The sequence below is a fragment of the Campylobacter sp. BCW_6467 genome (assembly GCF_001762855.1).
Lineage (GTDB): Bacteria > Campylobacterota > Campylobacteria > Campylobacterales > Campylobacteraceae > Campylobacter_D > Campylobacter_D jejuni.
This window is the reverse complement of sequence record NZ_MJXP01000052.1, coordinates 57067-114737: the sequence shown is the minus strand read 5'-3', so window position 1 is coordinate 114737 and position 57671 is coordinate 57067. Positions and strand designations below refer to the sequence as shown.

The 57671-nt window shown below is 30.3% G+C and carries 52 protein-coding genes, 1 tRNA gene and 1 pseudogene (2 of these 54 only partly in view); 43 read left to right on the top strand and 11 right to left on the bottom strand.

Annotated elements, in window-relative coordinates; all coding sequences use genetic code 11:
* The 13 genes and pseudogenes from AJ888_RS08335 to AJ888_RS08275 all read left to right on the top strand — a co-directional run.
* Positions 1-1169: the 3' portion of an endonuclease MutS2 gene (locus tag AJ888_RS08335; protein WP_079861038.1), read on the top strand. Its footprint begins 1042 nt before the window's first position; 1169 of the gene's 2211 nt are visible here — the last part of the coding sequence; the start codon falls outside the window, past its left edge; its stop codon occupies positions 1167-1169.
* 8 nt (positions 1170-1177) lie between these two features.
* Positions 1178-5016: pseudogene (locus AJ888_RS08330) on the top strand (restriction endonuclease subunit S).
* A gap of 42 nt (positions 5017-5058) precedes the next feature.
* Complete coding sequence (locus AJ888_RS08325) at positions 5059-5760, top strand: SIR2 family NAD-dependent protein deacylase (protein WP_002827318.1); 702 nt, start codon at positions 5059-5061, stop codon at positions 5758-5760.
* Positions 5753-6352, top strand: coding sequence for a LysE family translocator (locus tag AJ888_RS08320; RefSeq protein WP_002861777.1), 600 nt, complete (start codon positions 5753-5755; stop codon positions 6350-6352). Before AJ888_RS08325 ends, AJ888_RS08320 begins: the two co-directional genes overlap by 8 nt.
* Positions 6353-6355: 3 nt before the next feature.
* Positions 6356-7453 carry a succinyl-diaminopimelate desuccinylase gene (gene dapE / locus AJ888_RS08315; RefSeq protein WP_070296238.1) on the top strand — a complete coding sequence of 366 codons (1098 nt, stop codon included), beginning with the start codon at positions 6356-6358 and terminating at the stop codon, positions 7451-7453.
* Positions 7454-7462: 9 nt separating this feature from the next.
* Positions 7463-7654, top strand: a complete 192-nt coding sequence (gene thiS, locus AJ888_RS08310; RefSeq protein ID WP_002830937.1) for a sulfur carrier protein ThiS — start codon at positions 7463-7465, stop codon at positions 7652-7654.
* Positions 7651-8454 carry a thiamine biosynthesis protein ThiF gene (thiF, locus tag AJ888_RS08305; protein ID WP_079860830.1) on the top strand — a complete coding sequence of 268 codons (804 nt, stop codon included), beginning with the start codon at positions 7651-7653 and terminating at the stop codon, positions 8452-8454. Before thiS ends, thiF begins: the two co-directional genes overlap by 4 nt.
* 2 nt (positions 8455-8456) lie before the next feature.
* On the top strand, positions 8457-9233 hold the full coding sequence (locus AJ888_RS08300) for a thiazole synthase (protein WP_002861774.1): 777 nt from the start codon (positions 8457-8459) through the stop codon (positions 9231-9233).
* Between the two features lie 2 nt (positions 9234-9235).
* Positions 9236-10381 carry a 2-iminoacetate synthase ThiH gene (gene thiH / locus AJ888_RS08295; protein WP_002861773.1) on the top strand — a complete coding sequence of 382 codons (1146 nt, stop codon included), beginning with the start codon at positions 9236-9238 and terminating at the stop codon, positions 10379-10381.
* Positions 10371-10976: a thiamine phosphate synthase gene (locus AJ888_RS08290; RefSeq protein WP_002861772.1), complete on the top strand. Its 606-nt coding sequence runs from the start codon at positions 10371-10373 to the stop codon at positions 10974-10976. The genes thiH and AJ888_RS08290 overlap by 11 nt, the downstream gene beginning before the upstream one ends.
* Positions 10973-11863 carry a helix-turn-helix domain-containing protein gene (locus tag AJ888_RS08285; RefSeq protein ID WP_002861771.1) on the top strand — a complete coding sequence of 297 codons (891 nt, stop codon included), beginning with the start codon at positions 10973-10975 and terminating at the stop codon, positions 11861-11863. Before AJ888_RS08290 ends, AJ888_RS08285 begins: the two co-directional genes overlap by 4 nt.
* Before the next feature lie 62 nt (positions 11864-11925).
* On the top strand, positions 11926-12777 hold the full coding sequence (locus AJ888_RS08280; RefSeq protein ID WP_070296237.1) for an ATP-binding protein: 852 nt from the start codon (positions 11926-11928) through the stop codon (positions 12775-12777).
* A gap of 7 nt (positions 12778-12784) precedes the next feature.
* Positions 12785-13948: an MFS transporter gene (locus tag AJ888_RS08275; protein WP_070296236.1), complete on the top strand. Its 1164-nt coding sequence runs from the start codon at positions 12785-12787 to the stop codon at positions 13946-13948.
* Here AJ888_RS08275 and murG read toward each other — a convergent pair.
* Both murG and ftsW read right to left on the bottom strand, forming a co-directional pair.
* A complete protein-coding gene (gene murG / locus AJ888_RS08270; protein WP_002861768.1) occupies positions 13919-14947 on the bottom strand; it encodes an undecaprenyldiphospho-muramoylpentapeptide beta-N-acetylglucosaminyltransferase in 1029 nt (342 codons plus the stop codon). The two genes, AJ888_RS08275 and murG, sit on opposite strands and share 30 nt — an antisense overlap.
* A complete protein-coding gene (ftsW, locus tag AJ888_RS08265; RefSeq protein WP_070296235.1) occupies positions 14944-16107 on the bottom strand; it encodes a putative lipid II flippase FtsW in 1164 nt (387 codons plus the stop codon). Before ftsW ends, murG begins: the two co-directional genes overlap by 4 nt.
* Positions 16108-16246: 139 nt before the next feature.
* Between ftsW and AJ888_RS08260 the strand changes: the two genes are divergently transcribed.
* The 4 genes from AJ888_RS08260 to AJ888_RS08245 are packed head-to-tail and all read left to right on the top strand — an operon-like array spanning position 16247 to position 19473.
* Positions 16247-17692, top strand: a complete 1446-nt coding sequence (locus tag AJ888_RS08260) for an acetyl-CoA carboxylase subunit A (RefSeq protein WP_002856595.1) — start codon at positions 16247-16249, stop codon at positions 17690-17692.
* A gap of 3 nt (positions 17693-17695) precedes the next feature.
* Positions 17696-17947 carry a hypothetical protein gene (locus AJ888_RS08255; protein WP_002870577.1) on the top strand — a complete coding sequence of 84 codons (252 nt, stop codon included), beginning with the start codon at positions 17696-17698 and terminating at the stop codon, positions 17945-17947.
* Positions 17947-18666 (top strand): arginyltransferase, encoded by a 720-nt coding sequence (locus tag AJ888_RS08250; RefSeq protein ID WP_002870578.1) that lies wholly within the window; start codon positions 17947-17949, stop codon positions 18664-18666. Before AJ888_RS08255 ends, AJ888_RS08250 begins: the two co-directional genes overlap by 1 nt.
* Positions 18667-19473 (top strand): adenylosuccinate lyase, encoded by an 807-nt coding sequence (locus AJ888_RS08245; protein ID WP_002861764.1) that lies wholly within the window; start codon positions 18667-18669, stop codon positions 19471-19473. It abuts the gene before it with no gap.
* A 22-nt stretch (positions 19474-19495) separates the two neighbouring features.
* On the opposite strand, the gene cmeF is transcribed toward AJ888_RS08245, so the two are convergent.
* The 3 genes from cmeF to cmeD are packed head-to-tail and all read right to left on the bottom strand — an operon-like array spanning position 19496 to position 24527.
* The gene (cmeF, locus tag AJ888_RS08240) at positions 19496-22513 is read right to left on the bottom strand and encodes a multidrug efflux RND transporter permease subunit CmeF (protein WP_032603345.1); all 3018 of its coding nucleotides are present in this window, start codon (positions 22511-22513) and stop codon (positions 19496-19498) included.
* Between the two features lie 2 nt (positions 22514-22515).
* Positions 22516-23256 (bottom strand): multidrug efflux RND transporter periplasmic adaptor subunit CmeE, encoded by a 741-nt coding sequence (gene cmeE, locus AJ888_RS08235; protein WP_002861762.1) that lies wholly within the window; start codon positions 23254-23256, stop codon positions 22516-22518.
* Positions 23253-24527 carry a multidrug efflux RND transporter outer membrane subunit CmeD gene (cmeD, locus tag AJ888_RS08230; RefSeq protein ID WP_002861761.1) on the bottom strand — a complete coding sequence of 425 codons (1275 nt, stop codon included), beginning with the start codon at positions 24525-24527 and terminating at the stop codon, positions 23253-23255. The genes cmeE and cmeD overlap by 4 nt, the downstream gene beginning before the upstream one ends.
* Before the next feature lie 125 nt (positions 24528-24652).
* On the opposite strand from cmeD, the gene lepA reads away from it, so the two are divergent.
* The 19 genes from lepA (at position 24653) to AJ888_RS08135 (ending at position 44389) form a co-directional block, all read left to right on the top strand.
* Complete coding sequence (gene lepA / locus AJ888_RS08225; protein WP_002861760.1) at positions 24653-26449, top strand: translation elongation factor 4; 1797 nt, start codon at positions 24653-24655, stop codon at positions 26447-26449.
* Positions 26450-26525: 76 nt separating this feature from the next.
* Positions 26526-27170, top strand: a complete 645-nt coding sequence (gene mapA, locus AJ888_RS08220) for an outer membrane lipoprotein MapA (RefSeq protein WP_002861759.1) — start codon at positions 26526-26528, stop codon at positions 27168-27170.
* Positions 27167-27742: a ComF family protein gene (locus AJ888_RS08215; RefSeq protein ID WP_002861758.1), complete on the top strand. Its 576-nt coding sequence runs from the start codon at positions 27167-27169 to the stop codon at positions 27740-27742. Before mapA ends, AJ888_RS08215 begins: the two co-directional genes overlap by 4 nt.
* A gap of 40 nt (positions 27743-27782) precedes the next feature.
* Positions 27783-30374, top strand: coding sequence for a DNA topoisomerase (ATP-hydrolyzing) subunit A (gene gyrA / locus AJ888_RS08210; RefSeq protein WP_002861757.1), 2592 nt, complete (start codon positions 27783-27785; stop codon positions 30372-30374).
* Positions 30375-30437: 63 nt separating this feature from the next.
* Positions 30438-30953: a flagellar assembly lipoprotein FlgP gene (gene flgP / locus AJ888_RS08205; protein WP_002852972.1), complete on the top strand. Its 516-nt coding sequence runs from the start codon at positions 30438-30440 to the stop codon at positions 30951-30953.
* A complete protein-coding gene (gene flgQ, locus AJ888_RS08200; RefSeq protein ID WP_002861756.1) occupies positions 30929-31390 on the top strand; it encodes a flagellar assembly protein FlgQ in 462 nt (153 codons plus the stop codon). The genes flgP and flgQ overlap by 25 nt, the downstream gene beginning before the upstream one ends.
* Positions 31391-31434: 44 nt before the next feature.
* Positions 31435-32736: a fla regulon two-component system response regulator gene (flgR, locus tag AJ888_RS08195; protein ID WP_002861755.1), complete on the top strand. Its 1302-nt coding sequence runs from the start codon at positions 31435-31437 to the stop codon at positions 32734-32736.
* Entirely contained in the window at positions 32736-33767 is a 1032-nt protein-coding gene (locus AJ888_RS08190; RefSeq protein WP_002861754.1) for an aspartate-semialdehyde dehydrogenase, read from the top strand. The genes flgR and AJ888_RS08190 overlap by 1 nt, the downstream gene beginning before the upstream one ends.
* Positions 33768-33775: 8 nt before the next feature.
* Positions 33776-34282 (top strand): YqhA family protein, encoded by a 507-nt coding sequence (locus AJ888_RS08185; protein WP_002852919.1) that lies wholly within the window; start codon positions 33776-33778, stop codon positions 34280-34282.
* Positions 34283-34333: 51 nt separating this feature from the next.
* On the top strand, positions 34334-34525 hold the full coding sequence (locus AJ888_RS08180; RefSeq protein WP_002861753.1) for a mini-MOMP protein: 192 nt from the start codon (positions 34334-34336) through the stop codon (positions 34523-34525).
* Between the two features lie 8 nt (positions 34526-34533).
* The gene (locus AJ888_RS08175) at positions 34534-34968 is read left to right on the top strand and encodes a c-type cytochrome (RefSeq protein WP_002861752.1); all 435 of its coding nucleotides are present in this window, start codon (positions 34534-34536) and stop codon (positions 34966-34968) included.
* A 30-nt stretch (positions 34969-34998) separates the two neighbouring features.
* The gene (locus tag AJ888_RS08170; RefSeq protein ID WP_032603344.1) at positions 34999-36114 is read left to right on the top strand and encodes an ABC transporter substrate-binding protein; all 1116 of its coding nucleotides are present in this window, start codon (positions 34999-35001) and stop codon (positions 36112-36114) included.
* Between the two features lie 21 nt (positions 36115-36135).
* Positions 36136-37245 carry an ABC transporter substrate-binding protein gene (locus AJ888_RS08165; RefSeq protein WP_032603343.1) on the top strand — a complete coding sequence of 370 codons (1110 nt, stop codon included), beginning with the start codon at positions 36136-36138 and terminating at the stop codon, positions 37243-37245.
* Between the two features lie 18 nt (positions 37246-37263).
* Complete coding sequence (locus AJ888_RS08160; RefSeq protein ID WP_070296234.1) at positions 37264-38160, top strand: branched-chain amino acid ABC transporter permease; 897 nt, start codon at positions 37264-37266, stop codon at positions 38158-38160.
* Positions 38160-39212 carry a branched-chain amino acid ABC transporter permease gene (locus AJ888_RS08155; protein ID WP_002861751.1) on the top strand — a complete coding sequence of 351 codons (1053 nt, stop codon included), beginning with the start codon at positions 38160-38162 and terminating at the stop codon, positions 39210-39212. The genes AJ888_RS08160 and AJ888_RS08155 overlap by 1 nt, the downstream gene beginning before the upstream one ends.
* On the top strand, positions 39209-39979 hold the full coding sequence (locus AJ888_RS08150; protein WP_002861750.1) for an ABC transporter ATP-binding protein: 771 nt from the start codon (positions 39209-39211) through the stop codon (positions 39977-39979). The genes AJ888_RS08155 and AJ888_RS08150 overlap by 4 nt, the downstream gene beginning before the upstream one ends.
* Positions 39966-40661 carry an ABC transporter ATP-binding protein gene (locus AJ888_RS08145; RefSeq protein ID WP_002852965.1) on the top strand — a complete coding sequence of 232 codons (696 nt, stop codon included), beginning with the start codon at positions 39966-39968 and terminating at the stop codon, positions 40659-40661. Before AJ888_RS08150 ends, AJ888_RS08145 begins: the two co-directional genes overlap by 14 nt.
* A gap of 17 nt (positions 40662-40678) precedes the next feature.
* Positions 40679-43924 carry a cytochrome c biogenesis protein gene (ccsA, locus tag AJ888_RS08140; protein WP_070296233.1) on the top strand — a complete coding sequence of 1082 codons (3246 nt, stop codon included), beginning with the start codon at positions 40679-40681 and terminating at the stop codon, positions 43922-43924.
* Positions 43925-43939: 15 nt separating this feature from the next.
* On the top strand, positions 43940-44389 hold the full coding sequence (locus AJ888_RS08135) for a hypothetical protein (protein WP_079860744.1): 450 nt from the start codon (positions 43940-43942) through the stop codon (positions 44387-44389).
* Positions 44390-44391: 2 nt separating this feature from the next.
* Here AJ888_RS08135 and AJ888_RS08130 read toward each other — a convergent pair.
* The 3 genes from AJ888_RS08130 to tgt form a co-directional block, all read right to left on the bottom strand.
* Positions 44392-44468: transfer RNA gene (locus AJ888_RS08130), tRNA-Arg, on the bottom strand.
* A gap of 52 nt (positions 44469-44520) precedes the next feature.
* Positions 44521-45288 (bottom strand): magnesium transporter CorA family protein, encoded by a 768-nt coding sequence (locus AJ888_RS08125; RefSeq protein ID WP_002861747.1) that lies wholly within the window; start codon positions 45286-45288, stop codon positions 44521-44523.
* A 1-nt stretch (position 45289) separates the two neighbouring features.
* Entirely contained in the window at positions 45290-46411 is a 1122-nt protein-coding gene (tgt, locus tag AJ888_RS08120) for a tRNA guanosine(34) transglycosylase Tgt (RefSeq protein ID WP_002861746.1), read from the bottom strand.
* 29 nt (positions 46412-46440) lie between these two features.
* On the opposite strand from tgt, the gene AJ888_RS08115 reads away from it, so the two are divergent.
* The 5 genes from AJ888_RS08115 to AJ888_RS08095 are packed head-to-tail and all read left to right on the top strand — an operon-like array spanning position 46441 to position 53371.
* A complete protein-coding gene (locus AJ888_RS08115; protein ID WP_002861745.1) occupies positions 46441-47841 on the top strand; it encodes a COG3400 family protein in 1401 nt (466 codons plus the stop codon).
* A 45-nt stretch (positions 47842-47886) separates the two neighbouring features.
* Complete coding sequence (aroB, locus tag AJ888_RS08110) at positions 47887-48942, top strand: 3-dehydroquinate synthase (RefSeq protein ID WP_002861744.1); 1056 nt, start codon at positions 47887-47889, stop codon at positions 48940-48942.
* On the top strand, positions 48939-50510 hold the full coding sequence (locus tag AJ888_RS08105) for a mechanosensitive ion channel family protein (RefSeq protein ID WP_002861743.1): 1572 nt from the start codon (positions 48939-48941) through the stop codon (positions 50508-50510). Before aroB ends, AJ888_RS08105 begins: the two co-directional genes overlap by 4 nt.
* The gene (mtaB, locus tag AJ888_RS08100) at positions 50507-51757 is read left to right on the top strand and encodes a tRNA (N(6)-L-threonylcarbamoyladenosine(37)-C(2))-methylthiotransferase MtaB (protein WP_002861742.1); all 1251 of its coding nucleotides are present in this window, start codon (positions 50507-50509) and stop codon (positions 51755-51757) included. The genes AJ888_RS08105 and mtaB overlap by 4 nt, the downstream gene beginning before the upstream one ends.
* A 3-nt stretch (positions 51758-51760) precedes the next feature.
* On the top strand, positions 51761-53371 hold the full coding sequence (locus tag AJ888_RS08095; RefSeq protein ID WP_002861741.1) for an AAA family ATPase: 1611 nt from the start codon (positions 51761-51763) through the stop codon (positions 53369-53371).
* Between the two features lie 7 nt (positions 53372-53378).
* Here AJ888_RS08095 and AJ888_RS08090 read toward each other — a convergent pair whose 3' ends face one another.
* Positions 53379-53795, bottom strand: coding sequence for a PepSY-like domain-containing protein (locus tag AJ888_RS08090; RefSeq protein ID WP_002861740.1), 417 nt, complete (start codon positions 53793-53795; stop codon positions 53379-53381).
* A gap of 97 nt (positions 53796-53892) precedes the next feature.
* Between AJ888_RS08090 and AJ888_RS08085 the strand changes: the two genes are divergently transcribed.
* Together AJ888_RS08085 and AJ888_RS08080 are read left to right on the top strand one after the other, a co-directional pair.
* Positions 53893-54399, top strand: a complete 507-nt coding sequence (locus AJ888_RS08085) for a rhomboid family intramembrane serine protease (protein WP_002861739.1) — start codon at positions 53893-53895, stop codon at positions 54397-54399.
* Positions 54396-54908, top strand: a complete 513-nt coding sequence (locus AJ888_RS08080) for a SixA phosphatase family protein (RefSeq protein ID WP_002861738.1) — start codon at positions 54396-54398, stop codon at positions 54906-54908. The genes AJ888_RS08085 and AJ888_RS08080 overlap by 4 nt, the downstream gene beginning before the upstream one ends.
* Positions 54909-54922: 14 nt before the next feature.
* On the opposite strand, the gene rpoD is transcribed toward AJ888_RS08080, so the two are convergent.
* Together rpoD and AJ888_RS08070 are read right to left on the bottom strand one after the other, a co-directional pair.
* Entirely contained in the window at positions 54923-56791 is a 1869-nt protein-coding gene (gene rpoD, locus AJ888_RS08075) for an RNA polymerase sigma factor RpoD (protein ID WP_002861737.1), read from the bottom strand.
* A gap of 79 nt (positions 56792-56870) precedes the next feature.
* On the bottom strand, positions 56871-57671 hold the 3' portion of the coding sequence (locus AJ888_RS08070) for a LysR family transcriptional regulator (RefSeq protein WP_044793980.1). The gene runs 81 nt beyond the window's last position; 801 of the gene's 882 nt are visible here — the last part of the coding sequence; its start codon lies off the right edge, out of view; its stop codon occupies positions 56871-56873.

Genomic DNA, 57671 nt, shown 5'->3' with positions numbered 1-57671 from the left:
GTACTTTTAAAGAATTTGATGCCATCATAGAAGATCCGCAAAATGTTAAAAACGACATTTCAACTTTTGCAGGAAGAATGTTGCATTTTTCTAGACTTTTTTCTAAGAAAAATTTGCTTTTAGGTATTGATGAAATAGAGCTTGGAACAGATTTTGAAGAAGCGGCTTGTTTGTATAGTGTGTTAATTTCAAAACTCATAGCTAATAATCTTAAAATCATCATCACCACGCACCACAAACGCCTTGCTATGCTTTTAGCAAAGAATGAGCAAGTTGAACTCATTGCTGCTTTATATGATGAAGAGCTTTCACGCCCAAAATATGAGTTTTTAAAAGGTACTATAGGAAAATCTTATGCCTTTGAAACCGCTTTGCGTTATCAGATTCCGCCGAATTTAGTTAGCGAGGCTAAAAAGCTTTATGGCGAGGATAAAGAAAATTTAGAAGAGCTTGTGGGTAAAAATATCAATCTTGAATTAGAACTAAAAGCTAAGCTTGAAAATGTTGAGAAAAAAGAGCGAAAAGTTGATGAAATTTTACTTTCTTTAAAAGATCAAAAAGAAAAAAATGAACAAGAATTGCGTACGAGTTTGAGAAATTTAGAATTTAAATTTCACAAAGCCATAGAAGAAGCTAAAAAAACCATACAGCTTAAAGACATAAAAGACAAGCAAAGAAGTCTTAATAAAGCCAATGAACTTAAAAAAGAAATCATTTTACCAAGTATGGAGCAAAATGAAGAATTGCGTGTGGGGGATTTTGTAAAATATGAAAAAATTAAGGGTAAAATCATAAGCATTTCTAAAAACGATGCTATGGTCGAAAGCGATGGGATTAAACTTCGTGTGCCTTTAAAACTGCTTAAAAAAAGTGGTGCAATGCCAAAAAAAGTAGCAAAAACAAGCATTAGTGTGGCAAAACCGACTAATCTTAGCGTTAGCTTGGATTTGCACGGGCTTAGGAGTGATGAAGCTATTTCAAGGCTTGATAAATTTATTTCAGATGCTTTGCTTGCAGGCTTTGATGAAGTTTTGATCTATCATGGTATAGGAACAGGAAAGCTCGCCTTTGCGGTAAGAGAGTTTTTAAAAGCTCATAAAAGTGTCAAGGGCTTTAATGACGCACCGATCAATCAAGGTGGCTTTGGTGCTAAGGTGGTAAAATTATAAGGAAATAAATGATTGCAAAAGATAATTTAAAACAAGTTTTAGAAAACTTAGGCTTTAAAAATAAAAATGAAAATTATGTAAAAACAATCAATAATTACACACTTTTAATAGATTATAAAAACCAAAGTATTAATTACCCAAAAGAAATAAAAATTCACGATAAAACTACTTCTAATTTTTCACACCCTGAAAATTTTGTAGTTTTTGAATGCGTGCATAGACTTTTAGAAAAAGGTTACAAGGCTGAACATTTAGAGTTAGAGCCAAAATGGAATCTTGGCAGGGATAAGAAAGGTGGTAAAGCTGATATTTTAGTAAAGGATAATGAAAACAATCCTTATTTGATTATAGAATGTAAAACCACAGATTCTAAAAATAGTGAGTTTATAAAAGAATGGAATAGAATGCAAGAAGATGGAGGACAGCTTTTTTCTTATTTTCAGCAAGAAAAAGGTGTAAAATATCTTTGTCTTTATACAAGTGATTTTATTGATAAGTTGGAATATAAAAATTACATCATACAAGCTTACGATAACGAAGAATATCTAAAAGAAAAGGAATTGCAAAATTCTTATAAAAAATCTAATAACAATATAGAACTTTTAAAACTTGGAAAGAAAGTTATGAACTGCAATATTTTAAACAAGGTATTTTTGAAGCAAGTGTCAATGCCTATAAAATTTTAGAAATTACTCCAACTTTTGATAATCTTAAAGAACTTAAAGAAGAAGGCAAATATCACGAATTTGCAAAAATTTTACGCAAGCATAATATATCAGGCAAGGAAAATGCCTTTGATAAACTTGTAAATATTTTTCTTTGCAAAATTTATGATGAAACTTTTAATAAAAACAATCTCAAATTTGGATATTTTGGTGTAATGGCAGATACTTATGCAAATATGCAAGATAGATTAATGTGGCTTTATAAAGAAGCTATGAAAGAATTCTTAGGAGAGAAAATTACCTTTGTATCTAATGAAGATATAGAAAAAGACTTTAAGCAATTAAAGATAAAAACTTTAAAAGAAGTAATGCAAAATTACATCAAAGAATTAAAATTTTATTCAAATAATGATTTTGCATTTTTAGAAGTGCATAATAAAGAATTATTCTTAAAAAATGCACTTGTATTAAAAGAAATAGTAGAGCTTTTTGCAAATTACAAGCTTACCCAAAACTCTACAAATCAATTTTTAGGCAATCTTTTTGAACTTTTTTTGCAAAAAGGTATGAAGCAAGATGAAGGGCAGTTTTTTACCCCTATTCAAATTTGTGAATTTATTATGTATTCTTTACCGCTTCAAGAAATGTTAAGCAAAAACTCTAAAGCTTTAAGGGTGATTGATTATGCTTGTGGTGCTGGACATTTTTTAAACACCTATGCCAATGAGCTTAAGCGTTATCTAACAGAAGATGAGCTTAAAGAGCATTATAAAAATATTTATGGTATTGAAAAAGAGTATCGCTTAAGTAAGGTTTCTAAGGTATCAAGTGCAATGTATGGACAAAATGAAATCAATATTTTATACGCTGATGCACTTGCTTCTTTTGAATTAGCAAATACAAATAATTTAGAAGGAGAAAAAGCAAAACCACAAATAGAATCAAATAGTTTTGATTTGCTTATAGCAAATCCGCCTTATTCTGTAAAAGGATTTTTAGAAACTTTAAGTGATAAATCTAAAAATACTTATAAACTTTTTAACGATGATATAAATATAGAAACAAATAATTCTATCGAATGCTTTTTTTGTGAGCGAGCAAATCAAATTTTAAATGATAATGCTAAAGCTGCTATTATCTTACCAAGTTCTATTTTAAATAAAGATTCTATTTATAAAAATACAAGAGAAATATTATTTCAAAATTTTGATTTTATTGCCATTGTAGAGCTAGGTAATCAAACATTTGGAGCAACAGGGACAAATACGATTATTTTATTTTTACGCAAAAAAGAAACTTTTAAACAGGAAAATCATCTTATTTCTCAAGATTATAGTTTGATTAAAGAACGCATAGAAGCTGAAAATTTAAAAGACAATGAAAGTTTTTATCAAAATTATCTAAGTGCGTATTGTGATTTTAGAAAATTTGATAAAGAGCTTTATAGTAATTTTTTAAATGGAAACTTAGATTCTAATCTTGCAGAGCTAGAAGCCTTTAAAGATTATCGCAATGTATTTAGGCAAACAAGTGATTATAAAAAACTTAAAGAATCTAAAATTTATAAAGAAAGTAAAGATAAGCAAGATTTAGAAGATAAAGCCTTTTTAGCTTATGCTCAGGCAATCGAAAAGGATAAATTGCTTTATTTTTGTCTAAGTCTTAATCAAGAAGTTTTAATCATAAAATCCCCAAGTGATATAAAAGAACAAAAGAAATTTTTAGGTTATGAGTGGAGCAATAGAAAAGGTGATGAAGGTTTAAAAGAATTGCACGAGCCTTATTTGAGCCCACTTTTTGAAAGAGGTAATCCACAAAATGAGACTAAGCTTAATACTTTAATTTACAAATCTTTTTTAAATACGCTTGATGTTATCCCGCAAGAATTACAGACTTATGCTACAAAAGCAAGGCTTGTTGATATGATGGATTTTGAAAAAGTGGAATTTAATAAAGCTATAAGTTTAAATCCAAAAACTCAAAGAGAAGAAATAAAGTCTCAATACCCATTGGTTAAATTGAAAATTTGTGGAGATTTTTTCATGGGAGGAACACCATCAAGAAAAAATATAAATTATTGGAATGGGGATATTAAGTGGCTAACAATTAGCGATTACTCTAATCGTCAAGTTATTATGGATACTAAAGAAAAAATTACAAGAGAGGGTTTTAAGAATTCTAATGCAAAAATGATACAAAAAGGTGCTGTTGTTGTTTCAATTTATGCAACTATTGGTAGAGTTGGAATATTAGGCGAAGATATGACAACAAATCAAGCTATAGTAGCTATTATTCCAAATAAAGAATTTATAAATAAATATCTTATGTATGCTATTGATTATTTTAAATTTCAATTATATAACGAAGTTATTATAACTTCGCAACAAAATATAAATTTAGGAATCTTGCAAAATATGGTTATTCCAAAACCACCGCTTGAAATTCAAAAACAAATCGTAGCAGAGTGTGAAAAGGTAGAAGAGCAGTATAACACAATAAGAATGAGTATAGAAGAGTACCAAAAGCTAATCAAAGCAATACTTCAAAAATGTGGTATTATAGATGATGGGGGGGGGTATGAGCTAAATTCTATTTTAGATAAAATTAATAATTTGTGTAAAATAAATTTGGATAGTGAATTTTTATCATCATTTAATAAAACAATTAAAGAATATGCTTTATCAAATCCAATTTTTAAACTAAGTATTGGAAAAAGAGTTTTAAATAATGAGCTGCTTGAAAATGGACAAATTCCTGTTTATAGTGCAAATGTGTTGGAAGTATTTGGATTTGTTAATAAAGAAATTTTGCAAGATTATGATAATGATTCTGTTTTGTGGGGTATAGATGGAGATTGGATGGTGGGATTTATACCAAAAAATAAAAAGTTTTATCCAACTGATCATTGTGGGGTATTAAGGGTTGATGATACAAAAATAAATGCTAAATACATAAGTTTTGTTTTAAATGAAGCTGGTAAAAAACAAGGATTTTCAAGAAAACTTAGAGCTTCAATAGATAGAATAAAAGCATTAAGGGTTAAACTTCCTTCTTTGGAATTTCAAGATCAAATAGCAGATATAACTGACAAGATTGAGAAAAAAATCAATGAATATAAAATAGAACTTGATAGATTAGAAAAAGAAAAAGAAAAAATCTTGCAAAAATATTTATTTTCTTAAAGCATTTTTCGCTAAACTTTGTAAATTTTATAAGGTTTAGCGATGAAAAACATTATGATATTAAGCGGAGCGGGTTTGTCTGCTCCAAGTGGGCTTAAAACTTTTAGAGATAATGATGGACTCTGGGAAGAATACGATGTTATGGAGGTTTGCTCTGCAACAGGTTTTAGAAAAAATCCTAAAAAAGTACTTGATTTTTACGATGCAAGAAGGGCACAACTTCAAAATGTAAAGCCAAATCATGCTCATGAAAAAATCGCACAATTAAAAGAAAAATGGGGTAAAAATCTTTTTGTCATCACGCAAAATGTAGATGATTTGCTAGAGCGTGCAGGGTGTAAAGATGTAGTACATTTGCATGGCTTTTTGCCCGAACTTCGCTGCTTAAAATGCGAAGAAATTTTTAATATAGGCTATGAAAAAATCACAGATAAACAATGCCCAAAATGCAAAAGTAAGGATTTAAGACACAATATAGTTATGTTTGAAGAGCAAGCTCCTGCTTATGCTACGCTTTATTCTTTGTTAAATCAAACTTCGCTTTTTATCAGCATAGGCACAAGTGGGGCGGTTTTGCCTGTAGGGCGTTATGCTTCAATGTGCGAAAAAAGTATTTTAAATATCTACGAAAAAGATGCAAATTTAGAGCGGTATTTTGATAAAATCTATATAGAAGATATTATAAGCGCTATTGATAAAATCGCACTTGATATAGAAAATTTTATGAAAGATGGTAATGTTTGATTCTTTTTTAAGTGGAGTTTTTTTGGGCTTTGGAGTGAGTGTGCCTTTTGGACCTGTAAATATTTTGATTTTAACTTATGCACTAAAAGCTTTTAAAAATTCCATAGCTGTAGGACTTGGAGCATTTAGTATAGATATGCTTTATCTTTTTTTGCTTCAATTTGGGCTTTTAAATTTCTTAGACAATGTTATTTTTATGCGTTCTTTGGCGATTTTTGGTTTTTGTTTTTTAACTTATATGGCGTACTTGATGCTAAGAAAAAAGAAAGAAAGCTTAAATTTAGAGCATAAAGAATTTAAAGAAAGTCTTTTGAAAAGTTATATTAAAGGAGCTTTTTTAAATGGTTCAAATCCTTTTGTGATAGGATTTTGGCTTAGTGCTGCAAGCGTGGTTTTAAGTAGTGATCATGCTTATTTGATGACTTTAGGGCTTGTTGTGGCTATACTTTTTTGGGTAAGTGCTTTAGCTTTTGTGGTGGCAAGATATAGTCATGTTTTTAGTGCAAAAGTTGTTTTTATAATCAATATAATTTCAGCTATAATTATAGAGTATTTTGCTCTTAATTTATTATATAAAACTTTCTTAGGATAAAAAATGAATGCAAAAGAATTTTTAATCGAACTTTTAAAATTTAAATCTGTTACGCCAAATGATGATGGAGCTTTAAATTTCATCGCTATGGAACTGAGTGATTTTGAAGCTTTTTTCATAGAAAAAGAAGGCATTAAAAACCTTTTACTCACTAAAAAATTTAAAGATGAGGGTGAGCATTTAGCTTTTGGTGGGCATGTAGATGTGGTGCCTGCAGGCGAGGGTTGGAGTAGTGATGCTTTCGTGCCTATGGAAAAAGAAGGCTTTATCTATGCAAGGGGTGCTCAAGATATGAAAAGTGGAGTAGCAGCCTTTGTAGATGCGACAAAGAATGCGGATTTTAAAGGAGCTAGGCTGAGTCTTATTTTAACAAGTGATGAAGAAGGCGAAGCTATATATGGAACTAAGGCTGTTTTAGAATGGATGCAAGAAAGAGATATACTACCTGATTATGCCGTGGTTGCTGAGCCAACCTGTGTTAAAAAAATCGGCGATAGCATTAAAATAGGGCGTCGTGGTTCTATCAATGGAAAGCTTTTGATCCGCGGAAAACAAGGGCATGTTGCTTATCCTGAAAAATGTATCAATCCTGTGCATGATTTTGCACCAGTTTTAAAGCTTTTAGCGGGTTTTGATCTTGATCCTGGAAGTGCTGAATTTAGTCCCTCAAAAATCGTTATAACTGATATTCGCGGAGGTATGGGGGTGTGTAATGTTACGCCAAATGATTTAAAACTTATGTTTAATGTTCGCAATTCTCCTGATACAAGCTTAGAAGATGTAAAAAGCTATGTAGAAAAAATTTGTCACGGTTTAAACTATGAGTTAGAGCTAAAACAATCAAGCGAAGCTTTCTTGACAAATATCGATAATAAAATCGTTCAAAAAATGAATGAAAGCGTTCAAAAAATCACTCATGAAGTGCCAGAGCTTAATACCAAAGGCGGTACAAGTGATGCAAGATATTTTGCAAAATACGGTGTAAAGGTAGTGGAATTTGGGGTTTGTAATGATAGAATTCACGCTATTGATGAAAGAGTAAGCATAGAAGAATTTGAAAAACTTTGCCTTGTTTTTAAAGACTTGATAGAAAATTTTTAAAGGTTTAAAATGATTATCAATGGACAAAAGCTTGAGTTAAAAGAGCTTAAATTTATGGATTTTATTAAAGAAAAAGGTTTTAAAATCGAACTTATCGCTTTAGAATTAAATGGAGAAATCATACCAAAAAGTGAATTTGAAAATTTGATTTTAAAAGAAAACGATAAAGCTGAAATCGTAAGCTTTGTAGGAGGCGGTTGATGAGAGTGAAATTCAATGGCAAAGAACTTGATACAGACTTTAAAACAAGTTTGGAATTTTTTGAAAATATCAGCAAAAATGAAAATGATGTTTGGATTATCAATGGTTTTGCAACAAAAGAGAATATCGCTTTAAACGAAGATGATGAGCTTTTTTGCATAGAAAAAAATACTTTACCTCCAAAAGATGCACTAGATGCTATGATGAGAGCAAGACATACACCAAAACTTCACGATAAACTTAAAAATGGGCGCGTGGCAGTTTGTGGTTTAGGTGGGCTTGGCTCACATATAGCGATAAATTTGGCAAGAAGTGGAGTGGGGTTTTTAAAGTTGATTGATTTTGATGTGATTGAGCCTAGTAATTTGAATCGCCAAGCTTATCGTGTGAGTGATTTGGGTAAATTTAAAACCGAAGCTTTAAAGGAGCAAATTAGCGAGATTAACCCTTATATCAGCGTTGAAATTTGCACTTTAAAAATCGATGAGGATAATTTAAAGTCTTTGTTTAAAGATATAGATATAGTTTGCGAAGCCTTTGATGGTGCTATCGCAAAAGCGATGATGGCACAAAATTTTCATAGATTTTACAAAGATAGTATTTTAATCTGTGCTTCAGGGCTTGCGGGCTATGGTGATAGCAACAGCATACAAACAAGAAAAATTGCTAAAAATTTCTATGTATGTGGGGATTTGGTAAATGGTGCTAAGGTGGGAAATGGACTTATGGCACCAAGGGTAAATATTTGTGCAGGACATCAAAGTAATCTTGTTTTAGAGCTTTTAGCAAATAAGGAGTAAAAATGCAAGAAAATTTAAAAAATGATAAATTAAAAATAGGCAAATACGAGTTTGATTCAAGATTTATTTTAGGCTCTGGAAAATATTCGCTAGAGCTTATAAAATCAGCCATAGAAGAAGCTAAAGCGCAGATTATCACTCTAGCCTTACGCCGTGCAAATACAGGGGAAATTGCTAATATACTTGATTATATCCCTAAAAATATCACACTTTTACCCAACACTTCAGGCGCAAGAAACGCCGATGAAGCCTTACGTATTGCAAGGCTTTCAAGAGAGCTTGGTTGTGGAGAACTTATCAAGATAGAAGTGATAAGCGATAGTAGGTATTTGCTGCCTGATAATTATGAAACGATTAAAGCTTGTGAGCTTTTAGCTAAAGAGGGCTTTACGCCTTTACCTTACATGCATGCTGATCTTTACGCAGCTAGAGCTATGCGTGATGCAGGAGCTGCGGCTATCATGCCTTTAGCAGCACCTATTGGGAGCAATAAAGGCTTATGTGCTAAGGAATTTATACAAATTTTGCTTAATGAAATTGATTTGCCTATCATTGTAGATGCGGGTATTGGAAGTCCTGCACAAGCTTGTGAAGCTATGCAAATGGGAGTAAGTGCGGTGATGGTAAATACAGCTATAGCTGAAGCTAAAGATATAACCTTGATGGCTAGAGCTTTTTCTTTGGCGGTAAATGCAGGAAGAGCGGCTTTTTTAGCAGGTTTGGCAAGTGTGAGCGAGGCTAAAGCAAGTTCTCCATTAACAGGCTTTTTAAGGGATTAATCATGCAAGATTATATGCAGCATTTACCTCATATGCAGGAAATAAAAAGCGAAATTTTAAACAAGGTTTTAAGTCAAGTTCAAAGCTATGATGAGAGTCAATTTAGCGCTAAAGATGTTAAAAATGCTTTAAATCAAACACATTTAAGTATAGAACATTTAAAAGCTTTGCTTTCAAGCGCAGCAGAAGATTTCATAGAAGAATTAGCCTTTAAATCCGCTAAAGTCAAGCAAAAATATTTTGGAAATTCTATCTCTCTTTTTACCCCACTTTATTTGTCAAATTATTGTAATTCTAAATGTGTTTATTGTGGTTTTCAAAAAGGCAATAAAATCGCAAGAGCTAAGCTAAATGAAGCTGAAATTCACGAAGAAATGCAAGCCATTACTAAAAGTGGTTTAGAAGAAATTTTAATGTTAACAGGCGAGGGTAGGGAGTTTGCAAGTGTAGAATATATAGCAAATGCTTGTAAAATAGCTAGAGAGTATTTTAAGGTTGTAGGCGTTGAAATTTATCCTATGAATGAAGATGAATATAAAATTTTACATGAAAAGGGTTGTGATTATGTGACTGTTTTTCAAGAAACTTACAATCCTTTAAAATATTCTAAAATTCATTTAGCTGGTGAAAAACGCATTTTTCCTTATCGCTTTAATGCCCAAGAAAGAGCTTTAAAAGCGGGTATGCGTGGAGTGGCTTTTGCGGCACTTTTGGGTATAGATGATTTTAGAAAAGACGCCCTTGCTACGGCACTTCATGCGCATTTTTTACAACAAGCTTATCCGCATGCTGAAATTTCTATTTCAGTACCACGTTTAAGACCTATTATCAATAATGCCAAAATCCATCCTAAAGATGTGAGTGAAAAACGCCTTTTGCAAGTGCTTTGTGCTTATAGGCTCTTTTTGCCTTTTGCGGGTATTACCATTTCAAGCCGTGAAAGAATAGGTTTTAGAGATGAGGTTATTAAGCTTGGGGCTACTAAAATGAGCGCAGGAGTGAGTGTGGGCATAGGTGAACATAAGGGCGAAAAAAAGGGCGATGAGCAGTTTGAAATTTCAGATGATAGAAGTGTAGATGAAATTTTAAGCATGCTTAAAAGATCAAATTTGCAAGCTGTGATGAGTGATAGCATTTATGTGGGATAAAAAAATCATTGCCATAAGCGATAGAAAATGTGTGGAAATAGACTTCTTAAAGCAGATTGAAAAACTTGCTAAGGCTAAGGTAGATGCTATAGTTTTAAGAGAAAAAGATTTAAGCGAATTTGAGTATTATGACTTAGCAAAAGAAGTTTTAAGCATTTGTACAAAGCAAAAAGTGACTTGTTTTTTGCATTTTTTTGATAGGGAGTGTTTAAAATTGGGACATCGTTATTTTCACGCACCGCTTTCTTTGCTAAGAAAAGAGTCTAAATTAGTAAAATATTTTCATATACTTGGCACTTCAGTCCATAGCAAAGAAGAGCTTTTAGAGGCGATGAGTTATAAGGTAAATTATGCTTTTGTAGGGCATATTTTTGAAAGTTCTTGTAAGGCGGGTTTAGAACCTAAAGGGCTTGATTTTTTAAAATCCTTACTTGAATTTAGTCAAATTCCACTTTATGCCATAGGCGGTATCAATGCTCAAAATATAGAAAATTTTAAAGATATAAATATAGCAGGTGTTTGTATGCGTGAAATTTTAATGAAAGAAAAAGATCTTAAAAAGTATCTTTTAGAATGTAGGCAAAATTTACGATGAATAAAATTCTTTCTTTACCAGAAGATTTAAAGCAATTAAAAGGTGTCAATTATAAAAAAATTAAATCTTGCACTTTTGCTAAATATACACAAACGGATACTTCGCATTCTACTTTTGTTAATATAGGAAGTCATCTTTTAACTTTTGTTCGCAAAGGATATAAAATTTTACACACTGCATCAAAAGATTATAAGATTAACTCTTATGAAACTTTGTTTTTAAAAGCTGGGAGCTATACTTTAAGCAATGTAGGACTTAGTAAAGGAGTTTATGAAGCTTATTTATTTTTTTTTGACAATGCATTTTTAATTGAGCTTATTTATAAGTATAAAGATTTTTTTAAACTAGATCAAAAGTTTCAAAACTATGAAATTTTTTGGGTAAAAAATGATAAGATTTTGCAAGGAATTTTGGAAAGTTTTTCACCGCATTTTGAAGAAAATACGCAAATTTTAGATCCTATAGTGAGTTTGAAATTTGAAGAGATTTTTTTACATTTGCTTTTAAATAAGAATATTTATTTTATTAGTTTTTTATCAGGAATTTTAAAAGAATTTCGCCTTGATCTTTCCCAACTTTTTGAGTATTGTGGTAGAGAATTTTTAAGCGTAAATGAAATGTCTAATTTTGCGAAATTAGATTTAGCAACTTTTTCTAAAGAATTTAAGAAATGTTTTGGACAAAGTCCTAAAAAATGGTTAGATGAAAAAAGGTTGCAAAAAGCAAAGATTTTACTTAAATTTTCTAAAAAAAATATCAATGAAATAGCTAATGAGTGCGCTTTTTCTTCAGTAGCTTGGTTTATTGAAAGATTTAAAGAGAAATATGAGCAAACTCCTAAGCAATATCAAAAAACAAAAAACTTGTATTTTTTATCAAAAAACTAGCACATTTTTTTTATCTAAATAAATATAATTCAATGAAAATATTTTTAAATAAAGGAGAAAATATGAAAAAATATGTTTTAAGTTTAGCGCTTCTTGGAAGTTTGCTTGGTGCAAGTGAATTAAAATATCAAGAATTTGATGGTTTTAAAAGCCCTGAAAGTATTTTTGTAGATAAAAACTATGTTTATGTATCTAATGTAGGAGAAAAACTTGAACCTTTGGCGAAAGATAATGATGGATTTATTTCTAAGCTTGATAAAAATGGCAAAGTGCTAGAATATAAATTTTTAACCCATCTTAATGCACCAAAAGGCATGATGGAGATTGGAAAAACTCTTTATGTGGTAGATATCGATGTTTTACGCGGTTTTGATCTTAAAACTAAAAAAGAAATTTTTAATTTACCTATTAAAGGTGCAATCTTTTTAAATGACATAGAAAAATTAGACGACAATACGCTTTTGGTTAGCGATACTGGCACAGGGCTTATTTTAAAGGTTGATTTAAAAACTAAGCAATATGATGAATTATTAAAACTTGATTTAGCAAAATTTGGCGGTCCAAATGGGTTATATCTAGATAGAAAAAAATATAAGCTTTTTATAGCTGGTTATCATCCTGATGGTGTAAGTGGCGGTGTTGTAATGGCTTATGATTTAAATACAAAAGAACTCAGTATAATTAAAAATGAAAAAGAATCTTATGATGGAATAGTTCCTTATAAAGATGGTTTATTGGTAAGTTCTTGGGGAAATAATCTAAATGGATATATTTATAATTTAGATAATGTTAAATCTGTAAAACTTGAATTTCCTTTGATGAAAGGTCCTGCAGATATATTTATTGAAGGTAATATTTTATGGATTCCTAAGATGGCAGAAGGTAAAATATTCAAAGTAGAACTTAACAAATAAGGCTTTTATGGCTTCTTTTAAAAAGATATTTTGGATTAATGTTATTATTGTTATTATTGTAGCTTTTAATCTTAGAGCCCCAATTACTGCAGTGGGGCCTATTATTGATATTATTAAAGATAAGTATTATTTAAACTCAACCGTAGCGGGCATACTTACAAGTCTTCCTTTGATAGCTTTTGGAAGTATTTCTTTTATTGTGGGGTATTTTTCTCCTATTCGTGCTATTGTTTTTGGAATTTTTTTAATTTTTTTAGGCGAAATTATTCGTTCTTATTTTGGTGTATATGGCTTATTTTTAGGAATGTTAGCAATGGGCTGTGGTATAGCAATTGCAAATGTTTTACTTCCTAGTTTTATTAAAGAAAAATTTCCAAGAAAAATGGCAAGTATAATGGGAATTTATAGTCTTGTTTTGAGTATTTCTTCGATTATGGGTATTGCTTTAGCTATACCTTTGCTTAGTGTATTTGATTTAGCTGGAGCTATGTTTTTCTGGGCTATTTTTTCTTTTGTAGCTTTAGTAGTTTACTATCCTCAAGCTAAAAATGGTAGATTTTTTCGCATTAAGAAAAAAGCTTATAAAAAAATCAATCTTTTTACAAATTTAACAACTTGGAAAATTACTCTTTTTATGGGATTTCAAAGTTTTTTAGCTTATTCTTTGTTTTTTTGGTATGTTCAAATTGTTGTAGAAAAAGGATTTGATAAAGAATTTTCTACAAGTATGGTTTTATTTGCTCAACTTGTTGCAGCTCCAGTGTCTCTTTTTGGCCCTTTACTTTTAGGAAAATTAAGGCAAAATTTACATACTTTTTACATAGCTAGTTTGTGCAGTATGTATGTGATCGCTTTTGGTATGCTCTTTATTTTTGATAGCAAAATTTCTATTATCATCAGTGCTTTTATCATGGGTTTTCCATGGGGTGGAGTTTTTGGCATTGCGTTGCTTTTTATTGCACAAAAAAGCTCTAATGCTCAAATAGCAGCGAGACTTTCTGCTTTAGCTCAGGGTTTTGGGTATTTAATCGCAGCACAAGGACAATGGATTATAGGTTTTTTGCATGACAAATTTGAAAATTTTTCACTTGCTATTTTGATGTTGATTTTTGTAGGGATTTTGGTAAATATCTTTGGATATTTATCGTATAAAAGCCAAGTTATCAGATAGTGCTTTTTCTAGTAAAATATCCCCACCATTTTTTTGTGCTATATTTTGCAATCTTGTGGAAATATCTTCTAAGTTAAGTTTTAACATTGCTTTGAAAAAATCATCAAGATTGATCGAATCTTGCGTGAAAATTTGACATAAAGCTTGATCTTGTAAAAATTTAGCATTAAAGTATTGATGATTTTTAGCTGCATGAGGATAAGGTATGAAAATAGCAGGCAAGGTGTTAGCACAAAGTTCAAAAAGGGTGCTTGCACCTGCTCTTGATATAGCTAGATCTGCATTTTTCATTTTTTCTTCCAAATTTGAACTAAAGTCAAAAACATCAGCTTGGATATTTAAGCTTTGGTAGTGTTTTTTGCATTTTTCAAAATCATTTTTTCCACATTGATGGATGATTTTGATATTTTGTTCTTGAAGCTTTGGGGCGAGATTTAAAGCTAGTTCGTTTATAAAACTAGCTCCTTGTGATCCTCCTAGGAAAATAATATTTTTTAATTCTTTGCGAATCCTAGCATTATCAAAAAATTTATTTGCTACAGGATAAGGGCTGAATTCTTTTTCAAAGGCGCTAAAAAATTTCGTAGCGAAAGGTTTTAAAAGCATATTTAAAGAGCCACTTTTTGAATTTTGCTCATGTATAAAAAGAGGCAAATGTGAGAATAAAGCCGCAAAAGATGCAGGAGCTGCACTATATCCACCTACACTAAAAACGGCTTGGATGTGGTATTTTTTAAAAATTTCTCTACAATCTTTGGAGAGTTTTAAGGTGTGGAGTAAAGAACTGATTTTGCCAAATTTGCTTTGATTAACCACTCCTTTAGAGCTTAAAAAAAATTTTTCCTTAAAGCGTACTTCATTTTCAAACCAAGCTTTATCTTGACCATTTTGACTACCTATGTATACACATTCTATATTTTTTTTAATCGCACTTTCTAATAAGCAACGCACTATGGCTAAGTGCCCACCAGTTCCGCCACCTGTTAAAGCTATTGTCATAATTTAACCTTTTTTGAAATCATTAATACATATCCTATGCCTATGCAAATTGCCCACATTGAACTTCCTCCATAGCTTAAAAGTGGAACCGCTACACCTTTTAGTGGAGTAAGAGAAATAATACCAAAAGCATTCATAAAAAAGGAAAAAAGTAAAAGTAAGGCTATGCCTGAACAAAAAATAAAATCTTGTTTAGCTTCGCATCTTCCTGCAATTCTAAAAATTCTTAAAATCATCCAAAGATAAATATAGCAAATAACTCCAAGACCTAAGAGTCCTATTTCTTCAGTAATTCCTGAAAGAACAAAGTCAGTATGCACTTCACTTAAAAAGCCTAATTTAAAAGTTCCAAGTCCTAGGCCTTCACCAAACATTCCTCCATGGGCTATAGCATTTAAAGAGTGCGAAATCTGATAAGGTTCGCTGTTGCTACTTACTTTTAAAGCATTTGCTAGCCAATCAGGAAGCATAGGTAAAAAAGCATCTTGTATATTCCCCCACCAAGAAGCGATTCTTTGAATTCTTCTTTGGTTACTAAAAATTACCATTATACCTATCATCATAATGATTAAAGTTCCAAAAGCAAAAAGCCTTTTACTAGCTCCTGCAAAAAAAGCTAAAGCTAGAATCAAAAAGAAAGAAATTACGCTTTGTCCTAAATCGTTTTGAGTGATATAAATATATCCTATAACTATAGAAGCTAAGATACAATAAGGTAGAAGAATTAAAGCCTCGTGTCTGATAGCTTTTTTGCTATCATCAATACGCCTTGTATAGCTCCATGCTAAAAAATAAATCAATCCTATTTTAAAAAATTCCACAGGAGAGATAGAGAGTGGGCCTAAGCGTATCCAGCGTTTAGCTCCTCCGCTAGCTGTTGCTAATGCAGAAGGTAAAAATGGTAAAATGATAATAAAGATAAAAGAAATAATCAAAATAGCTAAAATAATTTTTTTAGAAAGTGCTTTATCAGGATCCAATCGAGAAATAAAAAACATTATAAGTATGCCACTAATTCCAAAAAAAAGCTGACGAATAAAAAAATGAAACTCGCTATAGTCAAGAAAAAGAACAGTAAAAGCTGTAAGAGAGTATGAAAATACTATTCCTATGGTGATTAAAATACAACTTAAATAAAATAATCTTTTATCAGCAACCATTATAATTATAACTTTTCTTTATTGGAATTAAAATTTTAAAAAGTTTTATTATAACTAAAATAAATTAAATTTTTTGCTAAGTTTTTGTAAGGAAAATTTGCTAAAATTAACAATAAAAATATAATAAAAAAGGCAAATTATGAATCAAATCCATAAAATTCTCATAGCAAATAGAGCTGAAATAGCTGTTAGAGTAATCCGTGCTTGTAGAGATTTACATATTAAAAGTGTTGCAGTTTTTACAGAACCTGATCGTGAATGTTTGCATGTAAAAATCGCAGATGAGGCTTATCGCATAGGAACGGATGCTATAAGAGGATATTTAGATGTTGCTCGTATTGTCGAGATTGCTAAGGCTTGTGGTGCTGATGCGATCCATCCTGGTTATGGATTTTTAAGTGAGAATTACGAATTTGCTAAGGCTTGTGAAGATGCTGGAATTATTTTTATAGGTCCAAAATCTGAAGTAATCCATAAGATGGGAAATAAAAATATCGCTCGTAAGTTAATGGCTAAAAATGGCATACCTATTGTTCCAGGGACTGAAAAATTAAATTCCTATAGCATGGAAGAAATTAAAATTTTTGCTGAGAAGATTGGTTATCCTGTTATTTTAAAAGCTTCAGGTGGTGGAGGTGGACGTGGAATTCGCGTTGTTCATAAAGAACAAGATCTTGAAAATGCTTTTGAATCTTGCAAAAGAGAAGCTTTAACATACTTTAATAATGATGAAGTATTTATGGAAAAATATGTAGTTAATCCTAGGCATATAGAATTTCAAATTTTAGGAGATAACTATGGAAATATTATCCATCTTTGTGAAAGGGATTGTTCTATCCAAAGAAGGCATCAAAAGGTAATTGAGATAGCACCTTGCCCTGGAATTTCAGATAATCTTAGAAAAACCATGGGTGTTACAGCTGTGGCAGCTGCTAAGGCTGTAGGTTATACAAATGCTGGAACTATAGAGTTTTTGCTTGATGATTACAATCGCTTTTATTTTATGGAAATGAATACAAGAATTCAAGTTGAGCATCCAATTACTGAAGAAATTACAGGTATTGACCTTATTGTAAGACAAATTCGTATTGCAGCAGGAGAAATTTTGGACTTAGAACAAAGCGATATTAAACCTAGGGGTTTTGCTATTGAAGCTAGAATTACTGCTGAAAATGTATGGAAAAATTTTATTCCAAGTCCTGGAAAAATAGGAGAATACTACCCAGCTCTTGGACCATCTGTTAGGGTTGATAGTCATATTTATAAAGACTATACTGTGCCGCCTTATTATGATTCCATGCTTGCAAAGCTTATTATTAAAGCAACAAGTTATGATTTAGCGGTTAATAAACTTGAGCGTGCTTTGAAGGAATTTGTGATTGATGATATTAGAACAACGATACCATTTTTAATTGCCATTACAAAAACAAGAGAATTTAGAAGAGGGTATTTAGACACCTCTTTCATAGAAACACATATGCAAGAATTATTAGAAAAAACAGAAGATCGTCATCAAGAAAACAAAGAAGAAGTTATAGCTGCAATAGCTGCTACGCTTAAAAAAATACGAGAAAGTAGAGAATAATAGATGGATTTTTTAGACAGTCTTAAAAGTATTAAAAAAGAAATGCAAGCTAACGCCAATACTCCAAAATTAGCGAAGAAATCAAGCAAGAGTGGTGCAAGCGTAAAAAATTTAGAAAAACTAGCTAAAGATATTCGCGAAAAAAATCAAGAAACAAACATAGATAAGGAAATGCAAGAAATTTTCTTAAAGCAAGAAAAACTACAGGATGAATTTTCCGAATTTATCAAAAATGCAGATATTAAGAAAATTTAATGCTTGAGATTGGTTTTTGTACTCTTGAAGATCAGTGTCCTTACTTAAAAGATAAACGCTCAAGAATAGAGTATAAATACATTGAAAATTGCCCTAAAGAAATCAATAATGGGCTAATAAAACGAGGTTGGCGTCGTTTTGGTAGGTATTTTTCACGCCCTATTTGTAAAGATTGTGATGAATGTTTAAGTCTTAGAATTTTAGTTAATGAATATAATTTTTCAAAAAGTGAAAGAAGGGTTATAAATAAAAATATTAACACCAAAGTTATGCTTAGAACACCCAATTTAAGCAATGAACATTTGTTTTTATATGATAAATACCATCGTTTTATGGAAGAAAAAAAGAACTGGAAGCGTTATGATTTAAGCTTTAAGCAGTATTATAATCTTTATGTCGATGGTTTTATGAATTTTGGATATGAGCTTGCATTTTATATAGAAGATAAGCTCGTTTGTGTTGATTTGATTGATATTTTAGAGGATGGAATTTCAAGCATTTATTGTTTTTATGATCCTGATTTTTCGTATTTTTCTTTGGGTAAATTTTCTTTGCTTAATGAAATACAAATAGCTAAAAAAATGAACTTAGATTATATTTATCTTGGGTATTTTGTAAAAAAGTGTCAATCTTTATCTTATAAAGCCGATTATACACCCAATGAAATTTTAAAAGGCACTAAAGAGCTTTTTGAAAATGAGGTTTTATGGGAGAAATAGATGCAAATCGTGCAAACTTTAGAAACTATCAATGTTAATACAGATGATATTAGTGTATTTCAGTATTTTAAAGACTTGATTACTAAAAATTTCACAAAGGTCATAGGACGAAAAAATAAAATTTTTTCTTTTTTTGAAGAAAATGAAATTCCACAGCGTCGTTATTTCTTAAAAGTTTTAGATCAAAAATATCGCAAAAGTACAAATGAAGGTATAGAGAATTTACAAGATGCTCATTTTAAAACTTTTAGATTAAATTTTGAGCAAAATAATATGCTTAAGCCTATGTTGTTTATCAAGATTGATTTTGCTGCGGGTAGAATTTTGATGAAGTTAAGTTCTAATGAAAAATTATTTGTTACCTATATAAGAAATTATTTTCAAGATCATAATATAGAATATAATGAAATGACAAATATTCTAATTTTAGAATATAAAAACGAGAATACTCTTGAACTTTTTGAAGCTTTTGCAGATGAGAGCGAGCATTTAAAATATTGCGTGAATTTTGAAGTTGACCGAGAAGAGTATAAAAAATTTCGCCAAAATATTCACAATAAAGAAAATATGAAATGGAAATTTAATGCTTTAGCTAAGCTTTTTAGTAATTATTTTAATACTTTAGAATGTACTCCGCAAAATGATCTTAGTGAAATCAGACAAAAATATTTGATTTTGGTAAAACTTTATCATCCTGATTTTCATCAAGGAAAAAGTGCAATAGAAAAAGCTTACGCAAGAGAACAGTTTGAAAAAATACAAATCGCCTATGATAACTTAAAAGCACTTTATAAGAATAATACTTAAAAAAATAAATTAATCATTTTGGTTAATTTAATTTTTCTCTCTCATAAATTTTTCTTAATTTGCTATCTAGTTTAAAACAAAATTTAAAAAGTGCAGGTACTACGAGTAAGGTAAGCAAGGTCGAACTTATAAGTCCAAAGATAATGGCTATTGCCATAGGAGAATTAGCTTCATAGCCCGCACCCCTTGAAAGAGCGAGTGGGAGCATGGCAAAAATCATAGCAAAAGTTGTCATCAATATAGCCCTTAAGCGTGATTTTCCAGCGATTAAAAGAGCTTTATCGGGATCTAAACCTTCATGGCATTTTTTATTGGCCACATCCACAAGTAAAATAGCATTTTTCCCCACCATACCAAAAAGTAAGATGATGGCAATAAGTACAAAAAGCGAAAAATTATGCCCCGTGATAAAAAGCCCTATAGAAGCTCCGCCAAAGGCTAAAGGCATGGTTATCATGATGATTAAAGGCAGAATAAAACTTTCATAAAGTGCGGCTAAAACAAGATAAATTAAAACAAAAGCAAGTACTACTGCCATAGCAAAACCTTGCACGGTTTCACCTAAAAGATTGATAAAGCCTGAAAAAGCATAGCTAAGACTTGCATTATTATTTAAAATTTTATCCATATTATCTAGTAAAAGTTTTTGCACCGCTCCTAAGGAAAGATCATTTACTCCAGCTGTGATTTTCACAGAGCGGTTTTTATTGTAACGATTGATAGTTTTTAAATCCTTACTGTATATAAAATCCACCACGCTTGAAAGTTCTAAATTTACACCTTGGTTGTTTTTAATACTAATGCGTTTTAAAGCTTCTATGTTTTTTTTAAATTCTGGAGCAAAACTTAGGATAATATCATCTTTTGAATTGCCTCTATCCATACTTCCTACGCTAAGTTGCGAAAAAGAATACCCTAAAACCCCAGCGATATATTCAGGATTGACATCTAAAAGTTTAGCTTTTTCTTTGTTGATGCGTAAGGCTACTTCATCTTTTGTAGCATTAGCATTGTCGCTTATATCTACAATGCGTGCATTAGTGCCCAAAATTTCTTTTGCTCGAGAAGCAGCTTCTTTTAGAGTGTTTAAATCATCTCCTAAGATTAAAAACTGCACGGGATCATCAATGCCTGCACCCTCTATCTTTGGAAGTTCTAAAATTTTGATTTTTAAACTTTCATCTTGAAATTTTTGACGATATAAACTTACTATAGCACTTTGTCTTAAATTTCTTTCGTCTAAATTTTTAAGTTTAACATAAATTTTAGCCTTTGTAGCATCTTTGGCATCATCATAGCCTACAAGTAAAAAAGCGTATTTGACATTGCTATCATTTTTGATTTTTTCAAGCAAATTTAAACTTTTTTCTTTCATGGCTTCTAAACTTAAATCCTTTTTGCTTTCAAGTAAAACTTGAATTTCGCTATCATCTTCCATAGGTAAAAAATCAAGTCCTATACGGGTAGCTAAAGCAAAAGAAAGCCCTACAAAAACAAGAGTGGCTAGGATAAATTTTGCTTTATTTTGTAAAATTTTATAGAGTAAATTTTCATACTTTTGCTCTATTTTTTCAAAAAAAACTTCTGTTTTTTCATAAAACTTACTTTCTTTTGGATTTAAAAATCTTGCTCCAATACTAGGTATTAAAAATACAGAAACCAAAAAGCTTATCACTATCCCACTTGCAACGCTTATGCCTAAGGCATTGAAAAAAAGTCCTGGTATAGAGTTCATATAAGAAATAGGGATAAAAACACAAAGTAAAACTATACTGATGCTTAAAACGCTAAAACCTATTTCGTTGATACCTAAAAAAGCAGCTTGTAAAGGCGGATAAGTTTTTAGTTTTTTAGCAATATTTTCAATCACTACTATAGCATCATCGATAAAAATTCCTATGCTTAAGGTTAAAGCTATGAAAGTTAAGCGGTTTAAATCATAGCCTAAAAGATCGATAATAAAAAAAGTTGAAATGATAGAAGTAGGTATAGCTATGCAAGCAATGAGAGTTGCACTTAAATTTCTTAAAAATAAAAATACAATTACAAGGGTTAGAAAAATTCCCAAAACCATATCAAAAATCACTTGAGAAAGGTGCTTGTGGATATTTAAGCTTTTATCGTAAAGCACATTAATGCTTATATCTTTTGGAATTTGTTTTTCTAAAATAGGCAAGGCATTTTTGACATTTTTAATCATTTCAAGGGTATTATAATTTGTGATTTTTCCGAGTTCTAAAAGCACCCCTTCTTTACCTTCGTATAAAGCACTTTGTTTTTCATCTTCATAAAGGCTTGAAATATTAGCAATATCGCTTAAAAATACCCCTGTTTTTATGCGAAGATTGCTAAGTTCTTCTAAATTTGTGGCTTCAAAATAGCCTTTGATGATATAGTTATCTTGATTGTTATTAAGTTCGCCAAGGGCTTGTTTAAAATTTTGACTTTTGATAATATTTGCTACATCAAGAGCATTAAGATTGTATTTTCTAAGTTCATTTGGTTTTAATTCTATGCGAATTTGGGGTTCTAAAAACCCCTTAGCCTCGATTTTACCTACTCCTTCAACTCTTTGCAAAAAAGGTTTTATTTTATCATTGATTTCACGCATGAGTTGTAATTTATCTTTAGAATATAAAAAAAGCGAAATAGCAGAACCAGAATCTGAACTGATTTTTTCAATTTCAGGCTTAGAAGGTAGGCTTAAAGTTCCTATTTTATCACGCACATCATTAGCAGCTACTTCAAGATTTTTACCCAGTTTAAACTCCACTACACTCACACTAAAATTATCATACGCAGCTGAGGTTATGGTTTTTACTCCATCAATTTCACTTAAAGCATTTTCTATCTCTTTGGTAATTTTTGATTCTACGAAATTTAAATCCCCATTAACCTTGCTTGTGATTTTTATAAGAGGTATGGAAACATTAGGAAATAAATTTACACTCATGCTAAAAGCAGAGATTAGCCCAAAAATCATAAGAGCTAAGAAAAACATTAGCACAGTAATTGGTCGGTTTATAGCTAGTTTAAACATTTTTAATCTTTAGTGATGATTCTACCTTCGCCAAAAAGCCCTGGTGTTAAATTTGTAGTTTGCACTTCAGCATAAATTTTTCTTGTTTTTACTTCTATACTTGGATAGATAAGGCTGATTTTTCCTTTAAATTCTGTACCATTTTGATCGATTTTATAAAAGAAATCATCGCCTAATTTAACTTTATCTTTGTATTTTTCATCAAAACTTAAAATCAGTTTGCTTTGTGGATAGGAAAAAATTTCTATTAAAGGTTGAGCTACTCCTCCTACTCCTTCACCCACTTGTATAAATTTATTTGCGATAATAGCATCATAAGGTGCGCGCAATTCTTTTTTTGTCATGATATTTTTATAATAAGCTATATTGATTTTTGCTTTGTTTAAATTTAAATTAGCTGCATCAAACTTAGCTTTCATATCTTCATAGCTTTGTTTGTCTATAACATTTTCTACAGCTTTGATTTTTTGCATTTTGCTTTTGGTATTTTCGTATTCTACAAGAGCAAGTTGATAAGAATTTTGGGCATTTTGAAGAGCTATTTTTTCACTTTCTTGATCAAGAGCAAGTAAAAGTTCTCCTTTGCTGACTTTTTGTCCAATTTCTACAGGAATTTTTTGAACTAAACCTATGCTTTCAAGGGCAAGTTTACTTTGTTTTGATGCTTCTACATTGAAACTTGCATAAATTTCTTCGCCAAAGGCGCAATTAAAAGCAAGAAGTAAAAATAGAATTTTTTTCATTCTTTAACCTTTGAATTAAGATCTATACCTGCATTAAAATAATAATTTGCTTTAGTAATTTCAAATTCATTTTTAGCAAGCTCTAAATCGCTTTGTGCTTTAAATTTAGCCTCTAAAGCTTGAAGATATTCCACATAAGAAACAAGTCCTGCTTGGTATTTTTTATCTACACTTTCAAAAGCTAAATTTGCAGCATTTAAGCTAAGATTAAGAGCTAAAATTTGTTCTTGTAAAACTTTTAAACTTTTGTCTAAATAATTTAATTCTTCTTTATTTTTTCTCTCACTAAACCTTGCGTTTGCATTGGCTATTTGAACGTTTAAACGCTCTTTTTCAACTTCTTTAGCCCTTGCATTGAAATCAAAAATTTTCCATTCCATACCTAAAATAAATTGATTACCTTGAGAATATTTTTCTAAGAATTGATCCGCTAAATTTGCAAAAGGAGCCGGAACTTTTGGATTATAATTGTTTTTATAAAAGTTAAAATTATCTTGAATATAAAATTTTGGAAAATATTCAGCTTTTGCTAAATTTACACTTTCTTTAGCAAGATTGATTTGTTCTTTAGCTATCATTACTTCATAGTTTTGACTTTTTTCTTGTTGCGGATTTTCTAAAAAAGCATTCCCTTGCACTTTAAAATCTGTATTGCTTAAAATTTTAATCTCTTTTTGTATATTGGCAAGTTTTAATTCATTTTGACTGAGCTCTAATAAGCTTAAATGATATTTGGCTTTAATGCTTTCAAGTTCATCTTTAGGGCTAAGTCCTGCATCGTAAAATTTTTGCAATCTTTCAAAAGTTGATTTTAAAAAAGCTACTTTTTGTTGATTGGCTAGTAAAATTTTTTCAAGACTTAAGGTGTTGAAATAAAGTGTGATTGCATTTAAGGCAAGGTAATTTTTGCTTTGTTCTTTGTCTAAAAGGCTTAATTTTTCTTTGCTTTCTAAAGCCCTTAAATTGGCCTCTCTAGCACTCCCATCAAAAAGCAAAAAATTAAGAGAGACTTTAGCAAATAAACTTTCTTGTGGATCGATGATGAAGCGATCTTTATTATTGGCTATATAAGCTGAGTTTAGACTAAGAGAGGGTAGGTAATTTCTAAAAGCTTGTTCTTTGTCCAAATTTGCTTGTTCGCTTTGCATTTGTTTAATGAGATAGGATTCATTATTTTGACTTAGTGTTATAAATTCGTGCAAATTAGAAGCTAACATTGCTAAGGGATAAAGAGCTAAAAATATAGCTGATTTTAAATATTTTTCAAACATTTTATATTTTAGTATGCTTTATATAAATTTCAATTGAAGTTTTTTATATAAAATAAAATTTATTTGTTTTAAACATAAATTTTGTTAAAATCCTAGCTTTAAAATTTTATATTTAGGATGAAATTTTGTCGGTAAAAAATATTAGAAATTTTTCTATTATAGCTCATATAGATCATGGAAAATCTACTCTTGCAGATAGGATTATTAGCGAGTGTGGTGCTATTAGTGATAGGCAGATGAGTTCACAAGTTATGGATACTATGGATATAGAAAAAGAGCGTGGTATCACTATAAAAGCACAATCGGTGCGTTTAAATTATAAATTTAATAACGAAAATTTTGTTTTAAATCTTATTGATACTCCTGGCCATGTGGATTTTTCTTATGAAGTGAGTCGTTCTTTGGCAAGTTGTGAAGGGGCTTTACTTGTAGTAGATGCTTCTCAAGGTGTTGAAGCACAGACTATAGCTAATGTTTATATAGCGCTTGAAAATAATCTTGAAATTATTCCCGTGATTAATAAAATCGATTTGCCTAATGCTGATATTGAAAAAGTCAAGCATGAAATCGAGCATATTATAGGTATAGATTGTAAAGACGCCATTTGCGTGAGTGCAAAAACAGGAGTGGGTATAAAAGAGCTTATAGAAACAATTATTACTAAAATCCCTGTACCAAAAACAGATGATAAAGCTCCTACTAAGGCTTTAATTTATGATTCTTGGTTTGATAATTATTTGGGTGCTTTGGCTTTAGTTAGGATTTATGAAGGAAGTATTGCTAAAAATGATGAAGTTTTAGTCATGAGTACGGATAAAAAACATATAGTTCAAGATCTTTTTTATCCTCATCCTTTAAGCCCAATTAAAACTCAATCTTTACAATCAGGTGAAGTAGGCGTGGTGGTTTTAGGGCTTAAAACTGTAGGTGATGTACAAGTAGGCGATACTATTACTTTAGTAAAAAACAAAGCTAAAGAAGCCATAGGCGGTTTTGAAAAGGCTAAAGCTTTTGTCTTTGCAGGACTTTATCCTATAGAAACGGATAAATTTGAAGATTTAAGAGATGCTTTGGATAAGCTAAAACTTAACGATAGTTCTATTACCTATGAGCCTGAAACTTCTTTGGCTTTAGGCTTTGGTTTTAGGGTAGGGTTTTTAGGACTTTTACACATGGAAGTGATCAAAGAAAGACTTGAGAGAGAATTTAATCTTGATTTAATTGCTACAGCTCCAACTGTGACTTATGAAATTTATCAAACCGATGGAGAACTTGTTAAAATTCAAAATCCTAGCGAGCTTCCTCCTGTTAATAAAATCGATCATATAAAAGAGCCTTATGTTAAAGCCACTATCATTACTCCAAGTGAATTTTTAGGGAATTTAATCACTCTTTTAAATCGCAAAAGAGGAATACAGGTTAAAATGGACTATATCACACCTGAGCGTGTTTTGCTAGAATATGATGTACCTTTAAATGAGATTGTGATGGATTTTTATGATAAATTAAAGTCCTTAACAAAAGGCTATGCGAGTTTTGATTATGAACCTATAGAATTTAGAGTAGGGGATTTGGTAAAACTTGATATTAAAGTGGCGGGTGAAAATGTTGATGCGCTAAGCATTATCGTGCCTAATGAGAAAGCACAAAGTAAAGGAAGAGAGCTTGTTAGCGCTATGAAAGAAATAGTTCCTAGACAGCTTTTTGAAGTGGCCATTCAAGCAAGTATTGGAAATAAAATCATCGCAAGGGAGACTGTTAAATCCATGGGTAAAAATGTGACAGCAAAATGCTATGGTGGGGATATTACTAGAAAAAGAAAGCTTTTAGAAAAGCAAAAAGAAGGTAAAAAAAGAATGAAAGCTATAGGTAAGGTAAATTTACCTCAAGAAGCTTTTTTGAGTGTTTTAAAGATAGATTGATGATAAATTTAAAACTTGGCTTGAAATTTGCTTGTATTTTTAATACAATTTTAAAATAATTTTCTAAGGAGAAAAAATGTTTAAAAAATTTTTGATTTTTATAGTGCCTATTTTATTTTTGAGTGCTTGTGCAACTAAACAAGATACTTTTGCTCAAGTTAATCAAATTTCTAGAAATTCTCAATGCAGTTCTTGCGAAAGTCCTGATGGCTTTGAAGCAAAGATTAAAGGGCTTTTATACATTAGCGATGTTGGAATTCAATGTTGTGCCAATAAACGCACTTTAGACACTGGTATTGCTTTAAAAAAGGTTTATTTGCATAGATTTTATGATTTAAAAGAAGGACAAAAAGTTTTAAATGCTAAAGGGAAAAAGTTATTTGTTGATGTGAATTTTAATGCGGTATTTTATACTTATTTAAAACAAGAACTTGAAGCTAGAGGAATAGTTGTGCTTGACAATAACGATCAAAATTCACCTTATGTGAGTAAGATTGATTTAGAATTTATATCTTATGGAGCAACTCAAGATACTACAGGATTACATTCAAAACTAGTAGGAGTTTTACAAGTTAGCGATATAAACAAAAATAAGAAATTTACAATCCGCACCAAGCAAGATGTACAAGGTTTCGATGATCTAAAAGAAACAACTTTTTATACTCATTTGTTAATAAAACAAATGGCAAATAAAGCAGCTAGTTTAATCTCTGAACTTTGAGGTGTATAAATTGCGGAGCTTTTGCTCTGCTTTGCTTTTGTGATTTATGTGAGCTAGAGCTTTCTGAATTTTCCTTAAATGCAAGAAAGCTTGATAATAATTTCAAAGTCTATTCTTTTTATAAATACCATGAGATACAACACTTGCTTCACTCTAAACATTATTTTTATGGTTATTTCGTTTATAAAATGCTTGCTAAATTAAGTTTTGCAAAATTTAAAGATTTTTTTGATCCTAGAATGACAATTAATGTTATAGCTTTAGATGATAAGGTTGAAGATATGCTTTATTCACATTCTGCTATTTTAGCTAGATATCTTAAAACAAAATTTGTAAAACCTGTTTTTAATGTTTTAAAAGCACAAAATCATATTAAATATTCTGGAAAAAGTTTAGAATTTCGTCAAAAACATAAAAGAAATTACAAACTCTTAAAAACCATTCACGAACCTGTAATTTTAGTAGATGATATTGTAACAACTGGTTCTAGCCTTTTGGAAGCTAAAAAAGTTTTAGAAGAAAATAAAATTTCTGTACTTTTTGCTCTTGTTTTAGCTGATGCAAAAGTTTAATATGCTATAATCAAAACTTTGAACTAATAGAAGGATTTTTATGGAGAATATTTTTAGCAAAGATTCTGATATTGAACTTGTAGATATAGAAAATTCTATAAAAAGTAGTTATTTAGACTATTCTATGAGTGTTATTATAGGTCGTGCTTTGCCTGACGCAAGAGATGGTTTAAAGCCTGTTCATAGAAGAATTTTATATGCTATGCAAAATGATGAGGCAAAAAGTAGAACAGATTTTGTCAAATCAGCCCGTATAGTGGGTGCTGTTATAGGTCGTTATCACCCACATGGAGATACAGCAGTTTATGATGCTTTGGTTAGAATGGCTCAAGATTTTTCTATGAGATATCCAAGTATTACAGGACAAGGCAACTTTGGATCTATAGATGGTGATAGCGCCGCTGCGATGCGTTATACTGAAGCAAAAATGAGTAAACTTTCTCATGAACTTTTAAAAGATATAGATAAAGATACGGTCGATTTTGTTCCAAATTATGATGGTTCAGAAAGTGAACCTGATGTTTTACCTTCTAGGGTTCCAAATTTATTATTAAATGGTTCAAGTGGTATAGCTGTAGGTATGGCGACAAACATCCCGCCTCATAGTTTAAATGAGTTGATAGATGGACTTTTATATTTGCTTGATAATAAAGATGCAAGCTTAGAAGAGATTATGCAGTTTATTAAAGGCCCAGATTTTCCAACAGGTGGAATAATTTATGGTAAAAAAGGTATTATAGAAGCTTATCGCACAGGGCGTGGTCGTGTGAAAGTGCGAGCTAAAACTCATATTGAAAAAAAGACAAATAAAGATGTTATTGTTATAGATGAGCTTCCTTATCAAACCAATAAAGCTAGGCTTATAGAGCAGATTGCAGAGCTTGTTAAAGAAAAGCAAATTGAAGGAATATCTGAAGTAAGAGATGAGAGCAATAAAGAAGGAATTCGCGTTGTTATAGAGCTTAAACGTGAGGCTATGAGTGAAATTGTTTTAAATAATCTATTTAAATCTACTACTATGGAAAGTACTTTTGGTGTGATTATGTTGGCAATTCACAATAAAGAACCTAAAATTTTCTCTTTGTTAGAACTTTTAAATCTTTTCTTAACCCATAGAAAAACAGTTATTATTAGAAGAACGATTTTTGAACTTCAAAAGGCAAGAGCAAGAGCTCATATTTTAGAAGGTCTTAAAATTGCACTTGATAATATAGATGAAGTGATTGCTTTAATTAAAAACAGTTCTGATAATAATACCGCAAGAGATTCTTTGGTAGCTAAATTTGGTCTTAGTGAGCTTCAAGCCAATGCTATTTTAGATATGAAACTAGGTCGTTTAACAGGACTTGAAAGAGAAAAAATCGAAAATGAACTTGCAGAATTAATGAAAGAAATTGCAAGACTTGAAGAAATTTTAAAAAGTGAAACCTTGCTTGAAAATTTAATTCGCGATGAATTAAAAGAAATTAGAAGTAAATTTGATGTGCCACGTATTACTCAAATTGAAGATGATTATGATGATATTGATATTGAGGATTTGATTCCTAATGAAAATATGGTTGTAACTATTACCCATCGTGGTTATATTAAGCGTGTGCCTAGTAAACAATATGAAAAGCAAAAACGAGGCGGAAAAGGAAAATTAGCCGTTACGACTTATGATGATGATTTTATAGAAAGTTTCTTTACGGCAAATACACATGATACGCTTATGTTTGTAACAGATCGTGGACAGCTTTATTGGCTTAAAGTTTATAAAATTCCTGAAGGCTCAAGAACGGCTAAAGGAAAAGCAGTGGTAAATCTTATTAATTTACAAGCTGAAGAAAAAATCATGGCTATTATTCCAACCACGGATTTTGATGAGAGTAAATCTTTATGTTTCTTTACTAAAAATGGTATTGTAAAGCGTACAAATTTGAGTGAATATCAAAATATCAGAAGTGTAGGAGTTAGAGCGATCAACTTGGATGAAAATGATGAGTTGGTAACTGCTATTATTGTTCAAAGAGATGAAGATGAAATTTTTGTCAGTGGTGGTGAAGAAAATTTAGAAAATCAAGAAATTGAAAATTTAGATGATGAAAATCTTGAAAATGAAGAGAGTGTAAGCACACAAGGTAAAATGCTCTTTGCAGTAACCAAAAAAGGTATGTGTATCAAATTCCCACTTGCTAAAGTACGTGAAATCGGTCGTGTAAGTCGTGGGGTGACGGCTATTAAGTTTAAAGAGAAAAATGACGAATTAGTAGGTGCAGTTGTTATAGAAAATGATGAGCAAGAAATTTTAAGCATAAGCGCAAAAGGTATAGGAAAACGCACCAATGCTGGAGAATATAGATTGCAAAGCAGAGGTGGTAAGGGTGTAATTTGTATGAAACTTACAGAAAAAACCAAAGATCTTATTAGCGTAGTTATAGTAGATGAAACTATGGATTTGATGGCTCTTACAAGTTCAGGCAAGATGATACGTGTTGATATGCAAAGCATTAGAAAGGCAGGGCGTAATACAAGTGGCGTCATCGTGGTTAATGTGGAAAATGACGAGGTGGTTAGCATCGCTAAGTGTCCTAAAGAGGAAAATGATGAGGATGAGTTAAGCGATGAAAACTTTGGTTTAGATTTGCAATAAGTTTAAAGTTGGAACGCTTATTGCTTTTTATTTTACTAATTACAATATTTTGAAGGTGTAAAAATGAAAAAAATTTATTTTATGCTAGCAATAGCAGGAATTTTCGCTGGTTGTGTACCAAGTGCAAACAGTGCAACTAAAAATTCAAGTGCAAATAGCACTGCTCCATCTCAAGATGTTATCGTGCAAAAAGTCGATAAAGATGATGTGCGTGATATTATCAGAGAAGAAAAAATGTTGGCTCCAGATGCTAGCGAAACGGAACTTAGTTTTACAGCAGTTGGTGAAGGGATTGCTCCGATGAATACAGTTTCTACTGCTCAAGCCCTAGCTTTAGCAAAAAGAGCAGCGATTACCGATGCTTACAGACAGCTTGCAAGTAAGCTTTATGGTGTGAAAGTGAATGGTAAAGACACTGTAAAAGATGCAATGCTTAGAAGTTCAACTATTACTGCGCAAGTAAATGGTTTGATAAAAAATGCAAGTATTATTGATGAGAATTTTAATCAAGGGCTTTATAGAGTAAACTTAGAACTTAAAATCGATGCAGACAAGTGGAAAGAATTGTTTGCTTATTAATTTTTCTTAGCTTTAAGCTTTTTGCCCAAGATGAATTTATTTTTTGGGCAGAGCTTTCTAGTAAAAATTTCATTCTCTTTCATCAAAATCAAAATTTATCCTTAGCAATGACGCAAAGCGAAAATGTTGAAGAACAATGGGTATGTGAAATTTCTTATAGTGATCAAGATTTAAAAGTTTTACCTCGAACTTCTTTAGGATTAATTGATGATAATATGCTAAAAACAATTAAATTTAATTTTTTAAATTCTCATAAAGATGAGTTAAGTGATTGCTTTATAGGAGCTAAAATCAGTGTTAAGGATATTGTTAATACCGACTTATTACGTGCTCAAAGTGAAACTTATATTAAAATTTTACCTTTGCGTTTTACCGTGGAATTTGGCGAACAAAATGCGATAATTTATTATCTTAAAAAAAAGCAAATTCAAAATTAAGCGCAAATTCGATACTATAGCAGAAATTTTTTAAAAGGCTTAGGATGAATTTAGTCATAGTAGAAGATGATATTAATATGCGCAAATCCTTAGAAATTGCATTAGCAGAGTATGAAGAATTTAATATTAAATCTTATAAATCTGCTACTGAAGCTTTAAAAAAAATAGATGAGAATACAGATTTGATTATTACAGATATTAATATGCCAGGAATTGATGGCATAGAATTTGTTAAAGCCTGTGAAAATAAATATGATTTTATTATTATGACAGGAAATGCTACTTTAAGTCGTGCTATAGAAGCGGTTCGTTTGGGAGTAAAAGATTTTTTAACCAAGCCTTTTGATGTTGATACTTTAGTCGAGGCTATTAAGCGTGCTAAAATCATAAGAGAAAAAACAGCCGATAAAAAAAGCAAAAAAAATGAAAAAAAAGAAGAAAATAAAGATTTTTTTTCAACTTCTCCTAATTTAGAAAAAACATTAAATTTAAGTCAAAAAGCGGCTAAAACTGATGCCTCTGTAATGTTTTTTGGAGAGAGTGGAGTAGGAAAAGAGGTATTTTCTCGTTATATTCACACTCATTCTAAACGCTCTAATAAGCCTTTTGTTGCTATTAATATGGCAGCCATTCCTGCAAATTTGATTGAAAGTGAGCTTTTTGGTTTTGAAAAAGGTGCTTTTACCGATGCCAATGCAACTAAAATAGGGCTTTTTGAAATGGCTAATGAGGGTACTTTGTTTTTAGATGAAATTGGCGAAATGCCTTATGAAATTCAAGCCAAACTTTTAAGAGCTTTGCAAGAAAAAGAAATTACGCGACTTGGAAGTACGAAAAGCATCAAAATAGATGTAAGAATTATCAGTGCAACTAATGCAAATTTAGATGAAAAAATAAAAAATGGCGAATTTCGTTCAGATTTATATTATCGTTTAAACACTGTTCCTATTAATATCCCGCCTTTAAGAGAGCGTAAAGAAGAAATTTTAGGTATAGCTCAAAAGGTTTTAGAAGATACTTGCAAAGAATATGATTTTAAGAAAAAACAGCTCAGCCAAGAAGCTAAAAATGCTTTACTTGAATATGATTTTCCTGGTAATATTAGAGAATTAATATCCGTCGTGCAAAGAGCTTGTATTTTAAGCGAAGATGATGAAATTTCAAGCGAAGATTTGTTCTTAGAAGCTAGAAGTATAAAAAAAGATGTAAAGAATTTAGAGAAAGAATTGATTTGTGAAGTTCTTTTAAGTGTAGATTATGACAAGGATCAAGCTTCTCAAATTTTAGGTATGGATATAAAAATTTTAAATGAAAAAATTAAAAAATATCAAATAAAGGATAAGTAATGTCAAAAAAACAAAAAATAGCCATTGTGGGTGCTACTGGTGCGGTTGGGGAAGAGCTTTTAAATGTTTTAGATGAACTTGATTTCCCAGTGGAAAGTATTTTACCTTTAGCAAGTGCAAAAAGTGTAGGTAGTGAAGTAGAATTTAAAGGCAAAGCTTATAAAGTCAAAGAGCTTACTGAAAATGTATTTAAAGAAAATCCTATTGATATTGCTTTTTTTAGCGCAGGTGGAAGTGTGAGTGAAAAATATGCTAAATTTGCAGTAGAATCGGGCGCTGTTGTTATTGATAATACAAGTCATTTTAGAATGGAAAAAGATGTTCCTTTGGTGGTTCCTGAATGCAATCCTGAGGATATTAAAGATTGGAAAAAAACAGGGATTATTGCTAATCCAAATTGTTCTACTATACAAATGGTACAAGTTTTAAAACCTTTAAATGATGCATTTAATTTAAAGCGTGTTGATGTAAGTACCTATCAGGCTGCAAGTGGAGCAGGAAAAGAAGGAATGCAAGAATTGGTCGAAGCCATGCAAAGTTTTTTTGCTTTTAAACTTGATGAATTTGAACCTCAAACTTTTCCTTATACTTTGGCACTTAATCTTATTCCACAAATTGATGTTTTTATGGATAATGATTACACTAAAGAAGAACTTAAAATGGTCAATGAAACTCAAAAAATTTTACATAAAAATTTAGAAGTTTCGGCAACTTGTGTAAGAGTGCCTGTTTTAAGAAGTCATAGCGAAGCCATTACTATGCATTTTGAAAAAGAAATAGATGTAAAAAAAGCTAAAGAAATTTTAGAAAAAGCACCAAGTGTTGTTGTCATAGATGATCCTAAAAATAAAAAATACCCTATGCCTTTAATGACTAGCGATACTAATGAAACTTATGTAGGAAGAATTCGTGCTGATGTGTATGATAAAAAAACACTCCATCTTTGGTGTGTGGCAGATCAAATTCGTGTAGGTGCTGCAACAAATGCTGTGCGTATTGCACAAAAATGGTTAGAATTTAAAAATAAATAAGGAAAAAAATGTTAGAGAAAATATTTGAATCTTTACTTGTTAGAAGTCGTATTGTTACAATTTTACCCGTAATTTTTGGTTTAATTGGAGCTTTTGTATTGTTTTTTATTGCAAGTTATGATGTTTTAAAAGTTATATTTTATACTTATAATTATTTTTTTGATGCAGGTTCTAATGTGGATTTGCATGAGGATGTGGTGGCTTTGATTATAGGAGCTGTTGATCTTTATCTTATGGCTTTAGTTTTGTTTATTTTTTCTTTTGGAGTTTATGAGCTTTTTATCAGTGAAATAGAAGAATTTAAACAAACAAAACAAAGCAAGGTTTTAGAGGTGCATAGCTTAGATCAATTAAAAGACAAGCTTGCAAAAGTTATCATTATGGTCTTAGTGGTAAATTTCTTTCAAAGGGTTTTACAGATGAAATTTGCTACTCCTGTGGATATGGCTTTTCTTGCTGGATCGATTTTAGCTCTTTGTGTAGGACTTTATTTTTTACATAAAGGTGGTCATTAACAAGGATTATCTTTTTTTGATATAATCGTTTTTTGTGTTTAAAGAATAAAAATGAAAAAAATGTTTTTAATTGGTATGATTTTAAATCATTTTGTTTTTGCAGCTCCGTTAGATGAAGTCTTTAAAGATATAGAAGTTTCAGGGACTGTTCGTTATCGCTATGATATTAAAAAAGAAAAAAAATACAACAAAAAAACACATAGATATCAAAATAAAACACAAACGGAAATTACAATAAAATAAGGAAAAATATGATTATACGATGGTTGTTTATTAGTTCAATATTTGTTGTTGCGCTTTTTGGTATTAACTTGAAATCATTTTTTACTTATACCTTTGATGCAAATAAGCAATATGATATGGAAAAAGCGAAGGTTTTGTATTTTCAAAATAAATGCAATACTTGCCATGGAGATAATGCTGAAAAGAGTGTTATAGGATCTAGAATTTTAAAAGATATGTCTCCTGAGGATATTAAAGGAGCTTTGATAGGTTATACTCTTGATAGTAGTAGCTCTACAACAGCTTCTCAAATGGCTTTTTATGCTAGAAATTTAAGCCACGAGGATATAGATAATATTATTGCTTATATTAAAGGTGGAAATTTTGCGCTTGATTTGCAAGTAAAAGACCTTCTTGAAGAAGAACCTGCGCAAAAAACAAAACATAATATATTTCTAAAATAAAATGTAAAAACTATAATTAAAAGGAATGCTATGAAAAAACTAACTTTAACTTTAAGTGTTTTAACTATGGTAAATTGCTTATATGCTAAGGATATTAATATAGGAGTAGTTTTACCTTTAACTGGAACTGTGGCAGCTTATGGGCAAGATGTTTTTAACGGAATTGAACTGGCTAATAAGCTACAACCAAAACTTTCAAATGGAGATGTTATTAAACTTATCACAATAGATACAAAAGGAGATAAACTTGAAACTTCAAACGGAGTTAATCGTTTAATAGCAACAGATAAAGTCCTTGGGATTATTGGTGAAGCTACAACTCCAAATACCATTCAAGCTATTTCTATAGCAGAAGAGAAAAAAATTCCTCTAATAGCTCCAGTGGCATCTGGAGATAAATTGCTAGATAAAAAGAAATATGCAAGTAGAGTTTGTTTTAAAGACAGTTTTCAAGGAGATAAATTTGCTACTTATGTATCTAAGGATTTAGGGCTTAAAAATGCCGTTATCATCATAGATCAAAGCAATGTTTATTCTTTAGGTTTGGCAAGAGCTTTTGAAAATTCTTTTAAGAATAATGGTGGGAAAATTATAAAAAAACTTGTTATTAATTCAGGAGATAAAGATTTTAGAGCTGTGGTTTCTCAACTTAAGAGTTTAAATCCTGATTTTGTTTATATGCCTATTTATCATCCTGAAGCTGCTTTAATTGCGAGACAAGCAAGACAAATTGGTTTTGATAAACTTTTAGCAGCAGGAGATGGTGTTAATAATCAAACTTTTATAGATCTTGGCGGAAGTGCTGTTAATGGAGTAGTTTTCACTGATAGTTTTGATTATAACAATCCATCTACACAATTAGGAAAAGATTTTGTTGCAGCTTATGAGAAAGTTAAAGGAACAAAAGAACTTCCAGCATTTTCGGCCATGGGAGCTGATGCGTATTTTGTAATGTTGAATGCTATGAATGCTTGCGTTGATAATCTTAGCAGCGAATGTATTAATAGCAAAATTCATCAAACTAAAGATTTTCAAGCTGTTGGTGGTGTGATTAGCATAGATGAAAGCGGTAATGCTATTCGTTCTGTTGTGATTAAAGAAATTCAAAATCAAAAACAAAATTATAAAACAATTATAAATCCATAATTACTAAAATAAAGGTAGAGAATGAAAAAAAGTTTAATTTTAGCAAGTATTCTAAGTTTAAGTTTAAGCGCTGCGGAAGTCAAAATAGGAGTTGTTTTACCACTTAGCGGAGCTACTGCAGCATATGGACAAAGTGCACTAGAAGGGATTAAACTTGCAAATTCAATGCAATCAACTTTAAGTAATGGAGATAAGGTTTCTCTTGCTATTATTGATACTAAAGGTGATAAATTAGAATCTTCGAGTGGAGCAAATCGTTTAGTTTCTCAAGATAAAGTTATAGGTCTTATAGGGGAAATGGTTACTGCTAATACATTGCAAGTTATGCGCGTAGCAGAAGATAATAAAATTCCATTGATCGCTCCTGCTGCAACTGGCGATAGATTGCTTGATAAAAAAATATATTCTTCTCGAGTATGTTTTATGGACAGTTTTCAAGGTTCATCTTTAGCAAAATATGTTTTTTCAAAACTTAATTACAAAAGTGCTGTTATTGTAGCAGATCAAAGCACTGACTATTCCTTAGGTTTAGCAAAAGCTTTTGAAAAACAGTACAAGTCTAATGGTGGTCAAATTCTTAGAATTTTAAGAGTTAATTCAGGTGATAAAGATTTTAGAGCTATTGTAGCTCAAGTTAAAAGTTTAAATCCAGAATTTATTTTTTTACCGCTTTATTATAGTGAAGCTTCTTTATTTGCAAGACAATCAAAACTCGCAGGTTTAAATATTCCTATGGGCTCTGCAGATGGAGTTGCTGATCAAACTTTTATTAGTTTAGCTGGAGATGCAAGCGAGGGTTATATTTTCACAGATAGTTTTGATGCTAATAATCCAACTACAAAATTAAGCAAAGAATTTATCAGTGTTTATGAAAAAGCTAAAGGAACAAAAGAAGTTCCAAATTTTTCGGCTATGGGTGCTGATGCGTATTTTGTAATGCTAAATGCTATGAATGCTTGCGTTGATAATCTTACTAGTAAGTGCGTCAATGAAAAAATTCACCAAACTAAAAATTATCAAGGTGTTTCTGGTGTTATTAGCATTGATCAAACAGGAAATGCAACTCGTTCTGTAGTGGTTAAAGAAATTAAAAATCAAAAGCAAAATTATAAAGATATTATCAATCCTTAAAGGAAAAATAGAAAGATTATGGATTCTACTTTATTTTTACAACAACTTGTTAATGGGCTTAGTTTGGGTAGTATGTATGCCCTTATTGCTGTTGGCTATACTATGGTTTATGGTGTGTTAAGACTTATTAATTTTGCTCACGGCGATATTATGATGGTTGGTGCTTATGCAGCTCTTTTTTGCATGACTAACCTAAATGTTCCTTTTCTAGGAGCTTTATCTTTAGCAATGATTTTTGCTGCCTGTGTTGGAATGGCTACAGATGGAATTGCTTATAAACCTTTAAGACAGGCTCCTAGAATTTCATTGTTGATTACAGCAATTGGTATTAGTTTTTTCTTGCAAAATCTTTTTAATATGCTTTTTACTTCAACACCTAGAACTTTTACACCGCCAAGTTATTTTGAGGAAAGTGTTAATTTTGGTGGAGTGATAACAACTTATGGTTCTTTAATGGTTCCTGCTCTTACATTTGTTATTTTAATAGCAGTGTTATGGATTTTGTATAAAAGCAAATATGGTATAGCTATTCGTGCTTTAGCATTTGATATACAAACAGTAAATTTAATGGGTATAGATGCAAATCGTATTATTGCTATAGTTTTTGCCCTAGGTTCAGCTTTGGCAGCAGTTGGAGGTGTTTTTTGGGCTGCAAATTATTACTCTGTTGAACCTACTATGGGAACTTTAATAGGTTTGAAAGCTTTTGCTGCTGCCGTTTTAGGTGGTATAGGTTCTGTAGTAGGTGCAGTTTTAGGTGGACTTATTATAGGATTTACTGAAGTTGTTGTTGTGGCTTTTTTTCCAGATTTATCAGGATTTAAAGATGCATTTGCTTTTATTTTTTTGGTGTTTATATTGCTATTTAGGCCTACGGGAATTTTAGGTATAAATTTTGAAAAGAGTAGGTTTTAATGATGGTTCAAATTAAGGTTTCACATTTAATCTTTTTAATTGCTTCAATTATTTTTATTTTCATTTCTCCTTATATTTTTGGGGACTATGGATTAAACATTGTTAATCAAATTGCTATTTTTATTATTTTGGCTGTGAGTTACAACCTTATTAATGGTGTAACTGGACAATTTTCACTAGAACCCAATGGATTTGTTGCAATTGGAGCTTATGCAGCTGCTTTAGTTCTTTTAAGTGCTGATGCAAAAAATGATCAGTTTTTTTTAGATGGTCCTAGTTCTTTTATTTTAGCTATCCATTCAAATTCCTTTATTCTAGCTTTAATCGTAGCTGGAATTTGTTCATCTTTGCTTGCCCTGATTTTAGCTTTTGCTGTATTTCGCGTGAGAGGGGATTATTTGGCTATTGTAACTTTAGGCTTTGGAATAATTATTAAAATAGCTGCTATTAATTTTCCTTCTATTACTAATGGCTCAAGAGGACTGGTAGATATTCCACAATTTTCCACGATCTATTGGACAGGCGGTATTGCTATTGTAGCGGTTATTTTAATTTTAAATATAGTTTATTCTAAATATGGTCGTGCAATGAAGGCTATAAGAGATGATGAAGATGCTGCAAGTGCCATGGGAATAAATACTTTTTGGATAAAAACTTTAGCTTTTGGCACTTCAGCATTTTTAGAAGGTGTAGGTGGTGGACTTTTAGCTTGTCTGTTGACTACCGTATCTCCAACTCAATTTGATTTTTTACTTACTTTCCAGCTTTTGATTATTATTGTTTTGGGTGGACTTGGTTCTACTACAGGTGCTATCATAGGTGCGATATTGGTTATTGGTGGAAGCGAGTGGCTTAGATTTTTAGATGAGTTAAATATAAAAATAGATTCTTTAAATCTTGATATCCAATCAACACCAGGACTTAGAATGGTTGTTTTTTCTATTGTTCTGATTTTAGTAATGCTTTTTGCAAGAAAAGGCATAATGGGTTATTACGAGTTGAGTGATGTGATTAGAGGGATTAAAAAGCGTTTTAAAAGGAGTAAAAAATGATTTTGGAATTAAAACAAATTTCAAAAAGTTTTGGTAGTGTTAGGGCTATCAATGAAACTTCTTTTAAAATCAATGAGGGTGAAATTTTTGCTTTAATTGGACCTAACGGGGCTGGTAAAACAACTCTTTTTAATATTATAACAGGTAACTATAAACCTAGTTCAGGTTCGGTTGAATTTCTAGGAGAAAGAATTGATCACTTAAAACCTCATAAGATTGTGCATTTAGGAATAGCTAGAACATTTCAAAATATTAGACTTTTTTCAAGTATGAATGTGCTTGAAAATGTTCTTATTGGTTTTAATAAACAAATGAAATATAATATTTTTGAAGCCTTTTTGCATTTAGGGCGTTTTGGAAAAATAGAACAAGTATTTAAAGAGAAGGCTTATGCAATATTAGAAGAACTTGGTATTGTAGAATTTGCTCATGAAAAGGCTGCTAGCTTAAGTTATGGGCAACAAAGAAAAGTTGAGATTGCAAGAGCAATGGCTACTCGGCCAAGATTATTATTGCTTGATGAGCCAGCCGCTGGGATGAATAGCTCTGAGAGCGATGAACTTGCTGAGCTCATTTTTAAATTACGAAAAGATTATAAAATTAGCGTTTTACTTATAGAGCATGATATGAAATTTGTAAATAAATTGTGTGATCGCGTATTGGTGCTTGATTATGGAAAAACAATTTTTGAAGGTAAACTTTGCGATGCTGTAAATCATAAAGAAGTAATTGCTGCGTATTTAGGGGATTTTGATGCTAATAGTTAAAGATTTGCATGTTTATTATGGATTAATTGAAGCTGTTAAAGGGATTGATTTTAAAGTGGAAACAGGTCATATTGTTTCTCTTATAGGTTCAAATGGAGCAGGTAAAACTTCAACTTTAAATGCGCTTTTAAACTCAGTTAAAAGAACTGGTGAGGTTAATTTCTTAGGTTATGATACTAAAAGACATTTAACTCATACTTTAGTTCAAAAAGGTATAGCTTTAGTTCCTGAAGGAAGGCGTGTTTTTATCAATTTAAGCGTAGAGGAAAATTTAAAAATAGGTGCTTTTAATAATGCTGAAAATTATGAGCATTTAAGAGAGCAAATGTATAAACTTTTTCCAAGACTTGCAAGCAAAAAGCATGCTTTAGCTGGAACATTGAGTGGAGGGGAAGCGCAAATGCTTGCGATTTCAAGGGCTTTAATGAGCGAACCAAAACTTTTGATGTTGGATGAGCCTTCTTTGGGACTTGCTCCAAAGATTGTGGGCGAAGTTTTTGATATTATTGTGCGTTTAAAAGAAGAGGGTATAACTATTCTTTTGGTAGAGCAAAATGCTTATTCTGCATTAAAAATAAGTGATTATGCTTATGTTTTGGAAAATGGTCGCATTGTAATGGAAAACGAGGCTAAAAATTTAATAGGTGATGATGAGATTAGAAAGAAATATTTAGGGCTTTAAAATTTAAAGGAAAAAGAATGAAAAATATAATAAAAAGCATAGGGGATTTAAGAGTTTCGGTTGTATTGTTTTTGCTTTTCGCGCTTTTTTGTGCTTTGGCAACTTTTATTGAAAGTGCTTATGGAACTCCTACGGCTTGGGCAATGGTTTATGATACTTTTTGGTTTGAATATATACAACTTTTACTTGGTATTAATTTACTATGCGGGATGTTTCGTTATAAAATGTTTGGGCTTAAAAAATTGCCTTTAATGATTTTTCATATTTCTTTTTTATTTATTTTAGTGGGTTCTGCAATGACAAGATATGCTGGTTTTGAAGGTATTTTACCTATTAGAGAGCATACTCAAAATTCACTTATAGAAAGTTCTAAGACTTCTTTGCGTATTTCTGCTATAAAAGATGGAGAACGCTATAGTGCGGTTAATGATCGTTATATAGGAAATTTGCCTTTTGCTAATTCTTTTAAACTAAAACTTAATTTAGGTGATGATCAAGCTGTATTAAAATATAAAGATTTAATTTTAAATGCTCATTATACTTATAAAGAAAATAATAATTCTGATCCTTTATTGGTTTTGATGCTTTCTCAAAAAGGATCTCAAGGTGTTGATGTTAAATTTGAAAAAGGTGAAGTTAAGAATATAGAAGGGGTTAACTTTGCTTTTATGAATGATAATGTTAAAGCACCTTTTGTAAAAATTGATGAAAATTTAACTTTAAGTTCAAGTGAAAACTTACATTTTTTAAGTATGTTAGATGGACAAAATTTAGACCTTAAAATTGGAGAAAAGGCAAATGCTAAGGAAAGAAGACTTTATGAAATTAATGATATTAGTTTTGTAGTTAAAGCTGCTTCTTTGCATGCGCAAGAAGCTTTAGAAGGCTCCAATAGACCTCAAGATGAAAGTTTTTGGTTATGGTTTAAATCTGCTTGGTTAGAAGTGGGTAGAACTATGTTGATTTCTACTTTTGGCGAGCCTCAAAATTGGAAAAATTCTTTATTATTACATTTTAAAGATTTTGCTTTAAGCAATGAGAATAAAAACTTAGAATTAACTGGCTCTAATGCTTTAAAATTAGAATTAAGCTATAAAAATGAAAGTAAAGAATTTTATATTTTTGAATATAATAAACCTATTATGATAGAACTTGCAGGTCAAAAATTCTTTATTTCTTGGGCGCTTTCTTATGAACAATTGCCTTTTGATATTTATTTAAGAGATTTTGTATTAGATCGTTATCCAGGTTCTATGTCTCCAGCTTCTTATGCAAGTGAAATTACTGTAAAAAATAATAATGAAAATTTTGATTATAGAATTTTTATGAATAATGTTTTAGATTATGATGGCTATAGATTTTATCAAAGTTCTTATGATCAAGATGAAAAAGGGACTGTTTTATCTGTAAATAAAGATCCAGGCAAAATACCAACTTATATAGGTTATTTTTTGCTTTGTCTTGGAATGTTTATGAATTTTTTAAATCCTCATTCTAGATTTAGAACTTTGGCAAGATTAATCAATAAAGACACTTTAAAACATACAAGTGTGATTATTTTTATTTTATTGCTATCTTTTGGTTCTGAAAAGACTTTTGCTCAAGATTTAAATTCAACCTTACCTGTGGTAAATACTAATCATGCTAAAGCTCTTGCTACTTTAATAGTTCAAAAATCAGCAGATGGAAGAATGGTGCCTTTTGATACGCTATCAAGAGAAATTTTAGAAAAAATTCATCAAAGTGATAGCTATAAGGGTCAAAATTCTAACGCTGTTATGCTTTCCATGCTCGTTGATGTAGATAAATGGCAAATGGAACCTTTTATTTTAATGCCACAAAATCAAGCAGTTCGTGATACTATTGCAGATATTTTAGAAATTCCTAGTGCTAAATATATTTCTTATAAAGATTTCTTTGATGAGAATAACCGATATAAACTTCAAAAATATGTTGAAAATGCAAATCGTAAAAACCCAAATGCAAGAGGAGTTTTTGATAAGGAAATTATAAAACTAGACGAAAGAGCTAATGTTGTAAATTTAGTTTTTAGTGGTGAATTATTTAAATTTATTCCTATTCAAAATAATCCAAATAATGTTTGGCTTGCACCTTTTTCTGCTGTAACTACTCTTAAGGGGGATGAAGGGCATATTGTTTTGGCTTTAATACAGAATTATTTTAGTGCCGTGGAAAATGCTTTTAAAGATGGTAATTGGACTAGAGCTGATGAAGGCTTGAAATTTATCAAAGAATATCAAGAAAAAATAGGATATAAAGTCATGCCTAGTAAAACCAAAGTTGAAATGGAAATTTTTTCTAATAAGGCTGAAATTTTCGTTAAACTCGCTCCTGTATATTTAATTGCGGGTTTTTTACTTTTGATTCTTGTTTTTTCTAAAATGGTCGTACCGAATTTAAAAATCTCTTTTATATTTAAAGTGGTATATGTTTTAAATGTTTTAGCTTTTGTAATTCATACAGTAGGTCTTGGACTCCGTGCTTATTTATCAGGTCATGCTCCATGGAGTAATGGCTATGAAAGTATGGTGTATATAGCTTGGGCATTGTCTTTGTCGGGTATATTTTTCTCTAGAAAAAGTCCTATAGCCTTGTCATTAACTTCTATTTTATCCGGTATTGTATTAATGGTTGCACATTTAAGCGAAATGAATCCGCAAATTACAAATCTTGTTCCTGTACTCAATTCTTATTGGCTTAGTATTCATGTGTCTGTTATTACTGCTAGTTATGGATTTTTAGGACTTTGTGCTTTACTTGGTATCTTTACATTGTTCTTAATGTGTTTTCTTAAGAAAGATGGAAAATATAATCTTAATATTTTGAGAAATATTACAGAGGCTACAAGAATTAATGAAATGGCAATGATTTTTGGACTTTGTTTGCTTACTGTGGGAAATTTTTTAGGTGCAATTTGGGCAAATGAAAGTTGGGGGAGATATTGGAGTTGGGATTCTAAGGAAACTTGGGCTTTAGTTAGTATTTTGGTTTATGCAGCAATTTTGCATCTTAGAATGATTCCAAAATATTGTAATCAATTTGTGTTTGCTTTATGGAGTATGTTTGCTTATTGGGTTATTATTATGACTTATTTTGGAGTAAATTACTTTTTAACAGGACTTCATTCTTACGCTGCAGGCGAAGCGGCTCAAATTCCTAATTATGTTTATTGGGGATTTGCATTGATGGTGGTTTTAGCTCTTTTTGCAAGAAGGAAGCGAAATTTTGTAGGCAAACTGTAAATGAGCCATATTTTTTTGGTTATTTTTTGTGCTGCTTTAGCGCTTTTATTGTTTTTAGGCACGATTGCTTATCTTATTGCAAGTGATGGCAAAAAAACAATTAAAAAGCAAAAAACTAGCCAAAAGCAGCATGTAGCTGAAAAGACTAAAAAATTTGATACAGACTTAGATAAAATGATAATTACTGCTTCCGATGTTAAGCTAACAGATGTTGAATTAAAAGAACTTGCCAAACTTTATGTGCAGACACATAAACTTGGTTCAAAAACTTCTAAAGAATTAGATGAAGCAACAAAAAAGAAACTAGAATTTGTTTCTGCTTTGGCTGCAAATATTAATGCAAGTGCACAAACAGTCAGTTACTTAAATAAAGAACTTAAGAAAATTTCTGGATCTTACAAAAAAGAAATTGATGCTTACGAGCATATGGGATTAGCTAAAAGAAAAATTAAAGAAGATAAATAATATGGTGCGCTCAAGAGGATTCGAACCTCTGGCCTTTTGAACCGCAATCAAATGCTCTATCCAGCTGAGCTATGAGCGCAAAAATAAGTTAAAATTATATATAAATATTCTTAAAATAAGCAAAATTTTGCTTATTTTGTTTGTTTTTTAGCTTTTTTACCTTCATCTAAATCAAATTCTTTAGTCTTTTTTGAATGATAAAATATAAAACCTACAATCAAAATACAGCAAATCAAAGAAAAAATATAAAGTGTACCATAAGGGCTATCTTTGAAAAAAAGATTATTAGTATTCATTCCAAAAAATCCTACGATCAAATTTAAAGGCAAGAAAATAGAAGAAAGTATACTTAAAAGATAAATACTTTTATTCATTTTTTCATTTTTAATTGCACTTGTTAATGCATAAAGAGTATCAACTCTTGCTAGATGTTCTTTGGTGTTTTTGCTTAAGATGCCGATGGATAAATTTAAAATTTTTAAATGTTTTTTGTATTGTGCTTGTTCACTAAGCAAAAGACTGAAAGCTTCACTTAGAAGATTAATTTGCTTTAGATTTTTGTTGATTTTTTGTCTTAACACAAAGGATTTTTTGTAAAAATTTTTAACAAAACCACCTTTTAAGATAATACCTTCTTTGTGTTCTAAAAGGTTTTGAAAATGAGTATTTTGTACTTTAAAATCTTCTAAAATGGATTTAATAAAATTTGAAAATTCTTCTATGCTAGAAAGCTTAAATTCTTCATTTTGAAGTTTATAAATTTTTTCATCGTTAAAAAGCCAAGTTTCCAAATTTAATCCCACGTAAACAAAAATTTTTTGTCCATAAATTTCGCTATAGAAAGTTTCTAAATTCTTTGCTTGCAGGATTTTTTTTAGATTTTCGTGTAGCTCTAGCATTTTATTTGCCTCTTAAGTGATAAAAATTTCTTTTAAATTGCGTAAAAGAATTGTTTAAAATTGCCTCACGCATCTTTCTTGCAAGTTCAAGATAATAATGTAGATTGTGTAAACTTGCCAAACGAAAAAAAGTAAGTTCTTTAGCTTTAAAAAGATGGTTTAAATAACCCCTTGAAAAATTACGACAAGTATAACATGAGCAAGTAGGATCTATGGCTTCATGATCGTTGATAAATTCTGCTTTTTTGATATTAAATTTTCCAAAACTTGTGAAAAATGTTCCATTTCTTGCATTTCTAGTTGGCATCACACAGTCAAACATATCTACTCCTCGCTCAACATTTTCCACCAAATCTTCAGGCGTTCCTACACCCATTAAATATCTTGGACGATTTTCATCTAGATAAGGGTTTAAGTTTTGTACTGTTTCATACATCAAGGCGTTTTCTTCGCCCACGCTAAGCCCACCTATAGCTAAACCATCAAATGGCATTTCGTTTAAACTTAAAGCACAACGCTTTCTTTCTTCATAATTTGTACCACCTTGGATAATACCAAAAATATTTTGCCCTATACCTATACCTTTATTTTGCATACTTTTATGATAAGCAATAGCCTCTTTTGCCCAAAATATAGTACGATCAACAGAAATTTTAACCCTTTCTTTGGTTGCGGGTAGAGCTACTAAATCATCTAAAATCATCATAATATCAGAGTTAAAATCATATTGAGTATCTAAAACACTTTTTGGAGTAAAAAGATGACGACTCCCATCGATGTGACTTTTAAATTCTATGCCTTCATTAAAATGTTTGGAATTTTTACTTAAAGAAAAAGCTTGAAAACCACCACTATCGGTTAAAAAACTTCTATCAAATTTCGTAAAACCATGCAAACCTCCAAAATCTTTTACCACTTTGGAAGTTGGACGCAAGTACATGTGGTAGGTATTTGCTAAAATAATTTTTGCATCAAGCTCGTTTTTTATATCATTAGCATCAAGACTTTTAACCGCTCCTACTGTGCCAACAGGCATAAAAACAGGGGTTAAAAAAGTGCTGTGTGCGGTAGTGATTTCACAAACCCTTGCCATTCCATCTTTATGCTTTAATTTAAATTCCATTTGTTATAATTTCCTTTTTGGAGTTTAAAATGAATAATATTTTAATTATAATAGACGGTATTTTAGCAAAGCATTTCTTAGAAAGGCTTTGTTTTGAAAAAGGCTTAGGTTACTTTTTTACAGTAGTGTGTCAAAATAGTGAAAAAAATAACTTAAATATTTCTAGTGAGTATATTGACTTGCATTATTTTGATCCTACAAGCACAGCGCGTCTTGAAAATATTATGAGTAAAGATTTTAAACAGGCTTTTATTTATATGCAAGATGAATTTGAAACTAAAAAAAGTTATGAGGCTTTGCGTTCTTTAAATCCAAATTTAGAAATAGAAATAATGGATTTTTGGGGGTTAAGTGTTAATGATACTCATGCAAATTTAGCTGATGCTAGAATGACTTTAAGCCGTAGATTTATGGATTTTTTACCAGATATTGCTTTAACAGCTCAGTATATAGGGCTTGGGGTTGGAGAGATTATGGAAGTAAAAATTCCAGCAGGGTCTATTTTTGCTTATAGGCACATAAGTTCAATACAACAAAAAAGGTGGCGCATAGTCCTTATTTATAGAAATTCTAAGATTTATTTTGTAAAACCATCTTTTGTTTTAGAGCCAAATGATAGCATTTTGATCGTTGGAGATCCTGTTGTTTTACAAAGTATTTTTCATAATATAAGAGGCAAAGCAGGGCAATTTCCTATGCCTTTTGGAAGTAATGTTTTTGCTTTAATTGATATGAAAAATATGAATCAAAATATGCAAGAAAGAGTGCTTGATACTACTTTAAAATTAACTCAAAAAAGCAATGCAAAAAGATTTTTTATACATGTTATCAATCCTAAATTAGGGGTAATGTATGAAAAATTAAAAAAACTTTCTGAGAATAAAGAAGGTGTTTTTTTTGATTATTTCAACACGGATTTTAAACAAATTTCCACATGGTTGCAAAATAATGATATAGGATTAGTTGTAACCGATATAAAAAATTTTGAGAAAGAAAAACAAGCTTTTTTTGATTTAAAAATTCCTATTATGAAGGTGGGTGAAGCTTCTTTTGATGAGCTTAAAGAAGCGATTATTTTAAGTGCCGATGAGAGTGAACTTGAAAATAATGCAAATGTCATTGCTGATTTAAGTAAACAGCTTGATTTTGGAGTTATTTTATATTATTATAATCCAAATTCTCAAAATACTACAGATATGGAGGAGTATTTTAGAAGTTTATCTAAGCTTTATGATAAAAATATACAAATTATTAATAAAAATGATGAAAACCCTCTTTTAAATTTGCAATATCGCGAAGATTTGTTACAATTTGTGAGTTTTCAAAAAGAATTACTAAATAGAGATTTTGGCAGAAATTTAAGTACAAATTTAAATAGGCATTATTATAAAATGAGACAAAATTACCAACTTTTCATACCAGTAGAATAAATAATTAATTAAATGTGATAGAATAAACGCAAAAAGAGTAGTTCAATGCAAGTAGAAGTTAAGTTAAAAGAAAATGCTTATAAGGTTTATATTGATGAACTTGAAGAATTAAAATTTGATAGTAAGGTTTTTATACTTTCAAATCCTAAGATTTCAGGTCTTCATTTGAAAACATTACTTTCTAAAATTAAGGCAAAAGAAATTTTTATTGCTACTGTAAAAGATGGTGAAGAATATAAAAATTTAAGCACCATAGAAGAAATTTTAAACCAAATGTTTAATTCTAAATTGGATAGAAAAAGCGTGCTTATAAGTTTTGGTGGTGGCGTGATTAGTGATATGGGCGGATTTGCTGCTAGTATTTATCAAAGAGGTATTGATTTTATAAATATTCCTACTACACTTTTAGCTTGCGTTGATGCAGCAGTAGGTGGAAAAACAGGTGTTAATAATAATTTTGGTAAAAATCTTATTGGCACTTTTTATCAACCTAAAGCTGTATATTGTGAGAGTTCTTTTTTAAAGACTTTGAGTTCTAGGGAACTTGCTGCAGGTATGGCTGAATTTATTAAAATGGCGACAATGTTTGATGATAGTATACTTGATTTTATAGAAAAAATTGATGAAAAAAGTTTCTTAAATGCTACTTGCGAGAATGAAATTTTTACTCAAATTATAGCAAGAAGCATAGAACTTAAATCAAGGGTTGTTGAACAAGATGAAAAAGAATCAGGGCTTAGAATGCTTTTAAATTATGGACATACTTTTGCTCATGTCATAGAAAATTTTACAGATTATAAGTTTTATTTACACGGAGAAGCAGTAGCTATAGGTATGGTTATGGCAAATCAATTAGCTTTAAATTTAGGGTTTTTGGATAAAATGCAAAGTCAAAGAATAAAAGATATTTTACTTAAATTCAGTTTGCCAATATCATATAAAATCAACAATGTAGATGAATTTTATGAAGCTTTTTTCATGGATAAAAAAAGCTCTAATAAAAAAATCAATTTTGTTCTTGCTAGTCCTTTGGGTAAGGGTTTGATAAGAAGCGATATTTCTAAAGAAGATATAATTGCAACTTTAAGAGAATTTCAATGAAAAAAATTATTATTTTAACCTTTTTTGTTGTTTTTGCTTTTGGAGATGTAAATCGGACTATTATTAATAATATAAATGAGAAAATTAATACTTTAAATACTGTAATCAGTGCTAGTATTTGGAATATACGTTATGAAAATTTTATAAAATATCAAGATATAAATGATGAATTAATCATTTTAAATCTTAATTTAAAAAAGACTTCCGATATTCACCAACAAGAAGAACTTAAACGCAAGATAGCAAATTTAGAAGAGCAATTGAGCTTGCTTAAAGAATATAAAGATTTAAATTTTGCACAAAGTCTTAGTGCTCCTGATAATATAGAAACTTTATCTAAACTTACTAATCCTTTGGCTATTATAGGAGCTTTTTCTCATATTAAGAAATTAAAAGGAGAAAAGGAAGAGTATATATTTAAATTTAATGATTTTAAAAATTTAGTAGATAAAATTAGAGAAAAAAACTCAGAACTTAAGGAATTAGTTGAGCTTAAACCAAGTGTTGAGAATATAGAAGCTTTAAAGGCTTCGGATAAAAAATTAGAAGAATTTGAGCAAGCTTTAAATTTTGCTAGTGTTTCTTATTCTGTTTATGAGAAAAAAATTGATGAAGAGCTTTCTCGAGTAAGTGCTGAGATTAAAGTTCAAAGCTTAAGGGCTGTAAATATACTTGTTGCTATTGTTGTTGTTATAGCTATAGCTTTTATGTTGAAATTTATTGCTAAAAAATATATTAAAGATAGTGAAAGATATTATACTGCTACGAAGATTATTAATTTTATTAATATAAATATTATTTTTCTTATTTTGCTCTTTGCTTATATAGAAAATATTACTTATCTTGTAACTATACTTGGTTTTGCTTCTGCAGGCTTAGCTATTGCTATGAAAGATATGTTTATGTCTATGCTTGGATGGTGTGTGATTATTTTTGGTGGAAGTTTTAGAGTAGGGGATCGTGTAAAAGTTTTTCAAAATAATACTACCTATATAGGAGATATTATAGATATTTCTTTTTTACGCATTACTCTTTATGAAGAGCTTACGCTTGAAACTTATAGCAAAAATCGTCGTAGTGGGCGTATTATATTTATTCCTAACAACTATGTTTTTACAAATTTGCTTGCTAATTATACTCATCATGGTATGAAAACCGTGCTTGATGGCATTGATATAAGTGTTACTTTTGATAGTAATCTTGATAAAGCGCAAGAAATTGTGGAAAATATTGTTACACGCCATGCCAAAGGTTATACTGAGCTTGCTAGAAAAAATATAGCTCGTTTACAACATGAATATAGTATTAAAAATCCTAAAGTGGAGCCAAGGTTTTTTATGTTTTTTGAACATTGGGGAATGCGAATTTCTGCATGGTATATGACCAATGCTTATGCGGCTTTGGTATTAAGAAGTACGATTAGTAAAGAGATTATAAAAGAATTTAATAAGCATAAAGATATAAAAATTGCTTATCCATCGCAAAATTTATATTTAGGAAATTTAAATCAAAATCATTTTGAACAATATCATGAAAATATGCATTTTCATGCAAGGAATAAAGATTGAAAGAAAAAGTTTTTTTTAAAACCTTTGGGTGTCGCACAAATATTTATGATACAGAGCTTTTAAAAAGTTATGTAAAAGATTATGAGATTATAAATGATGAGAATAAAGCACAAATTATCGTTGTAAATTCTTGCACGGTTACAAATGGAGCTGATAGCGGGATAAAGTCTTATGTAAATACCATGCAAAAAAAAGGCATTAAAGTTATACTTACAGGTTGTGGTGCTGTAAGCAAAGGTAAGGAGCTTTTAGATAAAAAGCAAGTTTTTGGAGTGCTTGGAGCGTCAAATAAAGATAAAATCAATGAATTTTTAGGAGCAAAGACAAGTTTTTATGAACTTGGAAATTTAAATTTTATTGATAAAGATATAGTTTGTGAATATGAAAATCATACCAAAGCTTTTGTTAAAATTCAAGAAGGTTGTGATTTTGCTTGTTCTTATTGTATTATCCCTAGCGTGAGGGGAAAATCAAGAAGTGTGGATGAAAAAGCTCTTTTAAAACAGGTTGAAATTTTGGGAGCTAATGGTTATAGTGAAATTGTTTTAACAGGGACTAATATAGGTTCATATGGGCTTAAAAATGGCACAAGTTTAGGCAAGCTTTTGCGGAAAATGGGACAAATTTCAGGTATAAAACGCATAAGGTTAGGTAGTTTAGAACCCGCACAAATTGATGAGAGTTTTTTAGAAATTTTAGATGAAACTTGGCTTGAAAGGCATTTACATATTGCATTGCAGCATACAAGTGAAAAAATGCTTCGTATAATGCGAAGAAGATCGCATACGGATAATGATTTAAAGCTTTTTAATACTATAGCAAGCAAAGGATATGCTTTAGGGACGGATTTTATAGTAGCTCATCCAGGTGAGAGTGAAGAGCTATGGCAAGAAGCTTTGAAAAAATTTAAAGAATTTCCACTCACTCATATTCATGCTTTTATTTTTAGTCCTAGAAACAACACGCATTCTGCTACCATGAAGGATGTGATAAATGGAACTTTAGCTAAAGAAAGGCTAAACACTTTAAAATCCATAGTAGAAAAAAATAATTATGAATTTAGGAAAAAAAATCAAGTTTCACTTGAAGTTTTGATAGAAAATCAAAAAGATGGTTTTTTTGAGGGTTATGATCAGTTTTTTAACAAGATCAAAATTAAAAGTGATAAAGATATAGCTAAAGAATGGATTGTTATATCTGAATATGAAGTGCAAGAAAAGTCTAACTTTGCAATTTTAAAAGGCTAGATAATGAAAAATAAAAAGATAATTTTAGCATCTTTTATGGTTTTATGTATGCTTTTGGGAATTTTATATTTTAAAAATGAACCTAAATATATAGATGAAAATCTTTATCAAAGTCTATTAAGTCAAAATTTAATCCAAAAAGCTGTGATTGATAAAGACGAAATTTGGCTTAAGGCAGAAGGTGAAAATTACGTAATTATAAAAGATGGTATAGATATAAAAACACTTTTAGCAAAAGTTCCCGTAGAGGTTAAAAAAGATAACACGCTTTGGATGTTTTTTATTTTACTTGTTTTTATTATCGCACTTTTTATAAGTCTTGGTTATTTTGCTCGTAAAAAAGAGTTAGCTAAATATCCTATATCAAATAAGAATCACACTCAAGCTCAAAATTCAAATATAAATTTAGAAAGTTCTCATATAAAACCTGTGATTTCAAATATCACTTTTAATGATGTAGCAGGCGTTGATGAAGTTAAAATGGAGCTAAGCGAACTTGTGGATTTTTTACAAAATCCTAAAAAATATAAAGAATTTGGTGTAAAAATGCCAAAAGGTGTTTTAATGGTAGGCCCACCTGGTGTAGGAAAAACATTGATAGCAAAAGCAGTTGCAGGAGAAGCAGGGGTGCCATTTTTTTATCAAAGTGGTTCAAGTTTTGTTGAAATTTATGTAGGTATGGGTGCAAAAAGAGTTAGAGAGCTTTTTTCAAAAGCTAAAATGATGGCTCCTAGTATAGTTTTTATCGATGAAATAGATGCTGTAGGTAAAGCAAGGGGAGAAATGTCAAATGTTGAAAGAGATAGTACTTTAAATCAACTTTTAACCCAAATGGATGGTTTTGAGGATAATAGTGGGGTTATAGTTATAGCTGCGACAAATAAAATCGAACTTATGGATTCTGCTTTATTGCGTTCAGGGCGTTTTGATAGGAGAATTTTTTTATCTTTACCTGATTTTAAAGACAGACTTAAAATTTTAGAAATTTATATGAAAGATAAAAACAATAATGTCAATTTAAATAAAATCGCCAAAGCAAGCGTAGGTTTTAGTGGAGCAGGACTTGAAACTTTGGTCAATGAAGCAGCAATTAATGCTTTAAGAAGAAATAGTGCTTTAGTCGAGGAAAGTGATTTTTATGCTGTATTAAATAAAGTTCTTTTAGGCAAGAAAAAGATTTTAAGTTTTAATGATGAAGAGAAAAAAATTCAAGCCACTTATCAAGCTGCAAAAGCTTTGAGTGCGTATTATTTTGACATAGGATTTGATAAAATAACTCTCATTGAAGATCGTTTTAAAGAATATGAGCATAATATAAGATCAAAATCAGAACTTATCAATCGTATAAAAGTTTATTTGGCTGGTTCTAGGGCTATGAAATTAATTTACAATGAAAGTTATACTAACTCGCAAGATGATTTTTTAAAGATTAAAGAATTGCTTGATTATATGTTGAGTTTTGATATGTTAGAAGAACCAAAGTTAAGCAAACAAAAAAAAGAAATGGATGAATTTTTAAATTCTATGAAGGATAAAATTTTAAAATTATCAGAGCTTTTGCTTGAAAAAGAAAAGATAGAACATGATGATGTTAAAAATATAATGCAGATTTGATTATATTTTAATCATCAATTTCTTTGTGCAAGATAGTTCCATTAAAATCTATAAGAATTTTTACATCGTTATCAAATTTAATCTTGTAATGGTTGATTTTTCTTTCGATTTCTCTAGCTTTTGTATTTGGAAATTTGTTTTTAATGATATTAGCTAAATTTTGAGGTAAAAAATCTAGTTCAAAAGGAAAGGCTTTATTTTCAATTTCTTTCCAAGCTCCATCTATGTCAAATTCAAGTTCTGTCCCATCGCTAAGATAGACTTCATAGGAATTTTTGTCTTTTTGTACAATCCCTATAGGTGCTTTGAAATTATGTTGTAAAAATTCTTTAGAAACACTTGGCAAATTATCAGCAGAAATTATTATATCAGCGTTTAAAGATAAACTTAAAATAGTAATAATACTTAAAAATTTAATTTTCAATATTTTTCCTAATTATTTTTTAGTAAAATTGTAAAGAATTTATGTGAATTTTATGTGAATTTTAAGACAATATTATAAAAAATAAAGGTTTTATACTTTGCTTACAATTTTTTTAATTTTTTTAAATATTTTATGTTATTTTTTGATTTCTTATGATTATTACAATATCCTTGGTTTGAATATTTTATTTTTTAATGGAGCTTATTGGCAACTTTTAAGTTCAATGTTTTTACATGGAAATTTAACTCATCTTATATTAAATATGATAGTTTTACTTCAATTTGGGCGTATATTAGAAACTTATTTGGGTGCTTTGCGTTTTATTTTTATTTATTTTATTGGCGGGTTGTTATGTTCACTTTTAAGTGTTTTTTATGTTAAATATTTTGGAGAAAATATAAATGTCATAGGTGCTAGTGGTGCAATTTGTGTTTTAATAGGCTTTTATGCTGTTCTTGATAAAAATAGCACAAAAGGACTTATAGTGGCAATTTTGCTTATGAGTTTTGTGCCATTGCTTATGGGGGTAAATGTTGCTTGGTATGGTCATATTTTCGGGTTTATATGTGGTTATATTTTAGCTAAAATAAAAGAGGTAAAATGAAAAAAATTTATATTATAAGACATGCAAAAGCAAGTAAGAGAGGAGATATCGATGATTTTGAAAGAAAGCTTACTAAGAGTGGAAAGGAAGATTTAAAAAAACTTTTTAAAAATCTTGCCTTGCATGAAATTCATCCAGATTTAGTGTTATCAAGTCCTGCTGTTAGAACCGCTAAAACAGCGAAAAAAATAGCCAAATTTTATAATTTTGATAAAAATAAAATTTGTTTTGATGAAAGATTGTATCTTTGCAATGTTGAAAATTTGCTAAAAATTTTGCAAGATATTGATGATGAGTTTAACGAAGTATTTTTAGTGGGTCATAATCCTGGTTTAATGGAGCTTGGAGAGTTATTAAGCTCGCTATGTTTAGCTTCTTTTCCAACTTCTTCTATCTTGTGTTTAGAATTTGATATTAAGGAATTTAAAAATTTAAAAAAACATAGCGGAAAATTAGTTTTTTTTGAACATGTGCGCAAGTTAAAAGAAGAAAAAGATTTGGGTTTTTAGTAAGAGATTGACTCTTACTTCCAACCTTCAATATAATTTTTTAGTTTTCTTCCTACTTTAGGGTGTTTGAGTTTTTTTATAGCTGAACTTTCTATTTGTCTCACTCTTTCTCGAGTGACATTAAGCTCTTTTCCAATTTCCTCTAAAGTTCTATCACTTTCATCATCCATTAAGCCAAAGCGCATTCGAATTACCGCTTTTTCCCTATCGTTTAATTGATCTAAAACTTCATCAATTTGTTCTTTTAAATCATCCTTTAAGATATGATCCATTGGAGAAAGTGAATTTCTATCTTCAACAAAATCTCCAAATTTACCATCATCTTCATTTCCTATTGGAGCTTCAAGAGAAATTGGTTCTTTTGTAATTTTAATAACTTGTTTAACCTTATCTACGCTTAAACCTACTTCTTTAGCTATAACGCTGACATCAGGTTCTTTTCCATCTTTTTGTAGATGTTCGCGGATAATTTTGTTAATTTGATTGATGGTTTCTATCATGTGGATTGGAATTCTTATGGTTCTTGCTTGATCAGCTATAGCCCTTGAAATAGCTTGCCTGATCCACCAGGTTGCATAAGTGGAAAATTTATAACCCCTTTTGTATTCAAACTTATCCACAGCTTTCATCAAGCCTATATTCCCTTCTTGAATAAGATCTAAGAAAGGTAGACCACGATTTGTGTAGCGTTTAGCTATGCTTACAACAAGACGCAAGTTTGATTTTGCCATTCTTCCTTTTGCTTCATCAGAGATTTTTTTACCACGTTTAATTTGCTCTAAAATTTCTTTTAAACGTGATTTTTCAAGATCAAAGCTTTTTTCACTGGCTTCTTTAGTTTGAAATAGTTTTTTAATTTCCATATAAGTGCTTACCATGGTTGTTTCTAAAGCTCGCTCTGTGATTTCTTCTTTGCTCAATTTTGTAATATCTTTTAAAATATCTGCATGGCGTTTTTTAAGTTCATCAGAAAACATAGGTAAGCGGTATTCTAAACGCTTAAGTTCTTTGTCAAATTCTTCATCACTTTTTAGTGCAGTTTCCATTGATTTTACGATTTCACTAATAAGTTTTGAAGTAGGGCCTAGATCCATTAATTTTTCTTTTAAAATATTTTTTTTGAATGCAATGCTTAATTTATCTAAAAGCTCATCTCCACTTTCCTTGTCTTTGGATGTTTTTAGCCAATCTTTTTTAGCTTTTTCTAGAGCTTTAAATTTTTCTATAACTTTTAAGGTTCTTTCATCTTCTTTTTTGCTGTTTTTTTTAGTATTTTCTTCATCCGTTTCTAATTCTGTTTCGTTTTCTTCATCTTCATCTATATCAAGTTCATCAAGTTTATCATCACTTTTTTCTTCATCGTCAAAGCTTTTAAATAATTCTTTTACTCTTCTTTCTCTGTTTATTAAAGGTTCTTTATAATCTAAAATAAAATCTATCAAATAAGGTACAGAACAAAAAGCATCAATAATAATATCTTCGCCAAGTTCTATTTTTTTGGAAATTTCAATTTCTTCATCTTTGTTTAATAAAGCAATTTGTCCCATTTCTCTTAAATACATACGAACAGGAGAGTCTGATCTGCTCCATTCTAATAAATCGTTTTCATTGGCTAAATCAAATTCGTTCTCAAGGCTTGTATCTTGGAGTTTTTGTTTTTCTTCTTGAAGTCTTTTTGCATCTTCTATGTTTTTCATTTGTGCAATTTCAGCTGCTGAAAAAAGTTGCACTTTGTGTTTTTTCACTAATGCTTGCACTTTTTTAGCGGTTGATGCACTTGGTTGTTTTGTAAGATATTTTACCAATTTTTCATATGTGATATAATCTTTTGCATTTTCTTGAAATAATTCTTCTAATTCAGCTTCTTGAGTTTTGGCGTTCATTGATTATCCTTGAAATTTATATAAGCTTTGAATTTTATCTAAAAATTGCTTAACTTTCTATATAAATCGGTTATTATGCTTATGATTTAAATATTTTTTCAAATTTTTCTAAAGCTCTGTTAAAATTATAATTTTTTCTTTTTAAGGTATAAAATTTACGCTTTAGGTTGATATTTTTTAACTTGATTTCATAAAGTGTTGAATTTTTTAATTCTTTTTCTATGCTTTTTTTGGAAAAAATAGAGATTGCTTTTTTTTGTAAAACAAGTTCTTTAATCGCAGCCATTCTATCAAGCTCAAGAAAAATATTAAGTTTTTTTGAGCTTGCACCAATTTCGTTTAAAAATTTATCCCTTAAGCCTGAGCCTACTTCTCTTAAAATCCACTTTTGTTCTAAAAGTTCATCGATATAAAATTCTTTTTCATTGAGTTTTTTATCACTTGTGGCTACTATAAGTTCATCATTTTGCCAAAAATTTATTTCTAAATTTTCATACTCCACTAAAGCTGGATCAAGTTCTGCTTCAATAATTGCAAATTCTATATTTCCGTTTTTTAGCAAATTTAAACATTCTTTTGAATTCTGCGTTTGAGAGCGAATTTCTATGTTTTTAAATTCTGCTTTAAAATCAAATAAAATAGGAGCTAAAAAATGTTCAGAAATGCTTTGAGTTGAGGCTATTTTTATTTCCCCTAAGAGCATACTTTCGTCGTTTAATTTTTCTAAGCTTTGGTAGTAGGCTTGTATAATTTTTAACCAATTTTTTCCTAGTTCTAAAGCTTTTGGTGTAGGTAAGAGTTTTTTTCCAAGTCTTTCAAATAAAATGCCATCAAATTTATTTTCTAAATTTTTAATTACTATTGAAACATTAGGTTGAGT

What these genes read in the sequence shown, in the direction of transcription:
- AJ888_RS08080 (WP_002861738.1), top strand. Translation starts at nt 54,396, where the DNA reads ATGAAAAAAATTTATATTATAAGACATGCAAAAGCAAGTAAGAGAGGA.
- cmeD (WP_002861761.1), bottom strand. Translation starts at nt 24,527, where the DNA reads ATGTTTGAAAAATATTTAAAATCAGCTATATTTTTAGCTCTTTATCCC.
- AJ888_RS08150 (WP_002861750.1), top strand. Translation starts at nt 39,209, where the DNA reads ATGATTTTGGAATTAAAACAAATTTCAAAAAGTTTTGGTAGTGTTAGG.
- AJ888_RS08245 (WP_002861764.1), top strand. Translation starts at nt 18,667, where the DNA reads ATGCAAATCGTGCAAACTTTAGAAACTATCAATGTTAATACAGATGAT.
- AJ888_RS08300 (WP_002861774.1), top strand. Translation starts at nt 8,457, where the DNA reads ATGCAAGAAAATTTAAAAAATGATAAATTAAAAATAGGCAAATACGAG.
- AJ888_RS08260 (WP_002856595.1), top strand. Translation starts at nt 16,247, where the DNA reads ATGAATCAAATCCATAAAATTCTCATAGCAAATAGAGCTGAAATAGCT.
- gyrA (WP_002861757.1), top strand. Translation starts at nt 27,783, where the DNA reads ATGGAGAATATTTTTAGCAAAGATTCTGATATTGAACTTGTAGATATA.
- AJ888_RS08325 (WP_002827318.1), top strand. Translation starts at nt 5,059, where the DNA reads ATGAAAAACATTATGATATTAAGCGGAGCGGGTTTGTCTGCTCCAAGT.
- AJ888_RS08180 (WP_002861753.1), top strand. Translation starts at nt 34,334, where the DNA reads ATGAAAAAAATGTTTTTAATTGGTATGATTTTAAATCATTTTGTTTTT.
- AJ888_RS08190 (WP_002861754.1), top strand. Translation starts at nt 32,736, where the DNA reads ATGTCAAAAAAACAAAAAATAGCCATTGTGGGTGCTACTGGTGCGGTT.
- AJ888_RS08145 (WP_002852965.1), top strand. Translation starts at nt 39,966, where the DNA reads ATGCTAATAGTTAAAGATTTGCATGTTTATTATGGATTAATTGAAGCT.
- AJ888_RS08105 (WP_002861743.1), top strand. Translation starts at nt 48,939, where the DNA reads ATGAAAAAAATTATTATTTTAACCTTTTTTGTTGTTTTTGCTTTTGGA.
- thiS (WP_002830937.1), top strand. Translation starts at nt 7,463, where the DNA reads ATGATTATCAATGGACAAAAGCTTGAGTTAAAAGAGCTTAAATTTATG.
- flgP (WP_002852972.1), top strand. Translation starts at nt 30,438, where the DNA reads ATGAAAAAAATTTATTTTATGCTAGCAATAGCAGGAATTTTCGCTGGT.
- dapE (WP_070296238.1), top strand. Translation starts at nt 6,356, where the DNA reads ATGAATGCAAAAGAATTTTTAATCGAACTTTTAAAATTTAAATCTGTT.
- AJ888_RS08115 (WP_002861745.1), top strand. Translation starts at nt 46,441, where the DNA reads ATGAATAATATTTTAATTATAATAGACGGTATTTTAGCAAAGCATTTC.
- AJ888_RS08255 (WP_002870577.1), top strand. Translation starts at nt 17,696, where the DNA reads ATGGATTTTTTAGACAGTCTTAAAAGTATTAAAAAAGAAATGCAAGCT.
- AJ888_RS08095 (WP_002861741.1), top strand. Translation starts at nt 51,761, where the DNA reads ATGAAAAATAAAAAGATAATTTTAGCATCTTTTATGGTTTTATGTATG.
- AJ888_RS08290 (WP_002861772.1), top strand. Translation starts at nt 10,371, where the DNA reads ATGTGGGATAAAAAAATCATTGCCATAAGCGATAGAAAATGTGTGGAA.
- AJ888_RS08250 (WP_002870578.1), top strand. Translation starts at nt 17,947, where the DNA reads ATGCTTGAGATTGGTTTTTGTACTCTTGAAGATCAGTGTCCTTACTTA.
- AJ888_RS08160 (WP_070296234.1), top strand. Translation starts at nt 37,264, where the DNA reads ATGGATTCTACTTTATTTTTACAACAACTTGTTAATGGGCTTAGTTTG.
- AJ888_RS08125 (WP_002861747.1), bottom strand. Translation starts at nt 45,288, where the DNA reads ATGCTAGAGCTACACGAAAATCTAAAAAAAATCCTGCAAGCAAAGAAT.
- AJ888_RS08155 (WP_002861751.1), top strand. Translation starts at nt 38,160, where the DNA reads ATGATGGTTCAAATTAAGGTTTCACATTTAATCTTTTTAATTGCTTCA.
- AJ888_RS08280 (WP_070296237.1), top strand. Translation starts at nt 11,926, where the DNA reads ATGAAAAAATATGTTTTAAGTTTAGCGCTTCTTGGAAGTTTGCTTGGT.
- thiH (WP_002861773.1), top strand. Translation starts at nt 9,236, where the DNA reads ATGCAAGATTATATGCAGCATTTACCTCATATGCAGGAAATAAAAAGC.
- murG (WP_002861768.1), bottom strand. Translation starts at nt 14,947, where the DNA reads ATGACAATAGCTTTAACAGGTGGCGGAACTGGTGGGCACTTAGCCATA.
- cmeF (WP_032603345.1), bottom strand. Translation starts at nt 22,513, where the DNA reads ATGTTTAAACTAGCTATAAACCGACCAATTACTGTGCTAATGTTTTTC.
- AJ888_RS08285 (WP_002861771.1), top strand. Translation starts at nt 10,973, where the DNA reads ATGAATAAAATTCTTTCTTTACCAGAAGATTTAAAGCAATTAAAAGGT.
- AJ888_RS08165 (WP_032603343.1), top strand. Translation starts at nt 36,136, where the DNA reads ATGAAAAAAAGTTTAATTTTAGCAAGTATTCTAAGTTTAAGTTTAAGC.
- mapA (WP_002861759.1), top strand. Translation starts at nt 26,526, where the DNA reads ATGTTTAAAAAATTTTTGATTTTTATAGTGCCTATTTTATTTTTGAGT.
- AJ888_RS08185 (WP_002852919.1), top strand. Translation starts at nt 33,776, where the DNA reads ATGTTAGAGAAAATATTTGAATCTTTACTTGTTAGAAGTCGTATTGTT.
- ccsA (WP_070296233.1), top strand. Translation starts at nt 40,679, where the DNA reads ATGAAAAATATAATAAAAAGCATAGGGGATTTAAGAGTTTCGGTTGTA.
- AJ888_RS08275 (WP_070296236.1), top strand. Translation starts at nt 12,785, where the DNA reads ATGGCTTCTTTTAAAAAGATATTTTGGATTAATGTTATTATTGTTATT.
- rpoD (WP_002861737.1), bottom strand. Translation starts at nt 56,791, where the DNA reads ATGAACGCCAAAACTCAAGAAGCTGAATTAGAAGAATTATTTCAAGAA.
- aroB (WP_002861744.1), top strand. Translation starts at nt 47,887, where the DNA reads ATGCAAGTAGAAGTTAAGTTAAAAGAAAATGCTTATAAGGTTTATATT.
- AJ888_RS08320 (WP_002861777.1), top strand. Translation starts at nt 5,753, where the DNA reads ATGTTTGATTCTTTTTTAAGTGGAGTTTTTTTGGGCTTTGGAGTGAGT.
- AJ888_RS08175 (WP_002861752.1), top strand. Translation starts at nt 34,534, where the DNA reads ATGATTATACGATGGTTGTTTATTAGTTCAATATTTGTTGTTGCGCTT.
- ftsW (WP_070296235.1), bottom strand. Translation starts at nt 16,107, where the DNA reads ATGGTTGCTGATAAAAGATTATTTTATTTAAGTTGTATTTTAATCACC.
- flgR (WP_002861755.1), top strand. Translation starts at nt 31,435, where the DNA reads ATGAATTTAGTCATAGTAGAAGATGATATTAATATGCGCAAATCCTTA.
- cmeE (WP_002861762.1), bottom strand. Translation starts at nt 23,256, where the DNA reads ATGAAAAAAATTCTATTTTTACTTCTTGCTTTTAATTGCGCCTTTGGC.
- AJ888_RS08170 (WP_032603344.1), top strand. Translation starts at nt 34,999, where the DNA reads ATGAAAAAACTAACTTTAACTTTAAGTGTTTTAACTATGGTAAATTGC.
- tgt (WP_002861746.1), bottom strand. Translation starts at nt 46,411, where the DNA reads ATGGAATTTAAATTAAAGCATAAAGATGGAATGGCAAGGGTTTGTGAA.